The organism is Geodermatophilus sp. SYSU D01036 (assembly GCF_054050435.1).
Genome location: NZ_JBJGZJ010000017.1, coordinates 1 through 57671, shown reverse-complemented (window position 1 = coordinate 57671; position 57671 = coordinate 1). Strand labels below are relative to the sequence as shown.

The window sequence follows — 57671 nt, the reverse complement described above, 5'->3', positions numbered from 1 at the left end:
TGCCCGCGCGCCGTCGTCACCGGCACCGGAGTGCCCGACGGCCGCCACAACAGGCCCACCGTCGCGGCGCCTGCCGCCACCGCGGCCACCAGTCCGGGCAACCGGCGCAGTGCTCTGCCCACCTCGTGCTCCTCGCTGTCTCGGTGGCGGCATCGAACCGCGCTGACCCGCCTCCCGCCAGAGCACCGCACCGGCACGCGAACGCGAGGGCGACCGGGACAGTCCCCGAACCCGACGGGGGGCCGCCATCGTCCGGCTACCGCAGCCCGTGTGTGCCTCACCGATCTCGGCTGCAGCGGACGGCGGAGCCGACTCCCCCTCGGCCGCTGGAAGGACCGTTGGAACTCGGTCCGTTCCTCCGCGCCGCAGCGACCGCAGACGTGGACCTGGTGCAGCTTGAGCAGAAAGCTGTCCGGGCCGACGTAGCGCCACGGCCCCCCGCTGTGCAGGACGCGTGACTCGGTCGCGCCGCACCGCCGGCACCGGCGCTCCTGCTCGCACGCCCCGGGCGCGACGTACTCGAACGCGCTCCAGGCGTGCTCCTGCGCGGTGGTGACGTCGCCACACCGCCGGCACGTGCGGACGCGCACGCATCGGGCGTCGGGGTGGGTCCGCTCACCGGTGTGCCCGACGACCCGGCAGAGCGACCTCGCCAACCGGTCCACTCCCGCCACTACCGGAGCGCGGAGGCGACCCCGCACGGCCTGCGCGGCCCGTGAGGAACGCCGGCGCCGGGCTGGGCGTCACCGATGCACCGAGGGTCGCCCGGGACGGTGCCGACAGGCGTGACGGTCCGAGTGGTTCCCGGCTGGTTGCTCATCGCCCGTTCTCGTCGACCCGGCCACCGAGCAGCGCCATCGCAGCCACCGAGGCGCCGACGAGGGCGAACACCGCCTCCAGCGGTTGGAAGCCGAGCCACAGCAGCTCCGCGGTCTCGAAGGCGACCAGTCCCACGCCGGCGAGCACCGACAGGGCCCGGGCGCCGCGGCCGTCTCGCCACTGCCAGATCCCGGTCAGCAGATAGCCGCCGCCCACGAGGGTCGCGAGCAGCACGCCGGGCCAGCGGTAGTCGCTGAAGGGGCTGCCGGTCAGGGCGGCCGGATCTGCGTCGAGGAGGGATCCGTCCGGGGCGATGGTCAGCAGCAGGCCGCCGATCACCGCCATCCCGCCGGTACCCAGTTCGAGAGCGGCCAGGGCCCGACCCGGGCGGCGGGCGCGCACGGGGCGGTGGATGGGCTTGCTGAGCTGGGCGCGGGCGGAGGTCATGGCACGACCCTGCGGCAGTGCCGGACCACGGGCTGAGGGTCGAACGTCATCGCGGGCCGGGCACGGTGTCATGGCAGCGAGGACCGACGGCTCGGTCGCTCCCCGAGGGGCACGTCGCGAACCCGGGGCTGCTGTGGTGACGCTCCGGCAGCGCGGCACCGCGGGTCATCGCAGCGGCGCTGCCCAGCGCAACCGCGTCCCACCTTCGGGACGGCGTTCGATGCCGGCGTCCCCGCCGCCACGGCGGGCGCGGGCTTCGAGATTGCGCAGCCCGGACCTCGCCACCTGCTCGTCGATGCCGCGGCCGTCGTCGGCGACCTCCACCACGACGTCGTCGGCGACGTCGATGGTGACGATGACGTGCGCGGCGCCGGCGTGCCGGGCGGCGTTGCTGACGCCCTCGCGGACGACGGCCTCGAGGTCGGCGGCGAGATCGCCGGTGATCAAGGTGTCGATCGCGCCGGACATGCGCACGGTGGGGGCCAGGGCCTCACCAGCGGTCTCGGTGACGATGTCGAGCAGGCGCCGTCGCAGGCTCTCCGAGGCCTCGGTGTCGGTGCTGTGCAGGTCGAAGATGGTCGTCCGGATGTCCTTGACGATGTCGTCCAGGGAGCGGATGGCCTCGGTCAGCCGGCTGCGGAGGGCCGGGTCGGCGGCCCGGGGCAGTGCAGCCTGCAGCCCCAGCCCGGTGGCGAACACCCGCTGGATCACGTGGTCGTGCAGGTCGCGGGCGATGCGGTCACGGTCCTCGTAGACGTCGATCCGGCGGGCCTGCCGTTGCCGGGCAGCCGTGTCCAGGGCCGCCGCGGCCTGGTCGGCGAAGACCGTGACCAGCGGGGCGATGGAGGGGTCGAACTCCTCGGCGCCGGCCCGGCGGGCGGCGATGAGGACGGCATCGTCGGCGTGCGTGCCGCACAGCGGGATGGCGATGCACGGGCCCCAGTCGATGTGCGCGTTGGGGCCGTCGTAGGCCAGGCCGCTCATGTCCAGGGTGACCACCTCACCGGCGGCCTGCGCCGCCTCGAGCACCGGGCTGTCGGCGGGGGTCAGGCGGGTGCCGGCGATGTCGGTGAGCCCGGTGCCGCTCTGCGCGGTCACCAGGAAGGTCCCGTCGGCGTCGGGGCCGGTCAACAGCCAGGCGCCGTCGGCCTCGGTCAGGGTGCGCACCCGCTCGGCGATGAGGCCCTGCGCTCCGTCGGACGAGTCCGCCGCGACGCGTTCGAGGAGCTCGGCGCGGACGTCGGCGATCGCGGCCAGCCAGCTCTGCCGGCGCTCGCTCTCCTCGTACAACCGGGCGTTGTCGATCGCGATGCCCGCGGCACCGGCCAGGGCCGTGAGCACCGCCTCGTCCTCGGCGGTGAAGTCCCCGGTCCGCTTCTCGGTCATGTACAGGTTGCCGAACACCTCCCCGCGGACCAGCACCGGGACGCCGAGGAAGGTCGTCATCGGCGGGTGGTGCGGTGGGAAGCCCGCGGAGGCGGGATGCTCACGCAGGTCGGTGATGCGCAACGGGTACGGGTGGGTGATCAGCTGCCCGAGCACGCCCTTGCCCTCCGGCAGCGCCCCCATCCGGGCGTGCAGCTCCTCGTCGATGCCGACGGTGATGAAGTCGCTCAGGCCGCCGTGCCGGCCGAGCACGCCGAGGGCGCCGTAGCGGGCGTCGACCAGCTCGGTCGCCGACTCGACGATGCGGTGCAGGGTGCCGCGGAGGTCGAGTCCGGTCGCGACGGAGAGGAAGGCATCGAGGAGGTGCTGCACCCGCTGCTGGCTACGCGCGACGGTGGCCAGCCGCTCCTGGACCTCCCCGACGAGCTCGGCCAGCCGCATCCCCGACAGGAGCGTGGCCGGGTCACCCGCGCCGCGTGACTCCATGCTGTCGGCCGACGTCGGCTCATCGGTCATGCCATCGAGATTGGCACGATCGGGTTTCGTGCGCAGCCACCTGCGGTTCCCCAGCGGGGGCGGCTGCAAACAGTGATTGGAGCCTGACTGCGCGTCCAACACGGCGGAGCTCCCACCGGCTCCGAGAGGACGCCAGTGGGTCGCTCTCCCCTCACCGGCCCAGTCGCCGGGGCGTGCGCCTCCCCGCGGCACCCTGATCGTCCCCTTCTCCAACCGGGCTCACGGCCGCTCACCGAGCCGATGCCCAGGTCCGGGCCCTAACGTCGGGCGTCGAACGCCCGGAGGCGTTCTCCTCCCGGCAGCGGTCCCGGGGGGGACCCCGATGCTTGGGAGGCAGAGCGCATGCGCTCGGACGGTCCGACGGCTCCGATCACGGTGTTCCTCCTCGACGACCACGAGATCGTCCGCCGCGGAGTGGCGGACCTGCTCCAGAGCGACGGGGACATCGCCGTGGTCGGGGAGGCCAAGAACGCCGCCGAGGCGCTGGCCCGCGTCCCCGCGCTCAAGCCCGACGTCGCCGTCCTCGACATCCGGCTGCCCGACGGCAGCGGCGTCACCGTCTGCCGCGAGCTGCGCTCGAAGATGCCCGAGCTGAAGGTGATCATGCTGACCAGCGACAGCGACGACGAGGCGCTGTTCGAGGCGATCATGGCCGGCGCGTCGGGCTACCTGCTCAAGCAGATCCTCGGTCCCGATCTGCTCACCGCCGTCCGCACCGTCGCCGCCGGCGGCTCCTTGCTCGACCCGAGCGCGACCACGGCCGTGCTCGAGCGGATGCGCCGCGCCGCCGAGCCCGCCGGACCGCTGACCAAGCTCAGCGAGCAGGAACGCGCCGTGCTCGAACTCATCGGCGAGGGGCTGACCAACCGGCAGATCGGCCAGCGGATGTTCCTCGCCGAGAAGACGGTCAAGAACTACGTCTCCCACCTGCTCGCCAAGCTGGGCATGGAGCGCCGCACGCAGGCCGCCGTCCTGGCCGCCGAGCTCCGCACGGGGCAGGCCCCGGCCGGCTGAGCCCGTCGGCGGGCCGGACGCCCCCGGGATGCCACCGGCTCACGCGCTGGCACGGGCCCGGTCGACCTCGTCGGTCCTGCGGCCGACGTCGCGTCTGCCCCGTGAGGGCAGGCGCCAGCCGGTCACCTGGCTGGCCTCCACCACGATGTAGCAGCCGCTCCGACCGGCCCAGCGCTGCGGTCCCAGGTCGTCGAGCGCGGCGATCTCGTCGATGCCGGTCACGACCCGGGCGTGCCCCACGGCCGTCACCGCCCAGGCGCTGCCGTCGGCTCGATCGACGGAGTCGACCTCGAACGCCACGACCGCGCCGCGGCACGCGGACGCCTCCCGGCCACCGGGCAGCGCCGGGATCACGACCCGACCGTGGTGCACGGTGAAGGGCACCGGGGTGATCGCGGGCAGCGCGCCGGTGGTGAAGCCGAGCCGGCCGATCGCCGCGCCCGCGAGCAGGGTCCGGCACTCGGTCTCGGTCAGGACCTCCACGCCCTCGGGGTCCTCTCCGGCAGGCTGCACCGTCGTTCCTCCTTCGCTGCGGCGTCGAGGTCCGGCGGCCACCCGGACCGCCCGGTGTGGGCATCGGGGGTCCGCCGCACCGGAGAGTCTTCCCGTCTCGGGGCGCGGCGCCCCGGGCACTTCGGCCCCAGCGGCGCCGCATCGGTCACCGTCGACGGGAGCGGGTGACGGCGGACTGCCGGGACCATCGGCCGGTCGCCCGGGACCTTTCCCGCTCCAGGCCGGTCCCGGCTGCCGGAACCCTGAGCGTCATGACCGGCTCCCCGCAGATCCAGACGCTGCCCGACACCTCCTCCCCGCCGGCTGGGTGGGTGGCCCGCCACCCACTGCCCGCCTTCTTCCTCCTGGCCTTCGGCGGTGCCTGGCTGCTGTGGCTCCCGGGCCTCGTCGGTGTCGGCGGCGGCTTCCTGCTGCTGGCCCTGGGTGCGCTGGCCCCGTTCGCCGCCGCCGTGCTCGTCATCCGTTCCACCGGCGGGGATCTGCGCGGCTGGCTGCGTGGGCTGCTCGTCTGGCGGGTTCCCGCCCGGTTCTGGGTCTTCGCCCTCGGTGCGCCGGCGGCCCTGCTGGTGGTCGTCAACGCGGTGCTGGCGCTCACCGGCACCCCGATCGACCTGGGCCTGCTGGCGCAGCGGACACCGGCCTACCTCGCCGGCTTCGCCGTCGTGGCCACCGTCGGCGGCGGCCTGGAGGAGCCCGGCTGGCGCGGTTTCGCCCTGCCCCGGCTGCAGCGACGCTTCTCCCCGCTGGCCGCGACCGCCGTCCTCGGCCTGGCCTGGGGCGTCTGGCACGTGCCGCTCTACGGGCCGCTGGGCTTCGTGCTCCCGGCCTTCCTCGCCGTCTACTACACGTGGCTGTACAACCGGACCGGCAGCGTGCTGCTGTGCGTGCTGCTGCACGGCAGCTTCACCCCCGCGATCGACAACCTGGTGCTGACCGCGGACTCGCTCGCGGTGGACCTGGTCATCCTGGGCACCGTCGTGGCCGGCGCCGCCGTGCTGGCGGTCGCCACGCGGGGCCGCCTCGGCCTGCCCCGCCCCGAGCCGGCGCCGCTGGGATCACCGCCTCGTCAGGCGCCGGGCGCCTCGGCCGGCCTCGGCGGAGGTGTGGCATGACCACGGCGAACACGTCCCGCCCGGCCGGTGGCGACCGGCCGCTGCTGGGGCTGCGGCGCAGGCCCGGGCGGCTGGCGCGGGCGGTGTTCCGGCTGCCGCTGAAGGCCTACCAGCACAACGCCGGACCGGCGGTGGGCCGCACCTTCGTGGCGTTCACCCATCTGGGCCGCAGGACCGGCCGGCCGCACCAGACGGTCGCGATGGTGCTGCGCCACGACGAGGCCACCGGCGAGGCCGTCATCTGCGCCGCCTGGGGACCGCAGACCGACTGGTACCGCAACCTGCGGGCGCACCCCGCGACGACGGTGCAGCTGGGCGGGGCGACGTTCACCCCACGGCAGCGGTTCCTCCCCGACGAGGAGGCCTTCGACGTCGCCAGGCAGTTCCGCCGGGAACACCCGCACCGGCTGCGGTTCTTCAGCACCGTCCTGGGCTGGGGCGACCTGCGCGACGACGCCGCGGTGCGGGAGTTCGTCCGGACTCATCCGTTCGTCGCGTTCCGGCCGGCGTTGCGGAAGGCGACCGCGGACACGGGGGCTGCGCGGCCGGAGTAGGCCGGATCCGGACCGGTGTCCGGTCAGCCGACCACGGCCAGGTCCGCGGCGGTCGTCGCCTCCGCCCGCGCCCTGACCCCCCGCAGCATCTGCCGGGCCATGACGAAGTCGGCCGGGACGATCACGGCCAGGTAGCACGCCTCCACCCACCACGGCTCCAGGTGCAGCCTGCTGCGCAGGAGGAACCGGGTCCGGTCGCCGGGCAGCCGGTCGAGCACGAACGCCCAGCTCCAGTCGATGGCGGCGCCGTACCTCTCGACCCACTCCGGCGGCAGGTGCTCGCGGGAGCGCCCGGTTCGGCTCCAGCAGCCGGACGACGAACGCGGTGTGCTTGTCCGGGGCGCCGTCGAGGACCCGGTCGCCGACCGCCAGGTCCTGCCACTCGGGCACCAGGTGGTCGGCGCTGGGCCCGTTGTCGGGGAACAGCAGCCGGTCGACCCAGCGGGCGGTGTACCACTGCCCGCGCCCCCAGCCCATCTGCACCAGCCACGGCCACACGCACTCCGGGGGCGCGGCGATGGTGATCGCGTGCGTGGTGGTCGCCTGCGGCGCGGCGCACAGGTCGTCCCCGGGCAGGGGGCGGCGGCGTTCCTCCCGGGTCGCGCCCCAGGTCCGGCCGAGCCGCTGCAGCCCCGCGTAGCCGCCGACCGCGGCGGTGACGGCTGCCGCGGTCACGCCCGCCGGCCTCATCGGTCCTCCGCCAGCGTGGTCTCCGTGGAGGCGCTCGCCGTGCCCGCGACGGGCTGACCGCGGCCGCCCGGTGCGCCGTCGCCAGCGGCGGCCGGCGTCTGACCGGGATCTGCGGTGATCGCCCGGACGAGCTGCTCGGTGCGGTCCCGGGTGACCCGCCACCGGCGCTCGTTGTCGCGCACCAGCTCCGCCGACTCACAGCACAGGTCCGCGGCGCGGGAGACGACCTCGGCCGCGGCGTACAGCCGGCGGGGAACGACCCGCGGCCCGGCCAGGTCGGCGCGCACCGGCGACCTCCGGTCGACGTCGCACGCACGTCCGCACCTCCTCCGTGCCGCCTGGATGACCGGTCCGGTCACGCCCGCCGGAGTGCCGGCCCGATCGCGGCTGGCGCCGGATGACGCCGCAGACCGCCGAGCAGCACGGCAGCGGCCCCGGTGATCACAGCGGCGATGTAGGGCTCCTGCGGATCGAACGCGGTGGCGCCGGGGATGCGGGCCGCCGCCTGGAAGACGAGGGCCAGCACGTAGTTCACCTGGATGACCGCGCTGGCCACGAGCAGCACGGCCCCCAGCACGTACCCCCACGGCCGCCGCCGCCAGAGCAGCGCCGCCGCAGTCGCATAGCCCGGCACCAGCGTGCTCAGGTCCATCGCGTAGCCCAGGTGCCCGATCGGGGCCGGCTGCAGCAGCAGCCCCTCCTGCGGCGCGGCGCCGGTCACCGCGAACCGCAGCGCGAACCAGGTCCACATCCCCCCGAGCGACCCGGCCAGCAGCCCGAGCACGGCGCTCACCGCGCGGACCGGCGTCCGCGGCCTCATCCGGTCCGCGATCGCCGCGACGTCGAGGGACCGCAGCGCCAGCACCAGCGCGACGGCCGCCAGCACGAAGAGCGCCACGTGGACCAGGAACAGCGCGTTGAACGCCGCCCCGAAGACGTAGTAGGCGTAGGTGTAGACGACGTAGGCCAGCAGGCCCGCCCACAGCAGCTCGGCCCGCGGAGACCCCCGCCGGGCACGGGCCAGAGCTCCGGCCAGCAGCGGGGTGGCGACCGTCAGCGACCCCAGGTCGTAGGCGCGGAAGGTGGCTGCGTTGGCCGGTGCCTCCTGGTACAACCCCCGCCACGCCAGCCCGACCGCCGACGAGGCCGCCATCAGCCCGGCGACGGCGACCGACAAGCGCCGCACGAGACGCCGGGCGGCCCCGTCGGGGCCCGTGCCCGCGGCAGCGGTCGCCCCAGCGGCGGGACCGGGGTCCGGCCCGTTCCCGCCGGCAGGCTCCGCCGCACGACGCCGGAGGCGACGAACCACGGCGGTCCCACGCGCGACCGACGTACGCAGCGCGCGGTGCAGTGATGCGGCGCCCTCACCGATCGCGGATCGCAGCCGCTGAGCGAGCCGCCCGGCCCGCACCGAGCCCGGCCGGGGACACGTCACCGACGAGGTCATCGCTCCACCACCCTTCCCGGGCAGCCTCCAGGGCGGGGACCGGCCGACCCAGGGCTGGTGGTCATGCCCGGACGGGCCGGACGACTCCGTCCGAGGACGCGCACCGCCGCCCCGCCGGCCGCTGACCGGCCCGTCACCCGGTGTCCGGTCGCACCTGGAAGACCGGGAACCGGTCGGCCACGGCGGCGATCTCCGCGGCGGAGAGGTCCGGGCCGACGCCGAAGAAGGCGCGCGCCTCCCGGGCGACCGCCGTCGACCCGGGCCGGCGAGCCGCCCGCAGCACGTAGGAGCGGATCACCGGGGGACGCTCGGCGGGAGGCACTTCCACCAGCGTCACCGCCCGGCGCCGCCGGTGGCGGGCGAGCACCGCCCGACCTCGCGCGGCGCGGACGTTGCGCACCCACTCGGACTCCCCGGTGAGCGAGACCAGATAGCCCTGCCCCTCGTGCCGGGCCAGCACCAGGTTGGTCCGCCGGAGCACGCCGCTGCGCCGGCCGGGCACCTCGAGGGTGACCACGTAGCCGGGGCTCAGGCCCAGGGCGGTCAGGACGTGTCCCAACCACTGCAGCCGGGCGTACAGCCTCGGCGGCGGCCGGTACCGCTCCGGGCCGGGGTCGCCGACCGGCACCAGCAGGCGCTGCACCCTGTGCCGCAGGGACCGGCGGACGGTCACGAGCGGCAGCAGGCCACGGTCCCCACACCGTCGCCGGGGATCATCGCGGCTCCGCCGGAGCCGTCGCGGCGGGCACGGGCTGGCCGGTGAGTCCGTCGGAGGTCTCGATCAGCCGGCGGAGGTGGGCCGCGAAGCGTGCGGCCGGGGCCCCGTCGACGACGGCGTGGTCGACGGTGAGCGTCAGGTGCAGCAGCTGCCGGTCCTGCAGCCGGCCCTCGACCAGCCGCGGCGCGGTGGAGATGCCCCCGATGACGACCATCAACGTCGGTGGCGCGGAGACGATGCCCCACCCGCCGGCGGTACCGAACATGCCCACCGAGCTGAGCCCCACCGTGCCGCCGAACCGCTTGAACCACCGCGGGTTGCCCATCACCACCCGCCAAGCCAGGCGCCGCACGGGACGGGGCAGGGTCAGGAAGGCGAGAGCGCCGCGGTAGCGCCGCTCGTCCTGCGGCCGCGGGTGCTGCGCGGCGCGGATCTCGTCGCTGATCTCCCGCACCGACTTGCCGTTGGCCGCCCGCACGATCAGCGACTTGACCACCTTCTGCCCGGCCACCTCCGCCTCGATCTGGGTGCTGACGTCGACGTCGGCGAACAGCACCAGCCGGTTGCGCCGCCGGTAGGCGTGCAGGATCCGGTCGGCGTCGACCGCGGCGGCGACGCAGTGCAGCACCCAGCCGGTGAACGACAGCGGCGCTTCCCCGTCCCCGGGGTGCGCCAGCAGGCGCCGGGCCTCGGTCACGTCCAGCTGCAGCAGGCCGTGCATCAGGTTCTTGCGCCGCCCCGCGTCCAGCACGTCGACGTAGCCGCGACGCACCATCAGGTAAGGGCGGGTCTCGTGCCGTTCCTCGGCCCGCATCGCGTCTCCTCCGTTCGCCGTCAGGGCGCGGTGGCGGCCCACAGCTCCAGCGCCGTGGTCACGTCTGGCCGCCGTGGGCGGTCGAGGACGGCGCGCAGCAGCCAGCGGAGGGTGAACTCCGGCGCGCTGAGCGACGGTGCGGGCAGGGGCAGCGGAGAGCGGATGGTGAACGGCAGCCGCAGCACCGCGCCGGGTTGCAGATCGAGGGGCCCGGCCACCGCCACGGTGGCGACCACGGTCGTCTCGGCGCGGTCCTCCTCCAGCGGCATCTCCGGCAGGCGGGCCGGCACGTGCTCGGCGAGGACCAGTTCCACCCGCACGCCGCGGGCGCGGCCGGCCCGGCGCGGGGTCACGGTGACCGCGCCCGAGATCGGCATGCCGCCGGACAGGCGCCGGCTGGACACCTCCTCGAGGCCGAGGTCGGCGACGTCGGCGTCCTCGACGACCGCCGCGGTGCCGGCCACCCAGCTGCGGTCCGCGGCACGGGAGGTGATCCGCACCGGGGTGCTCGCCTCCGCGTCGCGGCCGTGGGGCACGTGGAGCCGGGCGCGGACGGCGTACTCCTGCTGCACGAGATACCCGTCGACCGTCGCCTCTCCCGCCGGCACGGCCAGCGTCACCCGCCGCACCAGCGGCTGCCCGGCGACCAGCGGCTCGGTCGGGGCGAGATCGGCGCGGTCGAGGACGGCGGAGCGGCGGAGGCTCACCGTGGCGCCGGCGCCCATCCAGCCGCGCTCGGCGTGGGCGACCGCCCCGGACCGCACCAGCTCCACCTGTCCGCCGCTGACCTCGGTCGGGCGGTCGGCGACGAGCCGGACGGTGACCTCCAGCGGCTGCCCCGCCTCCACCGTCGCCTCGGCCGTGCTCACCGTCAGCTCGGGCGCCTGCAGCGACGCCGTCACCACGACAGCCCTCGCGACGGCCGCCGCCGATCGCGCCGGTGCGGTCGCGGCGGGCGGGGAGTCGCCCCGGCGCGACGCGTCATCGGGCGGCCCCGGCCATCCGCGGCTGCGCCGGTGGGCGGGTGGGCTGGTCGTCCGGCCCGATGACCAGGTACAGGACCATGCCGACGATGCCGAGGCTGACCAGACCGGTGATCAGCAGGACGAGGAACCATGCCTTGTCCTCCAGCCGCGCGGTGACCACCAGCGCCGCCACCCAGGCGACCAGGAGGCCCACCCCCGCCGCCAGCAGCACCAGGACGCCGAGGATCGCCAGCGCGATCAGAAGCCAGCCCGCCCCGCCCGCGTCCACCCCGACCACGTCGGGACCCCGGGTGACCAGCACGTCGGTGGCGATCGCCAGTCCCCCACCCACCGCCATCAGCGCCAGCCCGGCCACCACGGCGAGCAGGCTGCCGACGAACAGCCGGGTGATCTGCCGCTTGCTCATCCGAACCACCTCCAAGAACTCCCTCGTCAGGCTCCGGGGCCGGGCGGTGGCCCCGGCAGGGCCGCGGGTCCCGCACCGACCGGGGCGTGTCCCGGCAGCCCGGGACCTCCGGCCCTGCCCGTTTCCGCACCGTCGAGGGGGGAGCGTCGGCGACTGCCCATCCCGGTGCGCCGGGCCTGTGCCGGCTGCGGACGCCGGCCGGCGCGGCCACGCCGTCAGCGGCCGAGCCAGAAGCGGGCCACCCGAACACCGCAGGCGTCGGTGAGCACATGAGGCAGCAGGACGGCACGCACCCCTCCGGTGCGCCAGGCGACGGTGGTCGAGGCCGCACCCACCACCGCCGCACCCAGCAGGAACCGGGCGCGACCGCGGGAGGACGGCAGGATCAGCTGCGGCGCCAGGTGCCAGACGGTGAACCCGGCCAGCGGCCACAGCGCGCCGCGCGCCACGTCGCCGGGGAACTGTGCGAGGAAGACCCCGCGCCACAACAGCTCCTCGCCGACGGCGTTGACCACCGCGGTGCCGGCCATGACCGCGGCGACCTCCCGGTCGACCAGGCGGCGGTGCGGCAGCAGCGCGGTACCGACGGCGCCGGCCACCGGGAAGGCCAGGAGCGCGACGTCGCCCGCGCCCGGGCGCCGTCCGGCGCGCAGCACGCGGGCGACGCCGCGGGGTCGGAGGACCCACAGTGGGAAGCCGAGGCACCAGCCGGCCCAGTACAGGGCGAAGCCGACGACGTACGCCGGTCGGGGCGGCAGCCGGCGCCGCAGGACGGCGAAGGTCGCAGCCATCGTCACCGGCACCGTGACCGGTGCGGCCAGCGTCGCCCGCCGACGCCATCGGCCGGCCCTCAGCTGGGGGCCGGCCGCAGCCGCCGACCGACGTCCAGTACCGGGCGGGAGGTCCACCCCGGTCAGCGTCCGCGGTGCAGAGCGCGCCGGTGCAGCCAGCCGATGAGCGCCAGCAGCGGCAGGTGGATCGCCGGCAGGTTCGCCGCGAACCACCGCGGCAGGTAGATGTCGGTCACCGAGCCGCTGGTCGCGCCGGCGCGCTCGGCCAGCCCGGTCAGCGGGCAGCGGAAGCCGCCGGCGGCGAAGACCAGGCACTCCCCGGCGACGACCGCGGCCGCGGCGGCCGCGCGCCGGTCACTGCGGCCCCGCAGGCCCGACCAGACCAGGTAGCCGACGCAGGACTCGATCGACGCCCACGCCGCGGTGTGCACCGCCCGGATCGCCGCCAGCCGGCGCGGGTGCACCGCCGGCGGGACACGGCGCCGGTGCTCGGCCTCGGCGCGCTCCCGGATCCCGCGCAGCATCCGGCGCATCATCGGCCAGTCGCCCAGCTCCAGGAGTGCGATGCCGGCCGGGTGCCGCCAGTCGTAGGCGAACCGCAGCCGCGCGACCAGCCGGGTCCGGCCGTCGGGCAGCGGCGTCAGGCGCCAGGCCCAGGTGCTCGACGGCGTCCGCCACAGCATCCACTCCGGCGCCTGGAACGAGTCGACGACGAACGCCGTCGTCTCGGTCGGCTGCGGCGCCATCGGCAGCCACCGGCCGGCCTCGAGGTCCTGCAGCTGCGGCACGATCTGCCGGGCGCTGGGGTGAGCGAGGTTGTCGAGCAGGTCGTCGGCGTACCAGCCGGCGCGCAGGCAGCCGACCTGCACCAGCCACGGCCACACCTCCTCCGGCGGCGCGTCGATGCTGATCGCCCGGGTGGCCTGCAGCTGCGCCCGCGGGAACACGTCGTCGCCGGGCATCGGCGCGGCGACCTCGGCACGGGTCGCGCCCCAACGGCGGTGCCAGGGCCGCAGCAGCGGCGCCAGCGCGAAGCGGGGCAGGTCAGTGACGGCGTCGCGGACCTGGCGGGCGAGGTCGGCCGCGGTCGGCCGCGGCGGCACCCACCCGGGCGGCTGCGGAGCGAGCCGGGCGCCGGCTGCGCCCCGGATGTCGGTCACCGGGCCCACCGGGCCCGGCGACGACACGCCGCGTCCCCCGGTCGGCTGCCGGTGCTGCCGCTGGGGTCCCGCCGGGATCCCGGCTGCTGCACGACGGCCATCTGTCGCTCTCCGTCCGGTGGGTCGGCGGCTGCGGGCCCGCGAATCCCGGGCGGCGCTCAGCGGCTCACGGCCCGGGAGGCGGCCAGCTGGGCAAGGGTGGCGCTCCAGGCGCGGGCGCGCTCCTCCTCACCCGCGACCAGCGGGCCCTTCGTGTCGACGACGAAGAAGTGCTCGGCCGGCGCGACGATGTGCGCGCCGAGCCTGCCGAGCAGCTTCTCCTCGGTCCGCGACGCGTGGTCCATCTTGGTGAGCATCGGGTGGCCGCTGCCGCGGGTGTCGAACGCGGCGGCGGCGATCCCGGCCGGTGCCCGGAGGGCCTCCAGCCACTCGTGCAGACCGGTGCCGGTGTCCGGGATGTCGGCGCCGTACTGCTTCACCGCACCCTCGCGGGTGGACGGGCGAGGCATCCCGAACGCGTGGTTGGGCCCGCCCACGACCAGCAGCCCGACGTCGGGACCGAGTTCGGCCGGGGCCTCCGCCGCGGCGACGACGTCCACCGGCAGGGAGGGCGACAGCCCGCCGGCGATCGCCTGCGCGATCGTGCGGGCGTCACCGAACACGGACTCGTAGACCACCACGGCGCGGGTCATGCGCTCACCACCTCATCGCTCGGCTGTTGACCGGCACGACGCTAGGCAGCCCCAGCACCGGTGCCCCACCGGCGAAGGACCCGCTCGGCGGGGGCCGAAGGGTCCCGCCGCGGCCACGTCACAGGGGTGCGCACCCGTCACCGACCCTACGCGGACCGAGCCGGCCACGAGTCGGGCGACGCCACCGACGCGGTGCGTCGCCGCCCGGTGCGTCGGGCTGCAGACATCAGCTCAGCCCAGCACCCCTCCGGAACCCAGGACGGAGGAAGTGGCGACGTCCTGTCGATGGTCCCGAGGCCACACCCGTACCGGCCGCCCTGCCTCCGAGGATTGGGCGGGTGCCACCGCACCCTGCCACGGGCAGGCACGTGGGCCGGCGCGGCGGGGAGGTGGTCGACCAGCCTCGGCTCCGACCAGGACCCGTCTCGACGAAGGCGCCGGACGCCTCCCGATGCCGCCTCCTCACACGGAAAGGAGCCCTCTGTGTGCTTGGAGGCGATGGGTGGCTCGCCCACGTCACCGAGCCGTCACAGACGTGTCGGCGAACCACGCCGCAGCAGGAACTCGTCCCCCCGAAGGACTCCCCGCCCGCAGATGCCGGACGGCGAGAACCGAGCCGCGTCACCGCGCGGCATCACAGCCGCACGGGCCGACCAGGGTGGTGGGGCACCGGCGGCGCCCCACCACGAGCCGGGTCATGGGCTCGCTCGGCTGCACCCCCAGGTGGTCGGCAAGCATGACTCGAAACCGCTCATACGCCCGCACCGCCTCCGCGACATTCCCCTCCGCCAAGTGCACGCGAATGACCACCCGGTGAGCGCTCTCCCGCAACGGCTCGCCGCGCACGGCGGCGTAGGCGGCCTGCAGCGCGTCGCCGTACCGCCCCGCCGCGGCCAACCGCGCGGCGACCTCCTCCAGCGCGTGCATGCGGAGTTGTCGCAGTCGTTCCCGTTCGAGCAGGACCCAGTCGTCGTACCAGCCGGGCAGCAACTCGCCCCGCAGGCCGACGTCGGGGATGTCGACCTCGGCCAGGGAGCTCGCTGGGTCCCGGACTCGCCGAGCCCAGTGCCCGAGCTCCTGCACGTCCACCCGGACGCCCTCGGCCAGCGACAGCACGGTGCCTGATGCGTGCACCAGCCCCGGTGCCGCCCGTTGCAGGCGCCACAGCGCCGAGCGGAGGCTGCCATGCGCATGATCCTCCGGGACGTCGGGCCACAGCTCCCCGGCGACGACGGCCCGGGGCGGACGACCGGACAGGCACACGAGGGCCACCAGACGCTGGATGGCTCGCGGGAGATCCTCAACAGGTCCTCGACCGGCCCCCCACCGTGGTGGACAGCGAATCACCCCAACCGCAGTTCGCACACGCCCTAGTGGAGCGATCAACCGAGTGGAGCAGCGGGCTGACCGCCTCCGCCGCCACCTTCACGGCTCAGACCGCCACCACCGCCGGGCCCACTAGCGGGCCCGACGCCCGCATCCCTGCCCTGACCGGGGCGCTGGACGAATTGTCGGTCGGGCTGGCCGACCTCGGCCGCTCTGAGCTCCATGGGACCGATGGACATCACCAACGCCGTCCGGCTCCTCGCCTCCAGCAAGCGTGTGCCTCGTTCCCGGTGGGTTGAGGCACAGGCCCCGTCGGCTCCCACCAAGCCGAGGACTTCCCCGGCTCCAGGGCGAGGTCGGGTGGACAGGTGGTGCACCCGGCAGCGCGTGCCGACCGTCCTCGCCGGAAGACCGAGCCGCGGTGCACTGGCCAACGCACGCCGCGCCGTCGAGCGCGACGCCGAGACCGTCGCCCAACACGAAGAACGACCGGTCGGTGAGCTCAGCCAGCTCCCGCAGGGAGCGACACGCGGCGTACTTGACGTCGACCTCACCGTCACCGGCCGGCGGTACCGGCCGACCTTGCGCAATGGCGTCCTCAGCCACACCGGCGCGCCGCGGGCCGCTCCCGCCGACACCGTCCTCCCTCTGCCGGCCGCGGCGCTGCCGGCGGCCACCCCAGCCGCCGACGTGACCGCGACACCGGACGCGCGTTGGCCGGGGCCCACAGCTCAGGCCCCCGACTGGGGCGGCTCACGTGAGCAGCTGTCGTTCCATGAGGACCTTGACGAGTTCCGCCCGGCGGCGCACGCCGAAGCGTTTCAGCATCCGGGCGATGTTCAGCTTGATCGTGTGCACGCTGAACTGCAGGGCCTCGGCGATCTGGTGGTTGTCCGCCCCGTCCGCGACCAGCCTGAGGATGGCGAGTTCGCGATCGGTGAGCGCAGAACGGTCCTGGCCTCGCTTGGACCCGATGAGCGAGGCGTTGACCACGCGCGGATCGAAGTATGCGCCTTCCGCCTTCGCGGTCCGGAGGGCGTGCGGGAGGGCGCTCGTCGACGTGTCCTTGAGCAGGTAGCCCACCGCGCCTGCGTGGATGGCGCCCTGCAGCAGGTCCTCGTTGGCGAAGGCCGTGAACATCAGGACGGCCGTCCCGGGCACCCGTTCGGACAGCTCCTCGCACAGGGGGAAGCTGTTCCGGGTCCCGAGTCGGAGGTCGAGCAGGACGAGGTCGGGCTCGGTCTCCTGGATCAGGGCGAGGGCACGACGGGCGTCGGTCGCACCGCCGCAGTACTCGAGATCCGGTTCCTTGGCTGCCATGGCCTCGACCGCGAACAGGATGATGTCGTGGTCGTCGATCGCGCAGAAGCGCACCACGTCGTCCATCGCGTCACCACGTGCGGGGCACGTCGAGGCAGACCCGGGTGCCCTCGTCGATGCTCGAGTCGATCGTCAGGGACGCTCCGATCCTGGCCGCGCGCCGGCGCATGGACGTCACTCCGAGATGCCCCATGCTCGACAGCTGGGCCGGGTCCAGGTCCACGAGGGGAGAGCCCCGGCCGTCGTCCGTGACGCGCAGCGTCACGCCGGTCGCCGAGCTGTCGATGCTGATCGTCTGCATGGTGCAACCGGAGTGCTTGAGTGAGTTCGTCAGGGCCTCGGCGCCGACCTGGACGACCGCCTCGGCGACGTGGGACGGCAGGGGGGTCTCCGTCATCGGGCCGATGACGAGGACGGTCCGCGAGACGCCCGGCCGCGCCCGCACGGAGGTGATGCTGTCGAGGACCTGGCTGACGCTCATCTGCGCGGGGCCCCGTGGCACCAGCTCGCTCAGCTCGGCGCGCAGGGTCTGCAGTGCGTCGGCGGCCGCCTGGCGGATGGCCTCGACCGACGCCGCGGCCGCCCCGTCCTCGGCGGAGGCCGCGGCCTGCTCGGCGGTGAACCCGATCTCGACCAGACGGCGCACCACCGAGTCGTGGATGGCGTGCGCGAAGTCCTCGCGCAGCCGGCCCAGCCGGGCGCTCTGCGCGGACTCCTTGAACTCCGAGGTGTTCATGAGCAGGGACACGTACTCGGCGTACTCACCGAGCAGACGCTCGTCGGTCTCGCTGTACGGCCGCGGGGTCCGGTTGCCCACGTACAGGACGCCGTCGACGCCGCTTCCGCTCCGGGTGAGGGGGGCCGCGACGGCGGAGAGGACGCCCTCGTCGAGGGTCTCGCTCACCGGCGCCTCGAGCAGTCGCTCGTCCCGTGCGTAGTCGATCGAGGTGACGACCCGGCCCGTCCGGCGGGCCAGACCCCCCAGGCCCTGGCCGAACTCCATCCGCAGGTGTCGGAAGTCCGGGGTGTAGACCTGGGAGAACGACGCGAAGTAGTAGTGCGTGCCGCTCGGCTCCTGCTCGGGCAGCGCCAGGTAGGCGGCGTCCGAGCGGAGCAGCACCCGGGCGGTGTCGACCAGGGAGCGCAGTCGCCCCATGGGTCCCGCGCCGCTGGTGTCGGCGGCCAGCACCGACCGGAGGGCAGAGCTGAGCTGGCGCTGGATGTGCAGGGTGCCGTTCAGGCGCGACTCCCCCAGCGTGCGCGTCAGCCTGGGCAGGTCGGCGACCCCGCTGAGCCGCTGGAGTGACTGGCACTCTCTCCCGTCGACCTCGATGCCGACGAGGACGACTCCGCGACCGAAGGGGTCACGCCACGGCATGGCCAGGGCCGACGCCAGGTGCAGGCCGAAGGGGCGCAGCCGGGACCGGGCCGCCACTCCGGACACGCTCACCGGCGCGAGCGTGTCCAGCGACTGGTTCAGGCGCAGCGGCTCGTTCGCGATCGCCGGCTCGAGACCTGCGGAGCAGCTGTCGGAGAGGACGAAGAAGTCACTACCCGCGGTGCCGGTCGGCTGGTAGAGGGCGATGGCCCGCTCGCTGAGGACCGCCGCACGCAACTCGACGAGGATCTCCCGGAGCGAGTCGAACACCGCCCGGGAGCCACCACCGTCGGCCCAGTAGACCTGCGCTGCCTCCGGGATCACGCCGGAGTCCTGCCGCGCTCGGCCGGGGAGCGACCGGGCTCCAGCGGCACGGGTGTCGGGTGTGCCAGGGAACGGCCCTCCTGTGGCCGGGGCGATCGGCTCCCCCCGAGCCTAGGGGCGGGTCGGGGGGAGCGTCACGCTACTGCCGCGCGAAGCTGGAGTCGGCGGGGGCCGGCTCCACTCCGCGGACGTCGGGCAGCGCCATCTTGCGGCGGTCCTCCTCGTCGGGCACCCAGGTCCGGGCGATCTCGTCCATCGTGGCGAACCAGACGCCGTCCTTCTCGGCGAGGTGCTGGATGAGCCGCTCGTACCACATGATGTGGTGCGCCTGGCCGATGATCTGGGGGTGCACGCAGGTCGCGTACACGGCGTTCTCGACGTTCTCGTAGGCGTAGTCGAAGATGTCCCGCCACCGCCGGAAGATCGTCTCGGTGTCCTGCATGCCCGTCGACGTGCCGGTGTAGGCCAGCGGCGGGAAGTCGTCGAGATACCAGTTGACCGGGATCTCCAGCACCTCGCTCGCCCGGCCGGCGACGTTGCCCTTCTCCCAGTTCACCTGCCACCGCTGGGGGTGGTACGGCACGAGGTCGCGGGCCATGAGGCTCGTGTCGTAGGTGAAGCCGGACTCCTCGATGATGTCGAGGGTGTTGTCGCTGTAGTCCCAGTAGGGCGAGCGGTAGCCGGTGGGGCGGATGCCCAGCTGGTTCTTGAAGCTGTCGAAGGCGAGGTCGACCAGGCGCCGCTCGGTGTCCCGGCTGATGCCCGGCGGGATCTCGTGGTAGTAGCCGTGGTGACCGAACTCGTGCCCGTCCTCGAGGATCTTGCGGCACCACTGGGGGAACGTGTCGACGGAGTGGCCGGGGGTGAACCAGGTCGACCTGATGTCGTAGCGCTTGTAGAGCTCGAGCAGCCGTGGCACTCCGACCTCGGCACCGAACTCGCCGCGTGACATGAACGCCGGGCTCGGCCGGTTGAACGCCCCCAGCCAGAGCGCCTGGGCGTCGAAGTCCGTGCCCAGGTTGACGGCGATCCTCTTGCCCTCGGGCAGCTGCAGGTGTCCCACGTGCGTGACCTTCTTCCTGTTGTGGAGGTGATCCTGTGGCCGTGGCCGTCAGTCGTCCGACGGCAGGAGGTCGATGACCTGCTCGGCGGCTTCCTCGATGCGGTCGCGGCTGTACAGGAGCGGGAAGGCGTCGTTGCGCGCCCACGGCTCGAACAGGTCGGTGTAGTGCGGGCTGTCGTGGTTCCCGGACTGGCCGGGCGCGTTCATGGCCGTCGAGGAGTCCCACTCCCCCACGTCGATGGCGATGCGGAACGTCGAGCCGGCGGTCTGGACGAAGTTCGGCCCGTAGGCGGTGTTGCCCACCGTGTCGCCGCTCCCCCCGCGGGGCAGGGGTCCCACCGACAGCTGGTCCTCCGGGACACCGGTCAGCAGGGCCCGGAGCGGGTGGGTGGCGCGGGCGACGTGCAGCCGGCCCCAGGCCCACTCGCCGCGGTCGGGACCGAGCAGTTCCTCGACGTCGGCCAGCGCCGTCGCCAGCGTCTGCGGCACGGTGGCGGCCAGGAAGCCGGCCGGGTCCGGTCCGAGCCGGTCTCCCGGGGACTCCAGGAGCTCGATGTCGATCCGGGCGTCGGCGAGCAGGTCCTCCTTGTTCGCGATGGCGGCGAGGACGTCGGCGTTGTCGTCGCGGCCGGTGACCTGGGCGACTGCCCGGGCGAGCAGAGCCGGCCGCAGATGCCGTCGGTACCAGACCTCGAACAGGGCTGCGGCAGGCGAGTCGGGGCGCAGGTCACCGTCCCAGTCGAGGAGGAGGTCGAGCCCGTCGACCTGGTCGCGGTCGGGGAGGTCCAGCCCGCGGACCGCGGCCAGGATCCGCTGCGCCGGGATGCTGACGTAGTCCCCCTGCAGGTCCACCATGTCCTGGACGGTGGCCGCGGTCGTCCCGCCGAGGACGTCGTCGATGCGGTGCCGGCGGTAGGGGGCGTACCAGTCGTAGGTGATGTGCCGATCCGGGGGGAAGTCCTCCGGCAGGTTCATCTCATTCGCCGTGGCCAGCCACCCCTGCTCGGGGTTGAGCGCACCGGGCAGCTCGTCCATGTCGTAGAAGCCGGCCCACTCGTACCTGCCGTCGCCGGGGACCGGCAGCGTGCCGTCCCAGTTGGGCCGGATGGGGGTGAGGCCGCCGGTCTTCCAGCCGATGTTGCCGCGGGTGTCGGCGTAGACCTGGTTCTCCGGGGGCGCGCCCCACCGGTTCATCGCCCCCAGGAACTCGTCCCAGTTGCGCGCCCGCATGTAGTCCATGCTGCCGAGGTAGGGGGCCATGCCCGGCTCCAGCCAGGCGGCCCGCACGGCGAACGCGGTGTTCGTGGAGGGGTCGCTGCGGATGACGGGGCCGTGCCGGGTGAAGGCGAGCTCCACCTCGACCGGCGGGCCACCGGCCACCTCGATGGTGTCCCGCTCGACCCGCATCGGTTCCCACCGGCCCTCGTACCGGTACTCCAGCGGGTCGTCCGGGTTGAGGTCGTAGACGTACAGGTCCTCCTGGTCGATCGCGAAGATCGTCAACCCGAAGGCGATCTGGCCGTTGTGGCCGATGCTGATGCCCGGCAGACCCGGTTCGCCGCCGCCGATGACGTCGAAGCCGGGAGCGCTCAGGTGCGCCAGGTAACGCAGGCCGGGGAGCGCGGCCGCGGCCCGGTGCGGGTCGTTGGCGAGCAGCGGGCGCCCGGTGGCGGTCCGGTCGCCGGAGAGGACCCAGTTGTTGCTGCCCTCGGGCAGGACGGTGCCCTGCGCCTCGTCGGGCGGGCGCGCGGTGAACACCGGTGGCGTGGTGGCCAGGTCGTACACGGCCAGGACGTCGTCGGGGATCCTCGCCACGTCGAGCCCCTCCGGCACGACGAGCTCCCGGTGCGGCTCCCGCCGTCGCCGCAGTTCCTCGACGGCGCCCCCGTGATCGCGGATCGTCAGGGCCCGCGCCACCTCCTCGCGGAGGTTGTAGAACAACCCGTGGCTGCGGATCCGGGTGACGTCCGCGGGGTCCCAGAACGACGGGGTGTAGCCGAGCTCCCGGAACTCGACGGGCAACAGCTCCGGGTCCTCGCGAGTCAGCTGGACGAAGGCGTTGACGCCCTCCACGAAGGCGGTGCTGGCGCGCTTGGTGTCCGACCCGTAGGACAACCAGTCGGCATGGGCGTCCCCGCGGAACAGGAACAGGCGCGCTGCCCGGTCGCGCTCGACGTGCTCCGCGCCGAACACCTCCGACAGCCGCCCCAGGCCTCGACGCCGCCAGAAGTCGATCTGCCAGAGCCGATCCCGTGCGGCGTTGAAGCCCTGCGCCCTGAACGCGTCGTAGGTCGTGGCTGCGTAGATGTGGGGAACGCCCCACCGGTCGACGATGATCTGCGCCGGCTCCGTCAGGCCCGGCACGACGAAGGTGCGCTTGTCGAGGTCGTGATCCCGCAGAGAAATGGTCGCTCAACTCCCTCGCAGAGGTCCGGTCGCCGAGGTCCGGGCGTGCCGCGGGCCGCCGGCCGGCTTCCGTTCGGCGATCGCCCAGGTGCACTGAAGCCGAAGGACGTGGAGCCGCGCGGGCAGCGTTCCCTGGCTCGGATGGCGAGCTGGGACTAGCCGAGCGGCTATTGGACGCAGGAGGCGGTGGTCCGTCCCTGGCCGGAGCGCACGGGGAGGCAGGACGAGCCGCAGGGTCGACAGCGCGCGGTCCCCGCTGTGATGAGCGGGACCGACATCGCCTGCGTGAAGCAGCCGCCCAAGCTGACGGTGTGGGTTCGATTTCCGTCACCCGCTCCACGAACCCGCAGGTCAGTGGCCTATAGGTCTTCTGGAGGGGCTCCGGGGGACCCTTTCAGCGGCCTTCTCCACACCCCTTACGGCACAGCATCGTCACCCCGGCCGCGGTGTGCCCGCCGACCGCTACCGACCTGCTGGTTGCCATGGTGGAGCATGACGGTGCCCAGACCTCGGCCGCCGGTGCGCGCCGGGCGCTGGCCGATCCGGCCGCGCGGCTGCACGCCGCCGCCACCCGGTACGCCGACGCGCTGCGCGTCGCCGCCGAGCACCGCCTCGGCGCCGCGGCCGGAGCAGAACTGGAGACCGCCGCCGCGCGGCTGCACCCGGGCCTGCCCGCCGCGCCGGCGTGGCCGACGCTGCGGGGCCATCTGGCGCTGCTCGCCCTCAGCGGCGCCGATCCGGTCGCCGCGCTGCGCGCTGCGGCCGCGGTCCGAGAGCTGGACAGCGCCCGCGATCCCGCGGCCGTGCTGGACTGGCGGCTGCCCGCGCCCGGTGCGGCGGGTCCGCTGCCCTGGCAGCCCGCCGTGCCCGCCGTGCTGGCCGACGATCCGCACTGGGGGCTCTACCTCGCCGCCCGCGCCGACCACCTCACCGCCTGCGCGGCCCGGGTCGCCGCCACCGCCGCCGCGATGACCTCGACGACCGCCCCCGGCTGGGCCCAACCATGGCCTGGCGGGCAGCCTGCAGGCGGTCGCCTCGCAGCAGTGGCCGCGCCACGGCAGCCCCCCATCACCCGTTCGGTGACAACCTGCCCCGTGGCGCCGAACCCTAGCGGTCCCGTGCCCATCCCGGTCCCACAACGCCGATACGCCAGCGCGCCCCCGCTGTGCAGACGAGGGCATGCAGGAGCGGAACTGGAGAACGCTCCTGAACCGGCGACCGGCGTGCCGGCGCGGAGGACAGCTCTCGAGGGCACGGCGTGGCATGACGCCGCGACGGAGGTGTTCGCCGGCTCACGCGGGCGTCGCTGGCGCCGCTCGACGAGCGTTCGTTAGGCGTGAGTCGGTCGCGGTGGTGGCTGACCGGCAGGCATCAACGGGTGACCTCGGACTCGCCGCACATACCAGCGCCACCGAATCCAGCAGTCACCGCTGTCTGCAGCGAACGGTCGATGCGCTCCCGACCCCGTGCCGCCGCCGCGTCTTCGACCTCGACCGACCCCGACGACGCCACGTCGGCGCGGCCATCGTGGGGTCACAGGGGCTCGCCCGCTGCCACGTAGCTCGTCTTACTGACGGTGAAGAACTCACGGACGGCCGCGCCCTGTTCTCGTGGCCCGTAGGACGACCCGCCCCGGCCTCCGAAGGGAACGTGGAAGTCGACGCCCGCGGTGGGGACGTTGACCATCACCATGCCCGCGGTGGACCGTCGCCGGAAGTCCGTGGCCCGGGCGAGCGAGCGGGTGACGATGCCGGCGGTGAGTCCGAAGTCGGTGTCGTTGGCGACCGCGACCGCCTCGTCGTGGTCGCCTACCCGGATGACCGAGGCCACCGGGCCGAAGACCTCCTCCCGGTTGACCGTGTCCGAGGCCCGTGTGTCCACGAGGAGCGCCGGCTCGAGGTAGTGGCCCGGTCTCGCGCGCTCCACCAGTCGCCCCCCGCGCACCTCGGCGCCGTCCTTCTCCGCGACGCCGATGTAGTGGAGGTCCTGGGCCAGCTGGTCGGCGTCCACCACCGGTCCCATGTCGGTGCCAGGAGCCCGAGCGTCGTCGACGTGCCATGCCTGCAGCCGGCTCCACAACCGGTCGACGAACTCGTCGTGCACGCGGTTGGCGACGACCAGGCGGGAGGAGGCGGTGCAGCGCTGCCCGGTGGAGCCGTAGCTGCCCTGCAGCGCCACCTCGACGGCGAGGTCGAGGTCGGCGTCGTCGGACACCACCAGGGGGTTCTTGCCGCCCATCTCCAGCTGGACGCGCGCCCGCCGGGAGGTGGCCGCGGCGAGCACCCGTTCACCGGTGGACACCGAGCCGGTGAAGGAGACCGCGCCGACCTCCGCCGAGCCGGTGAGCACGTCGCCGATGTCGCGGCCGCGTCCCATCACCAGGTTGAGCACACCGGGCGGCAGCCCGGCGCGGTGCAGCGCGTCGGCCAGCGCCCAGGCGCTGGCCGGGGCGGCGTCGGCCGGTTTGAAGACCACCGTGTTGCCGTAGGCGAGCGCCGGGGCGATCTTCCAGGCGGGGATCGCGATGGGGAAGTTCCACGGGGTGATGACCGAGACGACCCCGACCGGCTCCCGGGTCACCGTCACCTCGATGCCCGGGCGCAATGACTCCAGGTGCTCCCCGACGTTCCGCACCGCCTGACCGGCGTGGAAGGTGAGCAACTGTCCGGCGCGCACCACCTCGGCGACGGCCTCGGGCAGCGTCTTGCCCTCCTCGCGGGCGAGCAGGTCTCCCAACTCCTCGCTGCGACTGAGCAGTTCACGACCGGCGCGGTCGAGGACCTCGCCGCGCATCGCCCCCGGCGTGGCAGCCCACCCGCCGGCTGCATCGGCCGCAGCCGCGATGGCCGCGTGGGCCTGGTCGGCGTCCGCGGATGCGTAGTGGCCCACCACGTCCGTCGTGTCCGACGGGTTGACGTCAGGCCGGGCGTCGGCGCCGTCCAGCCACCGGCCCGCGATCAGGTTCGGGTGCACTGCTCGTACTCCTCTCGCGGACCCGGCAGCGGATCCGACAGCGGCCAGCGGCCGGGTGTCCGGTGACGGATCAGCGCCCGACCGGGGAGCCGTCCGTTCGTCCGCGGCGACCTGCTCGGTGACGGGACTGGACAGATCGCCGCGGACGCCGTCACTGGGCGGCGACGGGGTTGCGCAGGACCCCGATGCCCTCGATCTCCACCTCGACGACGTCGCCGGGCTGCATGAACCGCGGCGGCTTCTTGCTCCAGCCGACACCCGCCGGCGTGCCGGTCACGATCACGTCTCCCGGGACGAGCGTGAAGATCGTGGAGGCGTAGTTGATGAGCCGCGGGACGGGGAAGATCATGTTCCCGGTGTCACTGGACTGGACGACCTCACCGTTCAGGCGGGTCTCGATCTCGAGCTTGCGTCCCGGCTCGATCTCGTCCGCGGTGACCAGCCACGGGCCGAAGGCCCCCGTGCCCTCGAAGTTCTTGCCCGAGGCGATCTGCTTGGCGTGGAACTGCCACTCGCGCACGCTGGCGTCGTTGTAGCAGCTGTAGCCGGCCACGTGCTCCCAGGCGTCGGCCTCGGGGATGTCGCGGCCGGCCTTGCCGATGACGACCGCGAGCTCGCCCTCCCAGTCGAGGGACTCGGACACGCTCGGGCGGACGATGGGCTGCTCGTGGGCGACCTGCGACCGCCACACCCGCAGGAAGATCGGGGGAAACTCCGCCAGCTCCCGCTGCATGCCGGCCGCGAGCACCTCCTGGTGGTGGTCCATGTAGTTCCGCACCGCGCAGACGATCTTCTCGGGCCGCGGGATCACCGGCAGCAGCTCGACGTCGGCCCGTAGCGGCCCGGCGGCAGCAGCCGCCACCAGCGCGTCGCGGTCGGCGAACGCCGGGCTCGCGATGAACTCGGCCAGGGTGGCGAAGCCACTGGCCGCGGCCAGGTCCACCACCCTGTCCTCCACGACGGCGCCCCACGTCTCGGTGCCGCCCTGCCTGTACGAGATCAGCTTCACGGGTCTCTCCTCTCGGTTGGACGACCGCGGTCGGAGCCGGGGTCGAGGTCGGTGGTGGGGTCAGGGAGCGGCTCCCGGTCGCCGGCGGGCGGGCCGGGCGGACGCCCGAGCCAGGCGCACAGCTCGCCGGTGTGCTCACCCAGCCGCGGCGGCCGCCGCCGATACGCCGCCGGGGACGCCGACAGCGCGATCGGGTTGGCGACGACGTCGACGGCCTGGTCGCCCTCGCCCACCGTCACGCGGGCGTCGATCCCGAGTCCGGCGGCGAAGGAGAAGGCGCCGGCGAGGTCGTTGACCGGGCCGCAGGGCACGCCGAGCGGGGTGAGGATCCTCGTCCAGCTCGACGCGGGGCGCGCCGCCAGACGGGCGGTGAGGACCTCTGCGAGCGCGTCGACGTTCGCCACCCGGTCGGGATTGGTGGCGAAGCGCGGATCGCGGGCCAGCTCCGGGCTCGCGAGCCCCTGGCACAGCGCCGTGAACTGACGGTCGTTGCCGACGGCCACGACCATCGGGGAGTCGGCGGTCGGGAACACCTCGTACGGCGCGATGGAGGGGTGCCGGTTGCCCAGGATCCCGGGGACCGTGCCTGCGGCCGTGTAGGCGACGCTCTGGTTGACCAGGCTCGACAGCAGCGTGCCGAGCAGGTTCACCTCCACCAGCTGGCCCTCGCCGGTGGCCTCGCGGGCCCGCAGCGCGGAGAGGATCCCCACGGCCGCGTGCAGCCCGGTGAGCACGTCGACGACCGCCACGCCCGCCTTGACCGGCTGCCCGGGGGCGGCCCCGGTGACGCTCATCAGCCCGCCGACCGCCTGGGCGAGCAGGTCGTAGCCCGGGAGCGCCGCACCTCCGTCGGCGCCGAAGCCGGTCACCGAGCAGTAGACGACGCCGGGGTTGATCGTGCGGACCTGCTCGTAGGACAGGCCGTAGCGGGTCATCGTGCCGGGGCGGAAGTTCTCCACCAGCACGTCGGCGCGGCGGGCCAGCTCCAGCGCCGCCGTCCGACCGGCATCATCGGCGAGGTCCAGCACGAGTGAACGCTTGTTGCGGTTGACCGCCAGGAAGTACGTCGCCTCCCCGCCGGCGTACGGCGGCCCCCAGGCGCGGGTGTCGTCGCCCCCACCCGGTCGCTCGACCTTCACCACGTCGGCACCGAGGTCGCCGAGCAGCATCGTCGCGTACGGAGCCGCCAGCACGCGGCTGAAGTCCGCGACCAGCAGCCCGGACAGCGCGCCGCCGGGGACGGTCTCGGTCATCCGGAGATCCTCCTCGGGCGGGGCGGCGGGCTGGGCGAGGAACGGGCGGGTGGCCTCCGCTCGCCGGGTCGGAGGTTCGCCGGGCGGATCGCGGAGGGCCGGCAGGGCCGCACCCGAGCAGGTGCGGTGGTCAGCGTTGCCCGTCGTGGACGCTGATCTGGTCGGCCCGCAGACCGCCGATGCGCTCGTGCACCCGCGGGCCGGTACCCATGACGAGGGCGAAGAGGAGCTCGTGCGGCCGCGGGCCGTCCTGGACGCCGACCTCCACGCTCGCGAAGTGACTGCGGACGTACGCGGCCTCGATGTGGTGCACCGGGACGAGCAGCCGGTAGCCGGCGGAGGCCACCGCCTTGTTGCTCGGGACGATGGCCTTGGGGTCCCCCAGCACCGAGCGCATCGCCCAGCCACCCGCCTCGTGCCAGACGGCGGCGTGCTCGAGCTCCCCCGCGACACCGACGAGGGCGCCCTTGCCGTAGACCTGCACCCGGTCGCGTCCGAGCAGTCCGACCAGCTCGGTGGCCAGCTCGTGCCCCAGGCCACGGAGCGCGCTCTGGAAGGCCAGCAGGTCCGCTTCGTACCGGCCGGCGAAGGGGTTGGCGACGACCGCCAGTGCCGAGGCGTACCGCACCGGCGTCTCGGCGACCGGACCTCCGTCGTGCCACACCGTCTCGACGGTCACCGCGCGCTTGCGGACGACGACCGCCGGGGTTCCGGCGGTGCCGGGCCCGGGCTGCTGCGCGGCCAGCGTGCTCATGCCCGCTCCTCCAGCTGGGCGCGGACCTTGTCCCGCCACTGCTCGACCGGCATGAAGTTCGGGTCGTTCCGGCACACGGCCTCGGTCTCGGCCAGGATCTGCTCGGTCGGCGCCTCGGGGTCGAACAGGTCGCCGTGGGGCTGGGAGATGTACCAGGGGCTGTCGCAGTAGACCTCGACGTTGTTGCCCTCCGGGTCGAAGAAGTAGATCGACCAGGAGTTGCCGTGGTTCAGCGGCCGGAGGCCCTCGACACCGTGGTCACGCACCCGGCGGTACATCGCGCGGAGCTGGTCGAGGTCCTCGACCTTGAACGAGATCTGGTTGATCGACGTCTTGGGCGAACCCGGGTCCCGGCCGCTGGCGAGGACGACCTGGTGGTGGCTGTACGGGCTGCTGCTCATGAAGACCAGCTGCGCCTTGAACGTCTTCCCCACCCCTCGATCGGTGACGATGAGGCCGAGCACTCCGGTGTAGAAGGCCTCCATCGCGTCGACGTCGTAGACGTTGATGCCCATGTGGGTCAGCTGCGGGCGGACCGTGGTGCCGGCGGTGGTCATCGGGAACTCCTCTGCGAGGCATGGACGGGGACGCCGCCGAGGTCCGACGGAGTCGGGAGCGGGATGGGAGCCGTCGGGAGCGGCGGGGCTCCGGCGGTGCAGGAGTGCGGCCGCCGGACGCCGGGGGCGCTCACCACGTCACCGCGCTCTCGTGGGTGCGTGCCGGCACCTGGCCGGCGGCGGCCAGCGCCTTGAGGTCGCACGTGGGATCAGCCGCCTGGGCGCGCGTCGGGGAGACGCCGGCCGCGAGCAGTCGCCGTCCGGCCAGGTGCCCCGACGGGTGGTTGACCGACTCGACGCAGGTCAAGCGGTCCCCGTCGAAACGGAAGACCGAGAAGCGCCCTCCGGCTGGGTCGCCGCGGAGCACCTCGTCGTCCTGCCGCTCCGGCACGCCGACCATCTGCAGCTTCAGGTCACCCTGCGTGCTCCAGAACCACGGCACCTGCCGGTACGGCGCCCAGAACGGGGCGGTCGCCGCGATCCGCGCCGCGACGTGCCGGGCCTGGTCCACCGCGTTCTGCACGGACTCGAGACGGGTCGGCTGGTCGCCCAGGGGAAAGCGGCAGCAGTCGCCGATCGCCGAGATCGCCGGATCGCTGGTCCGCAGGGTCTCGTCGACGACGATGCCGTCGCGGCACTCGAGGCCGGCGTCGACGGCCAGTTCCTGCACCGGGGACGAGCCCACGCCGACCAGCACGAGGTCGGCGGGGAGGACCTCCCCGCTCGACGTCACCACCGCCGTCACCCGGCCGTCTCCCCCCCGCAGCGCGATCACCCCGGTGCCGAGGCGGAGGTCGATCCCGCGCTCGACGTGACGAGCAGCGACGTGCGCGCTGAGTGCGGGGCCCGCCACCCGGGCCAGCACCCGGTCGGCGAGTTCGATGACCACCGGCCGGTGGCCGGCGGCGCTCGCCGCGGCGGCGACCTCGAGCCCGATGAAGCCCGCCCCGATGATCACCACGTGCTCCGCCCGGGACAGACGCTGCCGGAGGCGGGTGCTGTCGCCCGGCGTCGACAGGCACACGACCCCGTCGAGATCGGCGCCGGGGACCGGGAGGCGGCGGGGCCGGCTGCCGGTGGCCAGCACCAGGTGGTCGTAGGGCAGCACGTCTCCGTCGTCCAGGAGCACCGTCCGGGTGTCCCGGTCGATCCGCTTCGCCCACGTCGCCAAGCGGAGGTCCACGTCGTGGGACCGGTACCACTGCTCGCCGCGGAGCCGGACGTCGTCCACCGTGGCCTTGCCGAGCAGCACGTCCTTCGACAACGGCGGCCGTTCGTAGGGCAGCTCGGCCTCGCCGCCGACGACCGTCACCGACGCGGCGCTCCCCTTGGCCCGCAGCCCCTCGGCGACGCCCACACCGGCCTGACCGCTGCCGATCACGACGACCCGGGTCACGTCTGGGCCTCGGGGACGTGCACGGTGAGACCGTCGAGCGCGTCCTCGACGGTCAACTGGCACGACAGCCGGCTCGTTCCACGACGTTCGGCCTCGGTGACGTCGAGCATCTCGTCCTCCTCGTCGCTGACGGGTGGGACGCGGTCGACGTCGGCGGGGTCCACGTAGACGTGGCAGGTCGCGCACATCAGCGACCCACCGCACTCGGCGACGATGCCGGGCACGTCGTTGAGGACGGCGTTCTTCATGACGCTGGTGCCGGCCGGGGCCTGGAACTCGGACCGGGAGCCGTCCGGCTGCACGTAGACGATCGTGGGCATGGGGCAACTCCGGGGACGCGCCGTGAGGCAGAGGCGAACGGGGGACGGCGACGCAGCGCTGGGCGAGCGGGACGGGGAGGTCAGGCGTCCCAGCGGACCCGCAGGCTGAGCGGGCCGCGGAAGACCCAGCCGCCCCACGGGACGTCGTGGGCCGGGTCGAGGGCCAGGCCGGGGAGCCGGCGGAACAGGGTGGGCAGGCCGATCTGGCCGATGGAGGCGCGGGCGACCCAGGTGCCGGCGCAGTAGTGCGGACCGCCCCCGAAGGCGTAGTGCACGGTGTCGGCCCGGTGGAGGTCGAACTCGTCCGGCCGCGGGTGCACCGACTCGTCGCGGTTCGCCGAGGAGACGACGATGCCCAGCCGGTCCCCCGCCTCCAACTGGACACCACCGAGCTCGACCGGTCGCGTGACCCGCCGCGGGTACATGCCGATGGGCGACACCCAGCGCACGGCCTCCTCGAAGACCCGCTTCCAGAGGGCGGGGTCGGCCTCGACGTCGCGGCGCTGTGCGGGGTGGGTGAGCAGCGCGTACGTGGCCGTGAGCAGCGCGTCGCGGGGTTCGTTGAGGCCGCCGCCGACCACCACCATGACGTTGCTGTGCACCTGCTGCACGGTGAGCGGGTCCTCGGCGTTGACCATCGCCGAGATCACCGAGTGGTCCGGCACTGCGCGGACTCGCTCGATGACCTCGTCGACCGCGACCCCCAGCGCGTCGCGCGCCGCGAAGGCCCTGGCCCAGATCTCCGGATCGTCCTGGTAGTTCCCCATGGCCGCCATCAGGTCCTGCGACCACCGGATCAGGTCCTCGGCGGCCACGCCTCCCAGTCCCAGGAAGGCGGCCAGGTTCCGCGCGGCGAGGGGGGCGGCGAGTTCCGTGAAGAGGTCGGCCTCCCCGCGCGACACGAGGTCGTCGATCAGGTCGTCGGCGTTGGCCTGGAACACCGGCGTCCAGTGGTCGCGGACCGTGCGGGGCTTCAGCGGCGCCTCGAGGGCCACCCGCTCCCGCCGGTGTGCCGCGCCGTCCTTGCGCAGGAGGGTCTCGCCCATCACCCGGTGCATGAGCGAGTCCGGCTCCATGGAGCTGAAGACCTCCGGGTCCCTGTCCACGGCGACGACGTCGGCCTCGCGGGTGACCAGGTACCGGCCGGCCGCGGGCACGTAGGCGACCGGGGCCTCCCGACGCAGGCGCCGGAAGACCGGGTAGGGGTCGCGGTACAGCTCCGCCAGATCCAGGTCCACCGACGGCCCGTGGGTGCGCGACAGCGTCATCACTCGTCCCTCTCGCCTGACCGACCGACTGCTGACGGCCGATGCCGGTCCCGGCTCCTCGGCCGGCGCCCCGGTGCGCTCCCGATCGAGCGCGTGATGACAAGGTCCACCCGTCACCGGTGTGTGACCAGCGACACTGTCCCAACCCCGGTATAGGTGGTCTTTATGGTCCCCAACTTCTCGCTGCGGCAGCTGAGCTACCTCGTCGCGGTGGCCGACCTGGGGTCCATGACCGCCGCAGCCGAGGCCGAGCACGTCTCTCAGGCGGCCATCTCCGTGGGCATCCACGACCTGGAGCGGCGGCTCGATGTCCAGCTGCTGGCGCGCCGACCCGGGCACGGGGTCTCCCTCACCGAGGCTGGCGTCGACGTGGTGGCCGACGCCCGACGGGTGCTGACTGCCGCCGCGGACGTGCAGAGCAGCGCCCGCGCCCCGGGCGCGGAGCTGCGCGGCACGCTGCGACTCGGCTGCTACTCGACACTGGCCCCCCTGTACCTCCCGCCGCTGCACGGCACCTTCGCGCTCCAGCACCCGGCGATGGAGTTGTCCGTCGTCGAGGGATCACAGGAGGAGTTGCGCCGAGCGCTGACCAGCGGCACGTGCGAGCTCGCGGTCACCTACGACACCGGTCTGGGCCCCGGTCTGGCCACCGAGACGATCCGCAGCCTGCGTCCGTACGCCCTGCTCGCCGCCGATCACCGGTTGGCGGCCCGGACCAGCGTCACGGTCCAGGAGCTCGCGGAGGAGCCGCTGGTCGTGTACTCGCACGGCCCGAGCCCGAGCAACACCGAGCAGCTGTTCCGCGAGGTCGGCGCGAGCCCCCGCATCGTGCACACCTCGCCGAACATCGAGGTCGTCCGCTGTCTCGTGGCCCGAGGACTCGGCTGGACACACCTGCTCCAACGGTGGCCGCTGGACGTGAGCCTCGAGGGTCTGCCGCTGGCCTGCGTTCCGCTCGCCGGGGACGTGCCGGTGTACCGCGTGGTGGCCGCCTGGCCGGAGCAGGACCGGCTGAGCCGCCGGGCAGCGGCGGTGATCGCCTTCCTGCACGACGCCGCGCGCCGCATGCGGGGCGTCAACGACGCCGAGCCGGCTCCTGCTGAGCAGCAGTTGGTCCCTGCCGCCGCGTCGAGTGCCGGGTAGCCGCCCCTGTACCCCCTTGCCGGTGGCGGCCCGGACATAAGGATCTCCTATACCGGGGTTCGGACAGTGTCACTGGCCACACGAGTGTGACCGGTGCCACCTTGTCCGCACTCGACCGAGGCAACAGCGGGCCACGAGGACCGGCACCGACCGCCACTCCTGATCCGTCCAGAACGGGACGATGAGGACGGCCCGGCGCCGGCGCGTGCACGCGAGAGCCGCGTCCGGCGCGGCGACTCCTCACGTCCGCCCCTCGGCGACGACCTCCGGGACCCCTGGAGGCCCCCGCAATCCGCCGGCGCGGCCCGCGTCGGCCCCGAACCCCATGAGGTGCGAGCCATGCCGAAGACCATGAGGGCAGCGCGGATGCACGTGCGCGGTGAGCCGTTGACCATCGACGAGATCGAGGTGCCCGCTCCGCGGCCCACCGACGTCCTCGTGCAGGTGAAGGCCTGCGGGATCGTGCCCAACCTCGGCAACGTGCTCACCCACTTCACGGACTGGTTCCCGCACACCTCCCTGCCGCCGCTGCCGGCGATCTTCGGACTCGACCCCACCGGCGTCGTCGTCGCCAAGGGAGCCCAGGTCCACGGCATCGACATCGGCCAGCGGGTCTACGTCAACCCGGCCCGCTACTGCGGTGGCTGCCGCTACTGCCGCAAGGGCGAGACCACCTCGTGCAAGTACTACGCCTTCAACGGGTACTTCGGGTTCAGCAAGGACGCCCGGAAGATGTTCGAGGACTATCCGTACGGCGGCCTCGCGGAGTACATGACCGCGCCGCAGTACAGCCTGGTCACCCTCCCCGACAACGTCTCCCACGAGACCGCCGCGCGCTGGGGATACCTCGGCACCGGGTACCGCGCGCTGCGCCGGGCCGGTCTCACGTCGTCCGACGTGGTCCTGATCAACGGCATCAGTGGGACGCTGGGCCTGGGCGTCGCCGTCTTCGCGCTCGCGCTCGGCGCGCGCAAGATCCTCGGCACGGGCCGCGACCGGGGGCTCCTCGACAAGGTCCGGGCCATCGCGCCGGGTCGCATCGAGGTCCACTCCCTCGAGGACGAGATCCCGGTCGGCGAGTGGGCCCGCTCGCTCACCAACGGCGAAGGGGCGGACATCGTCATCGACGCGCTCGGCCCCGGGGCTCCTCAGGAGTCGTGGCTCGCCGCGCTCGACGGCCTCCGTCGTGGCGGACGGCACGTCAACATCGGCGCCGTCGCCGGCCACGTCCCGGTGCACGTGCACGAGGTGATGGACAACGACAAGACCCTGTCCGGGTCGGCGTGGTTCACCACGGCCGACGGGCAGGAGATGGCGGACCTGGCCGAGGCCGGGGTGGTCGACCTGTCGGTGTTCGAGCACGAGGTGTTCAAGCTCGACGAGGTGAACAGCGCTCTGTCCGTGCTGAAGAACCGCAACGGCGGGTTCAGCAACTACGTCATCGTCCCGTGATCGTCCCGACAACGACGCCGAGGAGACCGATCTGATGAACGTCCGCCGAGTAGTGGCCGGAGTGGACGAGAACGGGAAGTCGGTGGTCCTCTCCGACGGTCCGGCTCCGTGCACCCTCGACTACCAGTACATGCCGGGTCAGGGGCACGCGCGCATCTGGCGGACCGACGGGGCCGTCACCACCAAGCCGCCCGCCGAGGAGCCGACCACCGACACCGGCCCGATGCTGCCTGAGCCGGGCGGGGCCAGCTTCCTGATCCTGCGGGTCGCTCCGGACTCGTTCGTGACCGACCCCCGCTTCGACCCGGCCAAGTCCGGCGAGGAGTTCGCCACCTACGCCCCGGACATGGCCGCCATCATGGAGCCGGACAACCCCGGCATGCACCGCACCGACACCGTGGACTACGTGATCGTGCTCGACGGTGAGGTGACGCTGGAGCTGGGTGACGGCGCCCAGACGCAGCTCTCCGCGGGTGACACGGTCGTCCAGCTCGGCAGCCGGCACGCCTGGCGCAACCGGACCGATCGCCCGGCCACCATCGCCGTCGTCCTCACCGGCGTCACCGCGTAGGACCGCCGGCACCCGAGTCGAGCAGGGGCGGCACCCTGGTCGCCGCCCCTGCTCGACTCGGGGACGTGGACGCGGCGGCGACCGTCCCGTCGGCGTCGACGGCTCAGTCGGGCACGACGGACCGCGACGAGCCGACCCGCGCAACACCCGCGCGCGGGCCGAAGCGAGGGATCGTCAGGTTCACCCAGGGCCCGGCGACATCGTCGTCGAGGCCGCGAGCGTCGACCTGCTACGTGATCGATGGCGGCCAGACGATGGATCCCGGCGCCGGGACGAGCAGGCAGTTCGAGTGGCACCCCGGCCGGCGGCGCCACGCCGGACGACGGGCCGCCCGGAGACGTCGCCGCTGCACGACAGCGACCTCCGGACGGGCGATCGAGTGACGCACCTGCTAGGGGCCGACCCGCGCCACGCACATCGGCCGCGGCATCGACGGTGCTCAGAGGGGAAATGGGACGGACGGCCGTGGACGAGACAGACGTCGTGATCGTGGGCCTGGGCCCCACCGGTGCCACGCTCGCCGGACTGCTGGGTCAGCGCGGCGTGCGCGTCGCCGTCTTCGACCGCTTGGCCGACCTCTATCCGCTGCCGCGCGCCATCGGCCTGGACCACGAGGTCATGCGGATCGTGCAGGAGCTCGGCGTGGCCGAACGCCTGGCCCCGCACATCTCGTCCTATCGGCCCAGCGAGTACCGGGGCATGCAGGGGCAACTCATTCGACGGTTGGATTCCGCCCCTCCGCCCTTCCGCCTGGGATGGGCGCCGAACTACGTGTTCGAGCAACCGGCGTTCGAGCGCATCCTGCGCGGACGACTCGAGGAACTGCCCAACGTCGTGATCCACCGCTCGGCGGAGGTGGGGGCCGTCGGACAGGACGACGAAGGCGCATGGGCAGACGTCCGACTGCCCGGGGACACGCACTCACAGCGCATCCGCAGCCGATACCTGATCGCCTGCGACGGCGGGGCCAGCCCCGTGCGCAAGCAGCTCGGCCTCGTCCTGGAGGACCTGGGCTTCGATGAACCGTGGCTGGTCGTCGATGTCCTGGTCGATGACGACAAGCTCGCACGCCTGCCGCAGACCCAGGTGCAGTACTGCGAACCCGAGCGGCCCTGCACCTATGTCGTCTGCGTCGGCAACCATCGTCGCTGGGAGATCCGGCTGAACCCCGGCGATCGAACGTCAGGGGAGTTCCCGGAAGACGAGCTGTGGCCCCTGCTCCGACGTTGGATCGGTCCCGAGGACGGCCGCATCTGGCGCTCGGCGACCTACCGCTTCCACGGACTCGTGGCCCGCGAATGGCGCCGCGGACGCATCCTGCTGGCCGGCGACGCCGCCCACATGACGCCCCCCTTCATGGCCCAGGGCATGGCCCAGGGCATGCGCGATGCGCTCAATCTGGCGTGGAAGCTGCACCGGGTCATCCGCCACGGCGCGCCGGAGGACCTCCTGGACACCTATCAGCAGGAGCGCAGGCCGCACGTGACCGCAACCACCCGAGCCGCGATGGCCCTGGGGGACCTGATCTGCGAGCGCCATCCCGATCGCGCGGCCCAACGCGACGCCCGCCTCCTGGCCGAGCAGGGCGGCGCGGTACAGACCATGGTGCGTCAGACCTTGATCCCGGGACTGACCAGCGGGCTGATCGCGCCCGGCAGTCCCGAGGCCGGTTCCGTCCTGCCGCAACCTCGCGTGCGCATGGGCCACTCCGTCGGCAGGCTCGATGACGTCACGGGCGCCACCGTGCGCGCCGTTGCACGGGAACCGCTCACGTCGGGTGAACGTGCGGTGCTCCTCGAGGCACTGACCCCGCTCGGTGGTGTCCTGGTGCAGCTGGGCGGATCCGACACCCGGGACGGTGCGGTGATCGACGCAGTCGACGACGAAGGGGTCTTGAGCTCCTGGCTGCGCGCCTCCGGGCGGCGCATCGCGATCGTCCGCCCGGACCACTACGTGTACGGCACAGCGCCCTCAGCTGCTGCGGCGGTCGAGCTGCTCCAGCACCTGAGCCGGCGGCTGACCGCCGTGTCCGAGCCGGGGCACGGATCCCCCGACCAAGGGGTTCACGTAGTGCACAGGGCGCCCGTCGATCCATCGGCCGAGTTCCTGAGCCGGTGACCCAGCCGGGGGCTCGGTGGTGCACGGGGACATCGCGCCGACGTCGACCCGCCTGTCGTGTCGCCGGCGGGCTCGCCCGTCCGTGGAACAGTCCGCCCGCCGTTCGGCCAGCGCCCTCCGTCTGCCGTCACGACGGGGTGTGACCGGACCTGCGCCGGGTCCTGGACCGCGCAGGCCCTGAGTGAGGCATCTCGCACGTGGTCGCAAGACGGTGCCGCCAGGGGCAGGGTCGCGTGTTGCCGGTCGCTCCCGTCGGCGGCGACCCCACCGGCCGGCCCTCCAGGGGCCAGCGCCCGGGTCAGCGGCACGGCCCCCTCCGGCTCACTCCGGAACCGCACCTCGAGGCCGATACCAGCCCCGGCGCGCCGGTCCCGGTCGTCGATCCGGGCCCGCGGCAGAAACCGCTCCCGGTCGACAACGCCGGGACGGCGTAGTCCGGAACACCTCAGCGATGTGGCAGTGCTCGGACCGCTGGAGGTGCCGGCGTACTGCCAGGTCACTCGGCAAACGTGCTGCGCTCATCAGGAACCCGGTCTCGTCGACCACCATCAGCGCGCGTCGGTCGCACCTGTGCTCGACGCTGTAGTCGCGCCGGTCGTTGCGAACCGCGTCGGCGCCCCCCGTCCGCGTGGTCGAGCAGCGGCCGCAGCGCTTGAGCGGACATCGACGGCTTGTCCCGCCGGCCGCGTTCTCCGGCGCCCGCACGCCGGCGCCCCTGCTGGGCAGCCTGAGCAGTACAGGAGCGGAACTGGAGAATGGTGCAGCGCCGGCGGCCGGCGGGTCGGACAGAGACCGCCTCCCGGGGCCGCGGTGTGGCGCGACGCCCCGGTGGAGCTGCTACTCACCGGCTCAGGCCGGCGTCCCGGCGGCTCATGGCGCTCGGCCGCCGAGGCACGCCCGTGCAGGTGCGTCAGGACGTCGATACCAGAGACCCGCGCTGCAAGTCAGGGGTCTCTCATGGCTTCGTCGGGACGGGACCTGGGCCGCGCGTCTCCGACCTGCGGTGTTGCTCCCCCGATTGGACTCGAACCAATAACCCTGCGATTAACAGTCGCATGCTCTGCCAATTGAGCTACGGGGGATGGGCGGGTGCGACCCGCGCGCCTCACGAATGTACCTCACGCCCTCCGGCGCCCTGCGCAGGCCCTCCGCATCGCGGACGTGCGCGTCCCGCCGTAGCGTGATCACGAAGCCAGTCCGCCCCTGAGACCCCGGAGGTCCCCGTGGCCAAGTTCTCCTTCCTCCTCGGCTTCGGCGCCGGATACGTGCTCGGCGCCCGGGCCGGCCGCGAGCGCTACGAGCAGATCCGCGGACTGTGGTCCGACGCCAAGGACAACCCCCAGCTGCAGGGCCTGGCCGGGATGGCGCAGGCCCGCGCCGACGACGTCGTCAGCTCGGTGAAGGCCAAGATGGGCCGCGACACCGGCTCCAACGGCGCGGCCCCGCGCAGCACCGGCACCACGACGACGCCGCCGTCGACGACCACCGAGTCGCCCGACCTCACCTCGCTGCCGGTCGACCCGCCGTCGATGGCCTGAGCGGGCCGCCCCGACCGCACTCAGCCCGGCCGCTCCGCGGCCAGCGCCTCCTCGAGCTTGCGGCGGGCCACCTCGCGCGCCTCCGGGTCGCTGCGGTCGGCGTCGTCGTCGAACACGACGGTCCACTCGCGCGCCGCCTGGCCGGGCACCCGGCGCGCCACGAGCACCACGCCGCCGCCGTTCGGCAGCGGGGAGCGGCGGCTGGCGACCACCGTCTGGTCCACCCGGCGGCGCACCACCGCGGGCAGGTCGCCGGCGTCGCTCAGCGCGTGGCGTTGCGCGGGCTCGCGCGCCTGCACGCCGGGCTCCACCTCGGCCAGGGCGCTGACGGTGAAGCTGCCGCCGCCGTCGTTGGTGGCCGCCCAGCGGGCCGAGCCGACCTCGTGCCAGCGCAGCACGCCGACGTCGCCGGCGGCGTCCAGCGCCAGGTCCGCGGGGACGACCCGCAGCCCGCGGCTGGTGGCCACCAGCCAGCCCTGCCCGCGGACCAGCGTGCCCCAGGCCAGCACCCGCTCGTCGGCGTCGGGCGAGGCCTGCACGACGGCGCGCACCGTCTCCGGCGGGCGGGTGAGCCGGCGGCGCAGGGCGGAGGCGAGGCTCACGTCAGCCCGCCGATCGCCCGCTGCCGCAGCGAGATGGCCTCCTGCTCCAGCGCCATGAGCTTGGAGAAGGCGCGCATGTACGCGTCGCCCTCCTCGACCGGGTTCATCCGCTGCAGCCTGGCCTTGAGCGCGGTGACCTGCCGGACGATGGCCATCTCCTGCAGCCGGGCCAGCACCGCCGAGACGTAGCCGGCGTCGCCCTCCCCCACCGACCGCAGCGGCTCCACCGCCAGCGCGGTGAGCTGGGCGCGGGCGGTCTCCCGCTCGCAGTGCGCGGCGACCAGGTCCAGCCACTCCGGCCCGGTGACCCGCGCGGCCGCGGCTCCCCCGGCCTGCGCCACGGCCGCGGCGACGGCGGCGTAGTCCGGGTCGGTGTAGGCCTCGGGCGGGACGGCGTCGAAGGAGGGCCCGGCGATCTCGGGCACCTGCAGCGCGGCCTTGACGGCCTCCCGCTCGACCGCCAGCGCGGCGTCGTCCGGGGTGCGCTTGGGTACCCGCGGGCGCGACCGCGAGGACGCCACCTCGCCACCGGTGATCCGGCGCACCCGCTCGAGCACCTCGCCCTCGTCGGTGTCGCCGATCAGCCCGGCCAGCCGGCGAGCGTAGGCGGGGCGCAGCGCGTGGTCCTTGACCTGGGCGATCAGCGGCGCCGTCCGGTCCAGCGCGGCGACCCGCCCCTCGACGGTGTCCAGGTCGTACTCGGCCAGCGTGGTGCGCAGGACGAACTCGATCAGGGGGGTCCGCCGGGCCACGAGGTCCCGGACGGCCGCGTCGCCGTGCGCCTGGCGCAGCTCGCAGGGGTCGCGCCCGTCGGGCTCCACGGCCACGAACGTCTGCGCGACGAAGCGCTGGTCCTCCTTGAACGTCTTGAGCGCGGCGGCCTGGCCCGCGGCGTCGCCGTCGAAGGTGTAGACGACCTCCCCGCGGAACTCGTCCTGGTCCATGAGCAGCCGGCGCAGCACGCCGATGTGCTCGGCGCCGAAGGCGGTGCCGCAGGACGCGACCGCCGTCGTCACCCCGGCCAGGTGGCAGGCCATGACGTCGGTGTAGCCCTCGACGACGACGGCCTGGTGCTTCCTGGCGATGTCCCGCTTCGCGCGCTCGATGCCGTAGAGGACGCTGCTCTTCTTGTACAGCGGCGTCTCGGGGGTGTTGAGGTACTTCGGGCCGGGGTCGTCGTCCATGAGCTTGCGCGCGCCGAAGCCGATGACGTCACCGGTGATGTCGCGGATCGGCCAGACCAGCCGGCGGTGGAACCGGTCGATGAGGGTGCCCCGCGAGGACTCCTTGGCCAGCCCCGCGGTCACCAGCTCCTGCTGGCTGTAGCCCCTCGCGCGCAGGTGCCGGGTCAGCGCGTCCCACCCGCCGGGCGCGTACCCGCAGCCGAAGTCGACGGCGACCTGCCGGTCGAAGGCGCGGTCGGCGAGGAACTGCCGGGCGGGCGCGGCCTCGGGGGTGCGCAGCTGCTCGGCGTAGAAGGCCGCCGCCTCGGTGTTCGCGGCGACCAGCCGCGCGCGCTGCCCGGCCTGCGCCCGGTCCGGCGCGCCGGTGGGCCGGCCGCCGTCGTCCTCGTACTTCAGGTCGATGTTGGCGCGGGCGGCCAGCCGCTCGACCGCCTCGGTGAAGCTCAGGTGGTCGATCTGCTGGACGAAGCTGATGACGTCGCCACCGGCTCCGCAGCCGAAGCAGTTGCCCGTGAGGATGTCGTCCTCGAGCGTGAAGGCGTGGGTGTCGGGCACCTCGGCGCAGTAGACCTCCTCGACCCGGTCGCTCCACTCGACCGACCGGACCACCCAGCGCTTGCGCTCGTACTTCTCGCGGTTGGCGGCGATGCGCTCGCGGTGGTGCTGCAGCAGGAAGAAGGAGTCGGGCAGCCCCTTGGTCACGAAGCGGACGTTGTAGACGTCGCTCATGATGCCGTCGATGCCGAGGCGGGTCTGCTTGGCGACGCCGTAGGTCCCGATGCCCAGCCGGGTGCACAGCGTCCGCACGTACTCGAGGTCGTCGACGCGGGCCGAGTTGAGGACGGCGTCCCCGTCGTCGGCCACGCACCCGTCGGCGGCGAAGTACCCGGCGAGCCAGCCGAGCAGGTACGACGCGTCCTCGTCGAGGGCCGGGCGCTCGTCCTTGAAGTAGGCCGGCAGTCCGTAGTACTTGGTGACCCCCTCGCCCTCCCAGCTCCGGCAGCCGTCGAAGTACCGGGAGAGCTGCGCGTCCTTGTCGCCGAAGAGGTTGGCGATCGAGCCTGCTCCGGCGCGCGTGCCGTCTCCGTAGACGAGTCCGCGGGCGATGCCGAACGGGGACGGGCGCGTGGCCGGGTGCAGCACCCGGCTCATCGGGAACGACGGGGAGAGCTGGTCCCCCGGCCGCAGGTCCCTGGTCAGCTTCTCCCGGCGGTCCTGCCGCAGCTTCCCCGCCGGGACGAACCAGCGGTGCTCGTCGGTGGCGAAGAGCTCCTTCTCCCGGCCGTTGCGGGACACGACGACGCGCATGAGCCGCTGCACGCCGTACGAGCGGAACGGCGCCTCGACCCAGCCGCCGTCCCCGTTGAGCACGCGGACCGTCCGGCCGGCGAGCTCCGCGATGGGCACGACGCCGTCCTCGGTGAGGACGCCGGTCTCACCTGCCAGGCAGTGGTAGAGGTTCCTCGAGGGCGTGACGTGGAACGACGGCGACTTCTCGTCGTGGAACGGGCACAGGCCCTTGAGGCTGCCGCCCCCGGCGCGCTTGAGCTGCAGGTGCTCGCCGACCACCTCGTCGATCCGGCTGCGCTCGCGCACCAGCGCGATGTCCGCCGCTCGGATGCGTCCCCGGCCGGCCATGGGCCTCCTCCGTCGTGCTGCTGCCGGGACGCCCGTGCGCGTCCCGCACCGATCATCCCCCGTCGCGACGACGGCGAGTGGCGGCCCTCGTCCGCTGGGGGCTCAGCTGCTGCCCGCGGCCGCGGCGCCGCCGGCAGCGACGGCGACCGCCGCGCCGTAGGTGCGCCGCTGCAGCACGAGCACCAGCCACAGCAGGAGGACCTGGACGTCGAGCGGCAGATCGTCCGCGGTCAGCGTGGGCCGGGGTGACCAGCCGCCGGTGGAGCCGCTCTCGGCCACGGCCCGCTCCCCCGCCGTGAACCGGTAGGTGCCCTTCCACCAGGACGCCGGGACGACGTCGACCGCGGTGCCGTCGACCTCCACCCGCCAGGTGCCCCGCCACGCCGACACCTGCCGCGCGGTGAACCGGGCGGCGTCCGCGGGCTCGGTCGCCCACCGGCCGGCCAGCATGCCGCCCCTCCGCCGTTCGAGCACCCACTCGCGGTCGCCGACGACGGCGACCGACGCCTCCCGCCAGGAGTCGGTGGAGCGCAGTCGGCCGACGACCTCGCCGTCCCGCAGGATCGGCACCTCGTGCCTCGCCGTCCCGTGTTCCCCGGCCCTCCCCAGCTCCAGCACGCGCCCTCCTCAGCCGATGCCCGGCGCGCCCGCGACACTCTCCCCGGTCACGCGGTAGAGCAGGTAGGCGGCGGTCTCCCGGAGGATGTACCGGAACTGGGTGTTGCGGGTCTGCACGGCGGGGCCCTGCCGGGTCGGCGAGCTCTCGGCGCTGATGCCGGCGTCCTCGGCCATCCGCTCGGCGCGCATGGCGTGCCAGGGGTCGGTGACCACGACGGCGCTGGTCCACCCGCGCTCGCCGAACGCGGTCCCGACCGCCCGCATGCTCTCCAGCGTGTCCACGCCCTCGGGTACCGCGAGCAGCGACTCCTCGGGGATGCCCCGGCCCAGCAGGTAGTCGCGCCCGGCCTCGGCCTCGGTGAACTGGTCCCCGGCCGCCTTGCCGCCGACGGTGACGACCACCGGGGCGACGCCGTCCTCCCACAGCGACAGCGCGTGCTCGAGCCGGGCCTCGAAGATCGACGACGGCACGCCGTTGTACTGCGCCGAGCCGAGCACGACGATCGCGTCCGAGGCCGGCCGGGCGTCCTGCCGCGCGGTCCACCAGATGGCGGCGGCGGTCGAGGCGACCAGCAGCAGGGCGGCGAGCACGACGGCGCCGAACACCCGCGTCACCAGTGCCCCGACCCGCGTCACCGCTCATGGATAACACGGGTCGTGCGCCGGGTGGGGGTGGTGCGACGGGCGTGCCGCGCGGCCGTCAGGACCCGGCGCGCTCCCCGCCGAGCGCCGCCCGGCCGGCCTCCAGCCGGGCCACCGGGACCCGGAACGGCGAGCAGGACACGTAGTCCAGGCCCACCTCGTGGAAGAAGTGCACCGAGTCGGGGTCGCCGCCGTGCTCGCCGCAGACGCCGAGCTTGAGGTCCGGCCGCGCGGCCCGGCCGCCCTGCACGCCCACCTCCACCAGCCGGCCCACGCCCGGGCGGTCCAGCGACTCGAACGGGGAGACGCCGAAGATGCCCTTGTCCAGGTAGGCGTGGAAGAACGCCGCCTCGACGTCGTCGCGGGAGAAGCCCCAGGTCATCTGGGTGAGGTCGTTGGTGCCGAAGGAGAAGAACTCCGCCGACCGGGCGATCTCCTCCGCGGTCAGCGCCGCCCGGGGCACCTCGATCATCGTGCCGATGAGGACGTCGAGCTCGACGCCGCACTCCTCGAACACCGCCGCGAGCACCTGCTCGGACTCCTCGCGGATCGCCTCCAGCTCCTGCACCGCGCCGACCAGCGGGATCATCACCTCCGGCCGCGGGTCGCCGCCGGCCCTCTTGCGCTCGCACGCCGCCTCGGCGATCGCCCGCACCTGCATGGCGAACAGCCCCGGCACGACCAGGCCCAGCCGGACGCCGCGCAGCCCGAGCATCGGGTTCTGCTCGTGCAGCCGGCGGACGGCGGCCAGCAGCCGCAGGTTGGCCTCGTCGGGGTGGCCCTGCGCCTCGGCGACGGCCACCCGCACCGACAGGTCGGTGAGGTCGGGCAGGAACTCGTGCAGCGGCGGGTCGAGCAGCCGCACGGTGACCGGCAGGCCGTCCATCGCCTCGAAGATCTCGACGAAGTCCTGCTTCTGCAGGGGTGCCAGCGCGTCGAGGGCCGCCTGCTTGTCCTCGTCGGTCTCGGCGAGGATCAGCTTCTCCACCAGCTGCCGGCGGTCGCCGAGGAACATGTGCTCCGTCCGGCACAGGCCGATGCCGCGGGCGCCGAAGCGGCGGGCGCGGGCGGAGTCCTCGGGGGTGTCGGCGTTGGTGCGCACGCCCAGCCGCCGCACCTCGTCGGCGTGGGTGAGGATCCGGTGCACGCTGCGCACGAGGTCGTCGGCCTCGGGCGAGTCGGGGCCGATCTCGCCCTCGAAGTACCGGACGACGGCGGAGTCCTCCACCGGCACCTCCCCGAGCCACACCCGGCCGGTGGAGCCGTCGATGGAGACGACGTCGCCCTCCTCGACGGTGACGCCGCCGGGCGCGGTGAACCGCCGGTTCTTCGTGTCGACCTGCAGCTCCTCGGCGCCGCACACGCACGTCTTGCCCATCCCGCGGGCGACGACGGCGGCGTGCGAGGTCTTGCCGCCGCGGCTGGTGAGCACGCCCTCGGCGGCGATCATCCCGGCGAGGTCGTCGGGGTTGGTCTCGCGCCGGACCAGGACCACCTTCTCGCCCCGGTCGGCCCACTGGACGGCGGTCTCGGAGGAGAACACCGCCTTCCCGACGGCGGCGCCGGGCGAGGCGTTCATGCCCTGGGTGAGCTGCCGGGCGTCCCCGCCGGAGACGAACCGCGGGAACATCAGCTGGGCGAGCTGGTCGCCGGTGACCCGGCGGACCGCCTCGTCCATGTCGATGAGGCCCTCGTCGACCAGCTGGGTGGCGATGCGGAAGGCCGCGGCCGCCGTCCGCTTGCCCACGCGGGTCTGCAGCATCCACAGCTTGCCGCGCTCGACGGTGAACTCGATGTCGCACAGGTCGCGGTAGTGCGACTCGAGGGTGCTCATGATCCGCAGCAGCTCGTCGTAGGCGCCGCGGTCGATGCGCTCGAGCTCGGTGAGCGGCACGGTGTTCCGGATGCCGGCGACGACGTCCTCGCCCTGCGCGTTCTGCAGGTAGTCGCCGTACACGCCCTGCTCGCCGCTGCCCGGGTCGCGGGTGAACGCGACGCCGGTGCCGGAGTCGGCGCCGAGGTTGCCGAACACCATCGAGCAGACGTTGACCGCGGTGCCTGCGTCGCCGGGGATGCGCTCGCGGCGGCGGTAGAGGATCGCGCGCGGGCTGTTCCACGAGTCGAAGACGGCGTTGATCGCCAGGTCCATCTGCTCGCGCGGGTCCTGCGGGAAGTCCCGGCCGGTGTGCTCGCGGACGATGGCCTCGAACCGGCCGACGACGTCGCGCAGGTGCTCGGCGTCGAGGTCCAGGTCCAGGTCGGTGCCCTGCTCGCGCTTGGCCTCGTCGAGGGCGTGCTCGAACGCCTCGCCGTCGATGTCGAGCACCGTCTTGCCGAACATCTGGATCAGCCGGCGGTAGGAGTCCCAGGCGAAGCGCTCGCTCCCGGACTGCGCGGCCAGTCCCTGCACCGACTCGTCGTTGAGGCCGACGTTGAGGACGGTCTCCATCATCCCGGGCATCGAGGCCGCCGCCCCGGACCGGACCGAGACCAGCAGCGGGTCCGCGGGGTCGCCGAGGGTCTTGCCCATCGCCTTCTCCAGCGCCGTCAGGTGCTCGGTCACCTGGTCGGCGAGGTCGGGCGGGGTGCTGCCGTGCTCGAGGTAGTGGCGGCAGGCGTCGGTGGTGATGGTGAACCCGGGCGGCACGGGCAGCCCGAGGTTGGTCATCTCGGCGAGGTTCGCGCCCTTGCCGCCGAGCAGGTCCTTCTGGTCCTTGCTGCCCTCACTGAAGTCGTAGACCCAGGTGGTCGTGCTCGTGACGCTGCCCACCGTGCACCTCCGCGCTCGTCTCGCCGGCCGCCCGTCCGCTGCCGGTGCGGCGTCGCGGGGTCCCCGTCGGCCGCTCCGGCGAGCGCGGCCCCGGGTCCCCGGTCGGGGGTAGACGTCTCATACGTCCACCCGGAGCCAGGCAGCGATCGTGACCCACGGGACGGGGACACGCCAGCCCGTGTCTCGTCCCGGTACACGGAGGTGAGCGGCCTCACGCAGCGGACGGCCGGCCCGGCTCGGGACGCGAGCCGGGCCGGCCGGAGGGATCAGGCGACGAGGGCGAAGCCGAGGACGGCGAACAGCAGCGTCAGCACGACGACGAGGATGCCGACGTACAGGCCGGTACGGTTGACCGGCGACGGCGGCGGCGGGACGTAGCGCGGGAAGCCGCTGGCCGGCGCGCCGCGCTGCACCTGCGCGGCCTGCTGCGGAGTGGGCGCGAACTGCGGCTGGGGCGGCAGCTGGACCTGCCCGGGGAAGGCCACCTGCGTGGGCGCGGCCGGCGCCGGGAGGGAGGCGGGCGCGACGCCGGCGGGCGCGAAGGGCGCAGCGGGCGCGTAGGACCCGGCGTGGGCCCCGGGCGGGGCGTACGGCGCGGCGGGGGCGACGGGCGGGTGGGGCGGCTGCGTCAACGCGGTTCCTCTCGGGCTGGCCCGGTGGACCTCCAGCCGGGCGGCGCACATGGTGACAGCCCGGTGGCGCTCCGAGAAGGGATCCGCTCGCGGCGCCCGCGCGCTCAGCCGGAGGTGCCGCAGACGCGCGGGCCGTCCTCCAGCACCACGGAGAGCGTGGCCTCCGCGCCGTCGTCCCAGCGGACCCGGACCTCCTGGCTGTCCTGGTCCCCGAGCCGGCCATCCGCGACGCCGACCACCCGGGCGTCGCCGGGGTGCTCGTACCCGTCGAGGACGTCGCCCACGGCGCCGCGGTCGCGCTCGGCCTGGCACAGCAGGTCGCCGGCGGTCTCGGTGTCGCCGGCCTGGAGCGCGGCCAGGAACACGCCGACCGCCTCCCGGGCCTGCTCCTCCCCCGAGCCCTTCACCAGCGGCAGGGCCACGACCATGGCGACGGCGAGCGCCACCGTGCCGCCGAAGATCCCCAGCAGCAGCCCGTTGCGGCGCCGCGGGGTGCCGGTGTGCAGCGCCTCGGGACCCTCGTCGTACAGGTACGGGCCGCTCATCCGCCGCTCGTCTCCAGCTCCGCACCGGCCGGCGGGCGCGGGTCGTCGCGGTCGTCGAGCCAGCCCTCGGGCAGCGCCACCGGCCGGGGGCTGCTGGTCCGGCCCCGCGGGCCGCCCAGGACGGCCGTCGGGTAGGGCTGGTCGGGGATGCGGTCGAGCAGGCCGGCCAGCTCGTCCAGCGAGCTGACCATCGCCAGTGCGCGGCGGACGTCGGAGCCCACCGAGAAGCCCTTGAGGTACCAGGCCACGTGCTTGCGGAAGTCGGTGCAGCCGTGCAGCTCGCCCAGCCCCTCCGACAGCAGCTGCGCGTGCCGGACCATCACCGCGGCCACCTCGCGCAGCGTCGGCAGCGCCCGCCGGGACTCCCCGGCGAAGGCGGCGGCGAGGTCCCCGAACAGCCAGGGCCGGCCCAGGCAGCCGCGGCCGATGACGACGCCGGCGCACCCGGTCCCGGCGACCAGGCGCAGCGCGTCGTCGGCCTCCCAGACGTCGCCGTTGCCGAGCACCGGGATGTCGACGGTCTCCACCAGCCGGGCGATCGGTCCCCAGTCGGCGGTACCGCTGTAGAGCTGGTCGGCGGTGCGCCCGTGCAGGGTGATCGCGGCGGCGCCCTCGTCCTGCGCGATCCGGCCGGCGTCGAGGTAGGTGACGTGGTCGGCGTCGATGCCGATGCGGGTCTTGACCGTCACCGGCACGTCGCGGGCGGCGCGGACGGCCGCCCGCACGATGTCGCGGAACAGCACCCGCCGCCAGGGCAGCGCCGACCCGCCGCCCTTCCGGGTCACCTTCGGCACCGGGCAGCCGAAGTTCAGGTCGACGTGCGCCGGGCGGGTGCCGGCGACCTCCTCGTCGACGAGCATCTCCACCGCCCGCCCGACGGTGGCCGGGTCCACGCCGTAGAGCTGCACGGAGAAGCCGGCGGCGGCCTCCTCGGGCGTGGCCCGGATCATCCGCAGCGTCTTCTCGTTGCGCTCCACCAGCGCCCGCGTGGTGATCATCTCGCAGACGTAGAGCCCCGCCCCGAACTCGCGGCACAGCGTGCGGAACGCGGGGTTGGTGATGCCGGCCATCGGCGCGAGCACCACGGCGGGGTCCACGGTGAGCGGCCCCAGCCGCAGCGGGGCGACCGCCGGCGCCAGGGTGCTCGTCACGCCGTCCAGGGTAGGTGGCCGCGCCCGGTGGCCGGGGTCACCCGGGGGCAGGCGGCCCCGCACGGACCGGCGCCGCAGGCTCGTGTGCACTTCCGCGGATCTGCCCGGAGCAGATCCGCGGAAGTGCACGGCCCTCAGCAGACGGGGAGCTTGGCCTTGAGGTAGTCCTCGACCCGGTCCAGGCCGATGCGCTCCTGGCTCATCGAGTCGCGCTCCCGCACGGTCACCGCGTCGTCGGTGAGGGTGTCGAAGTCGACGGTGAGGCAGAACGGCGTCCCGACCTCGTCCTGCCGGCGGTAGCGGCGGCCGATGGCGCCGGCGTCGTCGAAGTCGACGTTCCAGTTCCGGCGCAGCGCGGCCGCGAGGTCACGCGCCTTGGGCGAGAGGTCGGCGTTGCGCGACAGCGGCAGGACGGCGGCCTTGACCGGCGCCAGCCGCGGGTCCAGCCGCAGCACCGTGCGGGTGTCGACGCCGCCCTTGGCGTTGGGCGCCTCGTCCTCGGTGTAGGCCTCGATGAGGAAGGCCATCAGCGAGCGGGTGAGCCCGGCCGCCGGCTCGATGACGTACGGCGTCCAGCGGGTGTTGGTGGCCTGGTCGAAGTAGGACAGGTCCACGCCGGAGTGCTCGGTGTGCGTGGACAGGTCGAAGTCGGTGCGGTTGGCGATGCCCTCGAGCTCGCCCCACTCCGAGCCCTGGAAGCCGAAGCGGTACTCGATGTCGACGGTGCGCTTCGAGTAGTGGGAGAGCTTCTCCTTCGGGTGCTCAAAGTGCCGCAGGTTGTCCGGGGAGATGCCCAGGTCGGTGTACCAGCGGGTGCGCTCGTCGATCCAGTACTGGTGCCACTCCTCGTCGCTGCCCGGCTCGACGAAGAACTCCATCTCCATCTGCTCGAACTCGCGGGTGCGGAAGATGAAGTTGCCCGGGGTGATCTCGTTGCGGAAGGACTTGCCGATCTGGCCGATGCCGAACGGCGGCTTCTTCCGCGCCGCGCCCATGACGTTGGCGAAGTTGACGAAGATGCCCTGCGCGGTCTCCGGGCGCAGGTAGTGCAGCCCCGACTCGTCCTCGACCGGGCCGAGGAAGGTCTTGAGCATCATGTTGAAGTCGCGCGGCTCGGTCCACTGGCCGGTCACGCCGCAGTTGGGGCAGGTGATCTCGGACAGGCCGTTCTCCGGGAGCCGGCCCTTCTTGGCCTCGAAGGCCTCCTCGAGGTGGTCGGCCCGGAAGCGCTTGTGGCAGTTCTGGCACTCGGTCAGCGGGTCGGTGAAGACGCCGACGTGACCGGAGGCGACCCAGGTCTGCCGCGGCAGGATCACCGAGGAGTCCAGGCCGACGATGTCGTCGCGGCTCTGGACGACGGTGCGCCACCACTGCCGCTTGATGTTCTCCTTGAGCTCGACGCCCAGCGGCCCGTAGTCCCAGGCGGAGCGGGTGCCGCCGTAGATCTCACCCGACGGGAAGACGAACCCCCGGCGCTTGCAGAGGTTGACCACCTTGTCGAGGCGGGCGGGGTCGTGCGTGGTGTTGCTGGCGCTCACGAGCTCGGTGCTCCATCCGGCTGGCGGTCGGCGGTTGACCTGCCCACGGTAGACGCCCCGCCTGCGCCGCCCCCCGCCGCCGCGGCCGCGCTCCCTACGACGAGGTGTAGCCGCAGACGGCCGGGCCGCCCTCGTCCACCACGGTGACGACGAACGTGGCCGGCTGCCCGCTGTCCAGCGTCACCTCGAAGGTGACCTCGTCGACGTCGCCGGCCGCGACCGCGCCGGTGGCCGAGCCGTCGGTGATCTGCCCGCCGAGGAAGGTGTCGAAGTCGGCGAGCACCGCCTGCCCGTCGGGGAACTGGCCCTGCCCGTCGGCGCACAGGCCGTCGTAGGCCGCGGCCGCGTCCCGCTCGACCACCGACTGCACCCACGAGGCGGCGAACTCCGGGCTGCCGGGGACGTTGAGGTCCCCGCCGGCTCCCCCGCCGCCGCCCCCGGTCGGGGTGCCGGCGCCGCCACCGAAGCCGCCCTCCCCGGACGACGACCCGGGCGAGGAGGACGAGGGCGAGGACGACGACGAGGTGGACGCCGACGTGCTCGCCGTCGCGGCCGGGCCGCCGCCGTCGTCGTCCCGGGAGAGCAGCACCGCGGCGAGCACACCACCGCCGACCAGGAGGACGGCGAGCGTGGCGAGCAGGGCGACCAGCGGGCCGCGGCTCCTGCGCGGCGGCTGCGGCGGGGCGCCGTACCCGGGCGGCCCGTAGGCCGGCGGCCCGTAGCCCGGCGGCCCGTACCCCGGCGCACCGGCGGGTGGCGGCCCGTACGGGGGCTGCTGGCCGTGGCCGGGCTGGGGCGGCGGGCCGTAGCCCGGCTGCGCCTGCCCGTAGGAGGGCTGCCCGTACCCGAACGGGCCGTACGGGGGCTGCTGAGGTCCGGGCTGCTGCGGTCCGGGCTGCTGCGGTCCGGGCCGGGCTCCCGGCTGCTGCCCGGGGGCGCCCATCCGCAGGGTGGGGTCGCGCGGCACGGGGCCGCCGGACAGCCGGTCGGTGGGCTCGTCCGGCCGCGCCGGCGGGGGCGGCGGCGGGAGGCGCACCTCGCGGGTCCGGTCGGGGGGCGGCGTCCCGTCGTCCTGCGGCGGCTGGCTCATCGCGCCCCTCCCGGGCCGGTGCGGACTGTCCCGGGCAGGCTACGCACCCGGGGCCCGCGCGGCGGGGCGCTCGCCGGGCTCGTCGACGGGGAGGTAGGCGCCGGGCTCGTCGAGGGCGTGCACCCACACCGGCGCGCCGGCGACCTTGACCTCCGCGGCCGACAGCGCGCGGCGATAGGCGCCCACGCCGTCCCAGCGGGTGACCAGCGCCCACAGCGCCGGGTCGTCGGCGCAGCGGCCGGCCTCCCCGCCGCGGCAGCCGGGCCGGGCGGTCAGCGCCGCGAGCAGCCCGTCGACGGCGGCGGCGAGGGAGGCCGCCTCGGTCTCGGGCACGCGCAGCCGGGTCACCGCGAACACCGGCCCATCGTGCCGCACGGCCGGCGGCGGAGACGCCGACGGCCGGCCCCCGCGCGCTGCGGGGACCGGCCGTCGGAGGGGTGCGTCAGCCGAAGTTGCAGACCGTGAGGTCCTGGCCGACCCAGACCTGCACGCTCTGGGTGGTGCCGTCGTCGAGGGTCAGCTCGAAGGTGGCGACGTCGACGGCGTTGGCCGGGTCGTACTCGATGCTGACCAGGCCGCCGTCGGCGATCGTCTGGCCGCCCAGGACCTGGCTGTAGAAGTACAGCGTCAGGTACTCCTCGGGGCTGTACTCGGTGCCGGCCGAGCCCTGCTGGGCCGCGGCCTGCAGCTCGGCGCAGGACAGGCCGTAGGCGGTCGCGAAGTCGAAGTCGTAGACCGCCTGCACCCACGCGAGCGCGAGGTCGGAGGAGCCGGGGATCTGGCCGGCGTCGGCGCCGCCGGTGTCGTTCCCCATGGGGGTGCCGGTGCCGGTGCCGCCGCCCCCGCCGTTGCCCGGGGTGCCGGCGCCCGGCGGCACCCCGACCGGGCCGCCCATGTCCATGCCCATGCCCGAGCCGGTGCCGGACCCGGTGTCGGAGCCGGTGTCGGAGCCGGTGTCCGAGCCCTCGTCGCCGCCGTCCTCGCCACCGTCCTCGCCGCCGTCGTCGGAGGCGTCGGCCGACGTCGAGGACTCCTGGGCCGCCGGGGCCGGGGTGTCGTCGCCGCGGAGGAGGAAGAACAGGAGAACGCCGACGCCGGCCAGCACCACGACCAGCCCGGTGATCACCCAGGGCAGGACGCTCTTCTTCTGCGGCGGCCGGCCGTAACCGCCCGGACCGAAGCCGGGGCCGCCGCCCGGGCCGAAGCCGGGCGCGCCGTAGCCGCCGGGGGCGCCGTACTGACCGGGCGCGCCGTACTGACCGGGCTGCGCGTACTGACTCGGCGCGCCGTACTGGCCGGGGGGCTGACTCATCTGCTTCTTCCGTTCGTGGGGACGGGCGCTGGGGGCCCGAGAGCGAGAGGAAGATAGGGAGACCCCGCCGTCCCGACCACAGGTTCGCGCGCGGCAGTTCTCCCGCCGGGTCACGGGCCGGTCACGGTCCGCCGCCCGTGTCCACCCCGTCCCGCCGGCCGACGAGCCGCGGCCGAGACGCTGGTCGGGCCGGGGACCCGTCCCTAGACTCCGCCGTCGACCCGCACCCGGCGCCGGCTCCGACGAGCGCCCGGAACTGCGGCACACGGAGGATCACCGGTGGAGTTGCAACAGTTCGGCCCCTACCGCATCGAGGCGTTGCTCGGCCGCGGCGGGATGGGAGAGGTGTACCGCGCGTTCGACACCGAGCACGACCGCACGGTCGCGCTCAAGGTGCTCTCCGAGCACCTGGCCGCGGACCGGGGCTACCGCGAGCGCTTCCGCCGCGAGGCGCACCTGGCCGCGCGGCTCAACGAGCCGCACATCGTCCCGATCCACCGCTACGGCGAGATCGAGGGCCGGCTGTTCCTCGACATGCGCCTGGTGCCCGGCCGCGACGTCGCCGCGGTGCTGGCCGAGGAGGGGCCGATGAGCCCCGAGCGGGCGGTCGACGTCGTCAGCCAGACCGCCCGGGCCCTCGACGCCGCGCACGCCGACGGCCTGGTGCACCGCGACGTCAAGCCCTCCAACGTGCTGCTGACCGGCAGCGGGGACGACGAGTTCGTCTACCTCGTCGACTTCGGCATCGCCCGGTCGACGTCGGACGGGCAGGGCCCGGCGCTGACCCAGACCGGCGCCGCGCTCGGCTCCTTCGACTACATGGCACCCGAGCGGTTCCTCGAGAAGCCGATCGACAAGCGGGTCGACGTCTACGCGCTGGCGTGCGTGCTCTTCGAGTGCCTCACCGGCCGGCGGCCGTTCACCGGCGACGGCCTGGCCACGCTCATGTACGCGCACCTCAACACGACCCCGCAGCCGCCGTCCGCGCTGCGGCCGGGCCTGCCCCGCGGGCTGGACGACGTCGTCCTCAAGGGCCTGGCGAAGGAACCCGACGAGCGGTACGCGAGCTGCGGCGAGTTCGCCGCGGCCGCACGCGCAGCGCTGAGCTCGGCCGGTGTGACGGTGCGGCCCGAGGCCGCGCCGCCGACGTCGGTCGCCCCGCTGGTCGCCCACCCGCAGACCGTGGGCTTCTCGAACCCCGGCCCGGCCGGCAGCTACGGGGCGCCGTCGCACCCGGGCGCGCCCGCGGCGCTGTACGGCCCGCCGTCCAACCCGGGCCCGCCCACCGGCTACGGCCCGCCGTCGAACCCCGGCCCGTCCACCGGCTACGGGCCGCCGTCGAACCCCGGCCCGCCCACCGGCTTCCCGCCGCCGGCCGGGCCCGGGTTCCCCCCGCCGGCCGGCTCGTCGTCCTCGGGCGGCGCGAAGGGCTCGAGCAAGCTGCCGCTGCTCATCGTGGGGGCCGCGGTGGCGCTGATCGCGGTCGTGGTCGGGGTCATCGCGCTGGCCGGCGGCTTCAGCGGCGGCGACGACGTCCGGGCCGACGACACCCACACCCCGACCGAGACCACCTCCGACGCCGACACGTCGACGGGGAGCTCATCCGACGGGAACACCTCTGACGGGAACACCTCCGGCGGCAGCACCGGCGGGACCTCCACCGACGCCCAGGACCAGCTGCTCGGGATCATCCCCGGCGACTTCGACCCGGCGACCTGCGAGACCGCGGACCCGGCCGGCGACGGCGACGTCGCCGCGGTCAACTGCGGCGCCGCCGCGACACAGCCCGGCCCCGAGGCGTCCTCGTTCTACCTGTACGAGGACGCCGCGACCGTCGACGCCGTGTTCCTCGCGGACATGACCCGCGAGGGCGTCAGCGCCTTCACCGGCCAGCCGGACTGCGCCACCGGGCAGGGCTACGACGAGTACACGATCGGCGGGGTGGACGCCGGCCGCCTCGGCTGCTTCGTCGACGGCGACAACAACGCGATCCTGTACTGGACGCAGGACGACCTCGCCGCCGAGGGCATCGTGGCCATCCAGAACGGCGGCCAGGCCGGGCTGGGGACCCTGTACGCCTGGTGGACCGACAGCGCGCACAGCGACTTCACGCAGCGCTGACCGGCCCCGGTCCCGCACACCACGAGGGCCCCGTCCTCACCGGCCGGTGGGGACGGGGCCCTCGTCGCGTGTCGGTCGCCGGTCAGGCGCGGGCGGCGCCCAGCGCCTCGGCGGCCAGCCGGTCCAGCCGCTCGGCCACCTGCAGCGCGGTCACCGGGCGCTTCCCCACCGGGGCGAGGCACTCGGACACCAGCGCGGCCTCCTCGTCGGTCAGGCCGGGGGCGATCGCCGGCTCCGCGCTCATCACCCGGCGGATGGCCAGCAGCGGCTCGCCGTCGGGCAGCTCGCCGTACAGGCCGGTGCCGGTGAGCGCCCGGTTGAGGGTGGCGCCCAGCGCGAACACCTCGGTGGCCCGCGAGGGCCGGTCGCCGCGCAGCAGCGCCGGGTCCAGGAACTCCACCGAGGCGGCGCTGGCCATGCCGGTCAGCGTGACGCCCGGCGCGAGGTAGCGGGCCAGGCCGAGGTCGGAGAGCTTGCCGCCGTCCTCGGTGAGCAGGACGTTGGCCGGCTTGATGTCGCCGTGGGTGAGGCCCGCCTCGTGCAGCGCGTGGGCGGCGTGCGCGGCGTGCGCCACCGCCCGCAGCACCTCGCCACGGCTCAGCGGCCGCGCCGGGGCGGCCAGCGAGCCGAGGGGGCAGTACTCCATCGCGTACAGGAAGCTGTCCTGCAGCACGGCGTCGTAGACCCTGACCAGGTACGGCGACGCCACCTGGGCGAAGGCGCGCAGCTCCCGCACGCCCCGCTCGTAGGCCTGCTCGCTGTGGCTGCCGGTGAAGACCTTCACCGCGACGTACTCGTCGGGCAGGCCGAGCCGCGCCGGCGGGCGGGCGAGGTAGAAGCGGCCGTTGTTGCCCTCACCGAGCACGCGGACCACCTGGTAGTCCGCGATGGTGGCAGGCGCCGCGCCCACCAGGCCGACGGCATCCATGCATGTCCTCCTGAAACGCTGTCTCCCCGGCCGCGCCGGGACGCCGCGGTGCGCGGCAGCGGCACAGTGTGCCGGGGGACCTGCCGTCCGGGAACCGGTTCGCGCCCGCCGAGATGCCGCGCGCACGGGCCCCCTACGACCGGACCGCCGCGGCTAGCATCCGCGCCCGGCGTGGCCCCGGGTGCCCGGTCCCCGCCATCCCACCCGATCCCCGCGCGGTCCCACGCGGCGCGGACAGCTACGCCCGGAGACCCTGTGGAAGCCCGCCCCATCGCCGAGATCATCGCCTACGTCTTCGTGGACCTGGCCGTGATCATGATCATCGCTCGACTCATGGGGCGGCTCGCCGTGCGGGTCGGCCAGCCGGCCGTCGTCGGCGAGATCGTCGCCGGCATCATGCTCGGCCCGACGCTGCTCGGCGCCCTCCCGGGCGACCTGGACACCCTGTTGTTCCCGCTCGACGTCCGGCCGTTCCTCAACGTGCTGGCGCAGCTGGGCCTGGTCCTGTTCATGTTCCTCATCGGCCTCGAGGTGGACCTGTCCTTCATCCGTGGGCGGGAGAAGGTCGCCGTCTCGGTGTCGCTGGCCTCGATCCTGCTGCCGTTCGCGCTCGGCGTGCTGCTGGCGGCCTACCTGCACACGCAGCACGACGTCTTCACCGACGCGGACGGCGAGACGTCGGTCATCCCCTTCCTCGGGTTCGCGCTGTTCCTCGGCGTGGCCATGTCCATCACCGCGTTCCCCGTGCTGGCGCGCATCCTGGCCGAGCGGCAGATGCACCGGATCCCGACCGGCGTGCTCGCGCTGGCCTGCGCCGCCGTCGACGACGTCCTCGCCTGGTGCCTGCTGGCCGTCGTCGTGGCGATCGTGGCCGCCTCGTCGTTCACCGGCGTCGTGCTGATCCTCGGCCTGTCGGTGGTCTTCGCCCTGGTGATGTTCCTGCTGGTCAAGCCGCTCTTGCGGGTCCTGGTCACCCGCTACGAGCGGCTCGGGCAGCTCACCCCGGAGATGCTCGCCGGCGTCCTCATCGGCATCCTCGCCAGCGCCTGGGTGGCCGAGGAGATCGGCATCCACTTCATCTTCGGCGCCTTCCTCTTCGGCGTCGTCATGCCGCGCAAGGGCGCCGCCCGGCTCAACCACGAGATCATCGACCGCCTCGAGCAGGTCAGCGTGCTGCTCCTGCTGCCGGTCTTCTTCGTGGTGACCGGCCTCAACGTCGACGTCGGCGCCATCGACCTCGCCGGCCTCGGCGAGCTCGGCCTGATCCTGCTGGTGGCCATCTCGGGCAAGTTCGTCGGCGCCTTCGCCGCCGCCCGCGCCATGCGGGTGCCCCGGCGCCAGGCCACGGCGCTGGCCACGCTGATGAACACCCGCGGGCTCACCGAGCTGGTCATCCTCAACATCGGCGTGCAGCGCGGCGTCCTCGACGGCGAGATGTTCACCCTGATGGTGATCATGGCCGTGGTGACCACGGTGATGGCCTCGCCGCTGCTCAACGTCATCTACCCCAAGCGCGTCCTGCAGCGGGACATCGCCGCCGCCGAGCGCGCCGCGATGGGCCTCGAGGAGGCCTACACCGTCGTCGTGGTCGTCGACGAGCCCGAGCGGGACGCCGCCCTGGTCGACCTGGCCTGCGACCTGGTGGGCCGCGAGTCGCCCGCGCAGGTCGTCGTCACCCGGGTGGTCCGCCGCTCCCGGCCCAAGCCCGAGGTGTCCAGCGGCCTGGGCGCCGACCTCGAGCTCATGGCCACCGTGGCCGGGGAGCTGCGGGAGCTGGCGCGGCAGGTCGAGGCCCGCGGGCTGAAGGCGTCGGTCGCCTCGCGGTTCAGCGAGGACCCGTGGGCGGAGGTGGCCGACCTGGCGGGCAGCAGCGAGGCCGACGTCGTCCTGGTCCGCAGCGGCTGGGGCATCGTCGAGGGGGCGCTCGCCGTCGACGGCGCCGGCACCCCCTGGCCGCCGTCCCTGCGCGGGTCGGTGGTCACCGTCGCCGGCGAGCTCGGCGAGGCGGGCCTGCAGCCGGGCGGGCCGGTCGCGGTGCTGCAGGACGGCGACGCCTCCGGCCGGGCCGCCCTCCGGCTGGCCGCGCACGCCGCGGTGGGCCGTCAGGTGCCGCTGCAGCTGCGGGCCGTCGAGGGTCGGCGGGGCGTCCGGCGCAACGTCGCCGACTCGCTGCGCAAGGCCGGCGTCGAGATCGCCGCGGAGACCGAGACCCTGCCGGCCCTGCTGCTGGCGCCGGCCGGCGCGGGCCCCGTCCCCGCCGCCGACGACCTGACGCCGATCCTGCTGGTGCACGCCGGCACGGCCGACAGCGACCGGGACATGGACGAGACCCTGGCCGGCATCGCCGCCCGCCCCGGGGCGCTCTGACACCCGCTCCTCCGCAGGCCCGGAGCCCGCGTCCCGTTCGAGGGGACGCGGGCTCCGTCGTCCCCGGGGACCGTCGGCGCCGTCCCCCGCGCGGGCCCCGAGCGGGCTCGTGCTCTGCACACGGGTGTGTGCAGAGCACGAGCTAGCCGGGAACCTCCCGCCGGGCGTGCGGAGCACGGGCGGCGGGAGGTGGCTCCTCCTGCGCGCGCTCGTGGGCTGCCCCCCCCCGGGGGGCGGGCCCCAGCCTCGGCCGGACCACCCCCCGCCCGGGGCTCCGGCCCGGAAAGCGACGGCGCGCC

The 57671-nt window shown here is 74.1% G+C and carries 51 protein-coding genes and 1 tRNA gene (1 of these 52 running past the window's edge); 11 read left to right on the top strand and 41 right to left on the bottom strand.

Annotated features, from left to right (window positions below):
* From ACI8AR_RS16630 to ACI8AR_RS16620, 3 genes are all read right to left on the bottom strand, one after another.
* A protein-coding gene (locus tag ACI8AR_RS16630; protein WP_457052004.1) for a hypothetical protein crosses the window boundary here: on the bottom strand, window positions 1–122 show its start. The gene continues 796 nt to the left of window position 1, outside the view; 122 of the gene's 918 nt are visible here — the first part of the coding sequence; it begins with the start codon at window positions 120–122; its stop codon lies off the left edge, out of view.
* 694 nt (window positions 123–816) lie between these two features.
* Window positions 817–1266, bottom strand: coding sequence for a hypothetical protein (locus ACI8AR_RS16625; RefSeq protein ID WP_457052003.1), 450 nt, complete (start codon window positions 1264–1266; stop codon window positions 817–819).
* Between the two features lie 165 nt (window positions 1267–1431).
* On the bottom strand, window positions 1432–3168 hold the full coding sequence (locus tag ACI8AR_RS16620; RefSeq protein ID WP_457052002.1) for a GAF domain-containing protein: 1737 nt from the start codon (window positions 3166–3168) through the stop codon (window positions 1432–1434).
* A gap of 342 nt (window positions 3169–3510) precedes the next feature.
* On the opposite strand from ACI8AR_RS16620, the gene ACI8AR_RS16615 reads away from it, so the two are divergent.
* Window positions 3511–4182: a response regulator gene (locus ACI8AR_RS16615; protein WP_457052001.1), complete on the top strand. Its 672-nt coding sequence runs from the start codon at window positions 3511–3513 to the stop codon at window positions 4180–4182.
* A gap of 39 nt (window positions 4183–4221) precedes the next feature.
* Here the strand turns inward: ACI8AR_RS16615 and ACI8AR_RS16610 are convergent, their stop codons facing one another.
* The gene (locus ACI8AR_RS16610) at window positions 4222–4695 is read right to left on the bottom strand and encodes a pyridoxamine 5'-phosphate oxidase family protein (protein ID WP_457052000.1); all 474 of its coding nucleotides are present in this window, start codon (window positions 4693–4695) and stop codon (window positions 4222–4224) included.
* Window positions 4696–4946: 251 nt separating this feature from the next.
* On the opposite strand from ACI8AR_RS16610, the gene ACI8AR_RS16605 reads away from it, so the two are divergent.
* Together ACI8AR_RS16605 and ACI8AR_RS16600 are read left to right on the top strand one after the other, a co-directional pair.
* Window positions 4947–5807, top strand: a complete 861-nt coding sequence (locus ACI8AR_RS16605; RefSeq protein WP_457051999.1) for a CPBP family intramembrane glutamic endopeptidase — start codon at window positions 4947–4949, stop codon at window positions 5805–5807.
* On the top strand, window positions 5804–6361 hold the full coding sequence (locus tag ACI8AR_RS16600; RefSeq protein ID WP_457051998.1) for a nitroreductase family deazaflavin-dependent oxidoreductase: 558 nt from the start codon (window positions 5804–5806) through the stop codon (window positions 6359–6361). Before ACI8AR_RS16605 ends, ACI8AR_RS16600 begins: the two co-directional genes overlap by 4 nt.
* Window positions 6362–6384: 23 nt before the next feature.
* Here the strand turns inward: ACI8AR_RS16600 and ACI8AR_RS16595 are convergent, their stop codons facing one another.
* The 15 genes from ACI8AR_RS16595 to ACI8AR_RS16525 all read right to left on the bottom strand — a co-directional run bounded on the left by ACI8AR_RS16595 (window position 6385) and on the right by ACI8AR_RS16525 (window position 21840).
* Window positions 6385–6579 carry a hypothetical protein gene (locus tag ACI8AR_RS16595; RefSeq protein ID WP_457051997.1) on the bottom strand — a complete coding sequence of 65 codons (195 nt, stop codon included), beginning with the start codon at window positions 6577–6579 and terminating at the stop codon, window positions 6385–6387.
* Window positions 6580–7047: 468 nt separating this feature from the next.
* Window positions 7048–7338 carry a hypothetical protein gene (locus ACI8AR_RS16590; protein ID WP_457051996.1) on the bottom strand — a complete coding sequence of 97 codons (291 nt, stop codon included), beginning with the start codon at window positions 7336–7338 and terminating at the stop codon, window positions 7048–7050.
* 68 nt (window positions 7339–7406) lie between these two features.
* On the bottom strand, window positions 7407–8228 hold the full coding sequence (locus ACI8AR_RS16585; protein WP_457051995.1) for a hypothetical protein: 822 nt from the start codon (window positions 8226–8228) through the stop codon (window positions 7407–7409).
* 403 nt (window positions 8229–8631) lie between these two features.
* Window positions 8632–9171: a nitroreductase/quinone reductase family protein gene (locus ACI8AR_RS16580; RefSeq protein ID WP_457051994.1), complete on the bottom strand. Its 540-nt coding sequence runs from the start codon at window positions 9169–9171 to the stop codon at window positions 8632–8634.
* Between the two features lie 40 nt (window positions 9172–9211).
* Window positions 9212–10030 (bottom strand): 2-oxo acid dehydrogenase subunit E2, encoded by an 819-nt coding sequence (locus tag ACI8AR_RS16575; protein WP_457051993.1) that lies wholly within the window; start codon window positions 10028–10030, stop codon window positions 9212–9214.
* A gap of 20 nt (window positions 10031–10050) precedes the next feature.
* On the bottom strand, window positions 10051–10932 hold the full coding sequence (locus tag ACI8AR_RS16570; RefSeq protein WP_457051992.1) for a hypothetical protein: 882 nt from the start codon (window positions 10930–10932) through the stop codon (window positions 10051–10053).
* Between the two features lie 79 nt (window positions 10933–11011).
* Window positions 11012–11422 carry a hypothetical protein gene (locus tag ACI8AR_RS16565; RefSeq protein ID WP_457051991.1) on the bottom strand — a complete coding sequence of 137 codons (411 nt, stop codon included), beginning with the start codon at window positions 11420–11422 and terminating at the stop codon, window positions 11012–11014.
* Between the two features lie 215 nt (window positions 11423–11637).
* Window positions 11638–12213, bottom strand: a complete 576-nt coding sequence (locus ACI8AR_RS16560) for a CPBP family intramembrane glutamic endopeptidase (protein WP_457051990.1) — start codon at window positions 12211–12213, stop codon at window positions 11638–11640.
* 122 nt (window positions 12214–12335) lie between these two features.
* Window positions 12336–13373: an SRPBCC family protein gene (locus ACI8AR_RS16555; protein ID WP_457051989.1), complete on the bottom strand. Its 1038-nt coding sequence runs from the start codon at window positions 13371–13373 to the stop codon at window positions 12336–12338.
* Between the two features lie 158 nt (window positions 13374–13531).
* The gene (locus ACI8AR_RS16550) at window positions 13532–14065 is read right to left on the bottom strand and encodes a hypothetical protein (RefSeq protein WP_457051988.1); all 534 of its coding nucleotides are present in this window, start codon (window positions 14063–14065) and stop codon (window positions 13532–13534) included.
* A 621-nt stretch (window positions 14066–14686) separates the two neighbouring features.
* Window positions 14687–15337 carry an AfsR/SARP family transcriptional regulator gene (locus ACI8AR_RS16545; RefSeq protein ID WP_457051987.1) on the bottom strand — a complete coding sequence of 217 codons (651 nt, stop codon included), beginning with the start codon at window positions 15335–15337 and terminating at the stop codon, window positions 14687–14689.
* 807 nt (window positions 15338–16144) lie between these two features.
* The gene (locus ACI8AR_RS16540) at window positions 16145–16777 is read right to left on the bottom strand and encodes a response regulator transcription factor (RefSeq protein ID WP_457051986.1); all 633 of its coding nucleotides are present in this window, start codon (window positions 16775–16777) and stop codon (window positions 16145–16147) included.
* 4 nt (window positions 16778–16781) lie between these two features.
* The gene (locus ACI8AR_RS16535) at window positions 16782–18413 is read right to left on the bottom strand and encodes an ATP-binding protein (protein WP_457051985.1); all 1632 of its coding nucleotides are present in this window, start codon (window positions 18411–18413) and stop codon (window positions 16782–16784) included.
* Window positions 18414–18552: 139 nt separating this feature from the next.
* Window positions 18553–19476 (bottom strand): polysaccharide deacetylase family protein, encoded by a 924-nt coding sequence (locus ACI8AR_RS16530; RefSeq protein WP_457051984.1) that lies wholly within the window; start codon window positions 19474–19476, stop codon window positions 18553–18555.
* A gap of 48 nt (window positions 19477–19524) precedes the next feature.
* Window positions 19525–21840: a penicillin acylase family protein gene (locus ACI8AR_RS16525; RefSeq protein WP_457051983.1), complete on the bottom strand. Its 2316-nt coding sequence runs from the start codon at window positions 21838–21840 to the stop codon at window positions 19525–19527.
* 488 nt (window positions 21841–22328) lie between these two features.
* On the opposite strand from ACI8AR_RS16525, the gene ACI8AR_RS16520 reads away from it, so the two are divergent.
* Window positions 22329–23216 carry a hypothetical protein gene (locus tag ACI8AR_RS16520; protein WP_457051982.1) on the top strand — a complete coding sequence of 296 codons (888 nt, stop codon included), beginning with the start codon at window positions 22329–22331 and terminating at the stop codon, window positions 23214–23216.
* A 199-nt stretch (window positions 23217–23415) separates the two neighbouring features.
* Here ACI8AR_RS16520 and ACI8AR_RS16515 read toward each other — a convergent pair whose 3' ends face one another.
* From ACI8AR_RS16515 to ACI8AR_RS16480, 8 genes are all read right to left on the bottom strand, one after another.
* Window positions 23416–24855 (bottom strand): aldehyde dehydrogenase family protein, encoded by a 1440-nt coding sequence (locus ACI8AR_RS16515; protein ID WP_457051981.1) that lies wholly within the window; start codon window positions 24853–24855, stop codon window positions 23416–23418.
* A 151-nt stretch (window positions 24856–25006) separates the two neighbouring features.
* A complete protein-coding gene (locus ACI8AR_RS16510; protein ID WP_457051980.1) occupies window positions 25007–25864 on the bottom strand; it encodes a fumarylacetoacetate hydrolase family protein in 858 nt (285 codons plus the stop codon).
* Entirely contained in the window at window positions 25861–27117 is a 1257-nt protein-coding gene (locus ACI8AR_RS16505; protein ID WP_457051979.1) for a CaiB/BaiF CoA transferase family protein, read from the bottom strand. The genes ACI8AR_RS16510 and ACI8AR_RS16505 overlap by 4 nt, the downstream gene beginning before the upstream one ends.
* 130 nt (window positions 27118–27247) lie before the next feature.
* Window positions 27248–27871, bottom strand: a complete 624-nt coding sequence (locus ACI8AR_RS16500; RefSeq protein WP_457051978.1) for an amino acid synthesis family protein — start codon at window positions 27869–27871, stop codon at window positions 27248–27250.
* Window positions 27868–28428, bottom strand: a complete 561-nt coding sequence (locus ACI8AR_RS16495) for a VOC family protein (protein WP_457051977.1) — start codon at window positions 28426–28428, stop codon at window positions 27868–27870. Before ACI8AR_RS16495 ends, ACI8AR_RS16500 begins: the two co-directional genes overlap by 4 nt.
* A 130-nt stretch (window positions 28429–28558) precedes the next feature.
* Window positions 28559–29824, bottom strand: a complete 1266-nt coding sequence (locus ACI8AR_RS16490) for an NAD(P)/FAD-dependent oxidoreductase (protein WP_457051976.1) — start codon at window positions 29822–29824, stop codon at window positions 28559–28561.
* The gene (locus ACI8AR_RS16485) at window positions 29821–30144 is read right to left on the bottom strand and encodes a 2Fe-2S iron-sulfur cluster-binding protein (RefSeq protein WP_457051975.1); all 324 of its coding nucleotides are present in this window, start codon (window positions 30142–30144) and stop codon (window positions 29821–29823) included. Before ACI8AR_RS16485 ends, ACI8AR_RS16490 begins: the two co-directional genes overlap by 4 nt.
* Window positions 30145–30224: 80 nt before the next feature.
* Window positions 30225–31412 carry a cytochrome P450 gene (locus tag ACI8AR_RS16480; protein ID WP_457051974.1) on the bottom strand — a complete coding sequence of 396 codons (1188 nt, stop codon included), beginning with the start codon at window positions 31410–31412 and terminating at the stop codon, window positions 30225–30227.
* A gap of 165 nt (window positions 31413–31577) precedes the next feature.
* Here ACI8AR_RS16480 and ACI8AR_RS16475 point away from each other — a divergent pair, with 165 nt between their 5' ends.
* From ACI8AR_RS16475 to ACI8AR_RS16460, 4 genes are all read left to right on the top strand, one after another.
* Entirely contained in the window at window positions 31578–32555 is a 978-nt protein-coding gene (locus ACI8AR_RS16475; RefSeq protein WP_457051973.1) for a LysR family transcriptional regulator, read from the top strand.
* Between the two features lie 339 nt (window positions 32556–32894).
* A complete protein-coding gene (locus tag ACI8AR_RS16470; protein WP_457051972.1) occupies window positions 32895–34007 on the top strand; it encodes an alcohol dehydrogenase catalytic domain-containing protein in 1113 nt (370 codons plus the stop codon).
* Window positions 34008–34041: 34 nt separating this feature from the next.
* On the top strand, window positions 34042–34578 hold the full coding sequence (locus ACI8AR_RS16465) for a cupin domain-containing protein (protein WP_457051971.1): 537 nt from the start codon (window positions 34042–34044) through the stop codon (window positions 34576–34578).
* A gap of 465 nt (window positions 34579–35043) precedes the next feature.
* A complete protein-coding gene (locus ACI8AR_RS16460) occupies window positions 35044–36696 on the top strand; it encodes a bifunctional 3-(3-hydroxy-phenyl)propionate/3-hydroxycinnamic acid hydroxylase (RefSeq protein WP_457051970.1) in 1653 nt (550 codons plus the stop codon).
* Window positions 36697–37705: 1009 nt separating this feature from the next.
* Here the strand turns inward: ACI8AR_RS16460 and ACI8AR_RS16455 are convergent.
* Window positions 37706–37778: transfer RNA gene (locus ACI8AR_RS16455), tRNA-Asn, on the bottom strand.
* A 141-nt stretch (window positions 37779–37919) separates the two neighbouring features.
* Between ACI8AR_RS16455 and ACI8AR_RS16450 the strand changes: the two genes are divergently transcribed.
* The gene (locus ACI8AR_RS16450; RefSeq protein ID WP_456937798.1) at window positions 37920–38234 is read left to right on the top strand and encodes a hypothetical protein; all 315 of its coding nucleotides are present in this window, start codon (window positions 37920–37922) and stop codon (window positions 38232–38234) included.
* Between the two features lie 20 nt (window positions 38235–38254).
* Here ACI8AR_RS16450 and ACI8AR_RS16445 read toward each other — a convergent pair whose 3' ends face one another.
* The 12 genes from ACI8AR_RS16445 to ACI8AR_RS16390 form a co-directional block, all read right to left on the bottom strand.
* Window positions 38255–38836 carry a hypothetical protein gene (locus ACI8AR_RS16445; RefSeq protein ID WP_457051969.1) on the bottom strand — a complete coding sequence of 194 codons (582 nt, stop codon included), beginning with the start codon at window positions 38834–38836 and terminating at the stop codon, window positions 38255–38257.
* The gene (gene dnaG / locus ACI8AR_RS16440; RefSeq protein ID WP_457051968.1) at window positions 38833–41658 is read right to left on the bottom strand and encodes a DNA primase; all 2826 of its coding nucleotides are present in this window, start codon (window positions 41656–41658) and stop codon (window positions 38833–38835) included. The genes ACI8AR_RS16445 and dnaG overlap by 4 nt, the downstream gene beginning before the upstream one ends.
* A gap of 102 nt (window positions 41659–41760) precedes the next feature.
* Complete coding sequence (locus ACI8AR_RS16435) at window positions 41761–42276, bottom strand: hypothetical protein (protein WP_457051967.1); 516 nt, start codon at window positions 42274–42276, stop codon at window positions 41761–41763.
* A gap of 9 nt (window positions 42277–42285) precedes the next feature.
* On the bottom strand, window positions 42286–42912 hold the full coding sequence (locus ACI8AR_RS16430) for a YdcF family protein (RefSeq protein ID WP_457051966.1): 627 nt from the start codon (window positions 42910–42912) through the stop codon (window positions 42286–42288).
* A gap of 64 nt (window positions 42913–42976) precedes the next feature.
* Window positions 42977–45688, bottom strand: coding sequence for a pyruvate, phosphate dikinase (ppdK, locus tag ACI8AR_RS16425; protein WP_457051965.1), 2712 nt, complete (start codon window positions 45686–45688; stop codon window positions 42977–42979).
* 266 nt (window positions 45689–45954) lie between these two features.
* Complete coding sequence (locus tag ACI8AR_RS16420; protein ID WP_457051964.1) at window positions 45955–46320, bottom strand: hypothetical protein; 366 nt, start codon at window positions 46318–46320, stop codon at window positions 45955–45957.
* Between the two features lie 104 nt (window positions 46321–46424).
* Window positions 46425–46865, bottom strand: a complete 441-nt coding sequence (locus tag ACI8AR_RS16415; protein ID WP_457051963.1) for an Rv0361 family membrane protein — start codon at window positions 46863–46865, stop codon at window positions 46425–46427.
* On the bottom strand, window positions 46862–48016 hold the full coding sequence (gene dusB / locus ACI8AR_RS16410; RefSeq protein ID WP_457051962.1) for a tRNA dihydrouridine synthase DusB: 1155 nt from the start codon (window positions 48014–48016) through the stop codon (window positions 46862–46864). The genes ACI8AR_RS16415 and dusB overlap by 4 nt, the downstream gene beginning before the upstream one ends.
* Before the next feature lie 134 nt (window positions 48017–48150).
* Window positions 48151–49554: a glycine--tRNA ligase gene (locus ACI8AR_RS16405; RefSeq protein WP_457051961.1), complete on the bottom strand. Its 1404-nt coding sequence runs from the start codon at window positions 49552–49554 to the stop codon at window positions 48151–48153.
* A 94-nt stretch (window positions 49555–49648) separates the two neighbouring features.
* A complete protein-coding gene (locus tag ACI8AR_RS16400) occupies window positions 49649–50644 on the bottom strand; it encodes a hypothetical protein (RefSeq protein ID WP_457051960.1) in 996 nt (331 codons plus the stop codon).
* Window positions 50645–50683: 39 nt separating this feature from the next.
* Window positions 50684–51001 carry an antibiotic biosynthesis monooxygenase family protein gene (locus tag ACI8AR_RS16395; RefSeq protein WP_457051959.1) on the bottom strand — a complete coding sequence of 106 codons (318 nt, stop codon included), beginning with the start codon at window positions 50999–51001 and terminating at the stop codon, window positions 50684–50686.
* Between the two features lie 85 nt (window positions 51002–51086).
* Window positions 51087–51956 (bottom strand): hypothetical protein, encoded by an 870-nt coding sequence (locus tag ACI8AR_RS16390; RefSeq protein ID WP_457051958.1) that lies wholly within the window; start codon window positions 51954–51956, stop codon window positions 51087–51089.
* 279 nt (window positions 51957–52235) lie between these two features.
* Here ACI8AR_RS16390 and ACI8AR_RS16385 point away from each other — a divergent pair, with 279 nt between their 5' ends.
* A complete protein-coding gene (locus ACI8AR_RS16385) occupies window positions 52236–54077 on the top strand; it encodes a serine/threonine-protein kinase (protein WP_457051957.1) in 1842 nt (613 codons plus the stop codon).
* Between the two features lie 82 nt (window positions 54078–54159).
* Here the strand turns inward: ACI8AR_RS16385 and ACI8AR_RS16380 are convergent, their stop codons facing one another.
* Entirely contained in the window at window positions 54160–55005 is an 846-nt protein-coding gene (locus tag ACI8AR_RS16380) for a protein kinase domain-containing protein (protein ID WP_457051956.1), read from the bottom strand.
* A 255-nt stretch (window positions 55006–55260) separates the two neighbouring features.
* Between ACI8AR_RS16380 and ACI8AR_RS16375 the strand changes: the two genes are divergently transcribed.
* Window positions 55261–57372, top strand: a complete 2112-nt coding sequence (locus tag ACI8AR_RS16375) for a cation:proton antiporter (RefSeq protein WP_457051955.1) — start codon at window positions 55261–55263, stop codon at window positions 57370–57372.
* Window positions 57373–57671: the final 299 nt, after the last annotated feature.

Coding starts and splice junctions, on each gene's coding strand:
- ACI8AR_RS16625 (WP_457052003.1), bottom strand. CDS start 1,266: ATGACCTCCGCCCGCGCCCAGCTCAGCAAGCCCATCCACCGCCCCGTG.
- ACI8AR_RS16620 (WP_457052002.1), bottom strand. CDS start 3,168: ATGACCGATGAGCCGACGTCGGCCGACAGCATGGAGTCACGCGGCGCG.
- ACI8AR_RS16615 (WP_457052001.1), top strand. CDS start 3,511: ATGCGCTCGGACGGTCCGACGGCTCCGATCACGGTGTTCCTCCTCGAC.
- ACI8AR_RS16605 (WP_457051999.1), top strand. CDS start 4,947: ATGACCGGCTCCCCGCAGATCCAGACGCTGCCCGACACCTCCTCCCCG.
- ACI8AR_RS16600 (WP_457051998.1), top strand. CDS start 5,804: ATGACCACGGCGAACACGTCCCGCCCGGCCGGTGGCGACCGGCCGCTG.
- ACI8AR_RS16575 (WP_457051993.1), bottom strand. CDS start 10,030: ATGCGGGCCGAGGAACGGCACGAGACCCGCCCTTACCTGATGGTGCGT.
- ACI8AR_RS16565 (WP_457051991.1), bottom strand. CDS start 11,422: ATGAGCAAGCGGCAGATCACCCGGCTGTTCGTCGGCAGCCTGCTCGCC.
- ACI8AR_RS16560 (WP_457051990.1), bottom strand. CDS start 12,213: ATGGCTGCGACCTTCGCCGTCCTGCGGCGCCGGCTGCCGCCCCGACCG.
- ACI8AR_RS16550 (WP_457051988.1), bottom strand. CDS start 14,065: ATGACCCGCGCCGTGGTGGTCTACGAGTCCGTGTTCGGTGACGCCCGC.
- ACI8AR_RS16540 (WP_457051986.1), bottom strand. CDS start 16,777: ATGGACGACGTGGTGCGCTTCTGCGCGATCGACGACCACGACATCATC.
- ACI8AR_RS16505 (WP_457051979.1), bottom strand. CDS start 27,117: ATGACCGAGACCGTCCCCGGCGGCGCGCTGTCCGGGCTGCTGGTCGCG.
- ACI8AR_RS16500 (WP_457051978.1), bottom strand. CDS start 27,871: ATGAGCACGCTGGCCGCGCAGCAGCCCGGGCCCGGCACCGCCGGAACC.
- ACI8AR_RS16495 (WP_457051977.1), bottom strand. CDS start 28,428: ATGACCACCGCCGGCACCACGGTCCGCCCGCAGCTGACCCACATGGGC.
- ACI8AR_RS16485 (WP_457051975.1), bottom strand. CDS start 30,144: ATGCCCACGATCGTCTACGTGCAGCCGGACGGCTCCCGGTCCGAGTTC.
- ACI8AR_RS16480 (WP_457051974.1), bottom strand. CDS start 31,412: ATGACGCTGTCGCGCACCCACGGGCCGTCGGTGGACCTGGATCTGGCG.
- ACI8AR_RS16475 (WP_457051973.1), top strand. CDS start 31,578: ATGGTCCCCAACTTCTCGCTGCGGCAGCTGAGCTACCTCGTCGCGGTG.
- ACI8AR_RS16470 (WP_457051972.1), top strand. CDS start 32,895: ATGCCGAAGACCATGAGGGCAGCGCGGATGCACGTGCGCGGTGAGCCG.
- ACI8AR_RS16465 (WP_457051971.1), top strand. CDS start 34,042: ATGAACGTCCGCCGAGTAGTGGCCGGAGTGGACGAGAACGGGAAGTCG.
- dnaG (WP_457051968.1), bottom strand. CDS start 41,658: ATGGCCGGCCGGGGACGCATCCGAGCGGCGGACATCGCGCTGGTGCGC.
- ACI8AR_RS16415 (WP_457051963.1), bottom strand. CDS start 46,865: ATGAGCGGCCCGTACCTGTACGACGAGGGTCCCGAGGCGCTGCACACC.
- ACI8AR_RS16400 (WP_457051960.1), bottom strand. CDS start 50,644: ATGAGCCAGCCGCCGCAGGACGACGGGACGCCGCCCCCCGACCGGACC.
- ACI8AR_RS16390 (WP_457051958.1), bottom strand. CDS start 51,956: ATGAGTCAGCCCCCCGGCCAGTACGGCGCGCCGAGTCAGTACGCGCAG.
- ACI8AR_RS16380 (WP_457051956.1), bottom strand. CDS start 55,005: ATGGATGCCGTCGGCCTGGTGGGCGCGGCGCCTGCCACCATCGCGGAC.